Raw genomic sequence first — 54,798 nt, forward strand, 5'->3', positions numbered from 1 at the left:
CTTTAATGGTTGCTACGAGACCTATGTCTTGTCTGAAACACCCCTGTCCGGACCGGGATCGCCGCCCGCGGCTGCGGTCGTGAGCCGTTCGATATAATGCGCCCACCCCGTTGCGTGCGCGGCCGCCTGCTCGGCGGTCGGCAAGCCACTATGGGTCATGCGCAGCAGCGTGCCGCCGTCGCGTTCGATCAGGTCGATCTCGATCAGGCTCGAGCCGGGCGGCACTTCCTGGCCGCCTTCCCATCCGAACGTGTAGGCCAGACGGTGCACCGGCACGACCTCGCGGAAGGCGCCGCGGGCGACGCCGCCGCGGGGGCCGATGCCCTTGAGCAGATAAAGCCCGCCGGGATGCGGCTCCGTGGTCGCATCGGAGCCCATCCAGCTCAGGATCTTCTCGGGGTCGGTCAGGTAGGCGAAAACGGTGGCGCGTGGTGCGGCGATCTGGGTCTCGCGTCGCACTATGAACGGTTCGGTCATCGGCGATCATCCATTCCCTGACGTTGGGACATGGCGGCGCCGAAGCGGCCCGTCAAGGATTGCCCGTGACAAAGACGGCCCGCCTTCGCCATGATCGAGTCATGCAGTTGTCGCCGACGCTCGCCTGGCTTGTCGATGCCGCCTCGGATAGTTCCGGGGCGGACCGCCTGCTTGCGGAACTCGGCGCCCATCTGGCCGCCGATGGCGTGCCGCTTGCCGCGGGCGCCCTGACGCTGGAGGTGCCGCATCCGCTGATCGCGAAACGGACCTGGTTGTGGCGTGCCGGCAGCGGCCAGGTGATCGAAGCACTCGGCTTCGCGCCGGGCGGATTGGCGCCCGATCCGCCCAACGATGCCGGTCGCCGCTGGCTGCGCGACATCGCGCGCGGCGAGGTGCACGAAGACACCGTCGGACGTCCAGATGGGCCGCAGCTTTGCTGGATCGGGCCGCGTCCGTTCACCGAGGACGACATCGGGCAATTGCGCCAGGCCGCGCGCTTTGCCGCGACGCCCCTCGCCGTGCTCGCCGCGCGCGCCACGTTGCGCGCGACGTTGGATGCTTATCTCGGCAAGCGCAGCGCGGAGCGGGTGCTGGCGGCGCCTCTGCGGCGCGATCTCGGCGAGACCATTCAGGCGGCGCTGCTCTATGCGGATCTGCGCAACTTCACGACGTTGTCGGAAACCTCTCCGCCTGCACAGGTCATCGCCGCGCTGGATGCCTGGTTCGACCGCATCGCTGGCGCTGTCCACGCCTTCGGCGGCGAGGTGCTGAAATTCATCGGCGACGGCGTGCTCGCGATCTTTCCGGTAGTCGAGGCATCGCCCCGCAGCGCGTGCGATGCCGCCCTGCGTGCCGCAGGCGCGGCCGAGGCCGGCATGGTCTATCTCAACAAGGAGCGCGGCGCTCAAGAGTTGCCGCCGCTGGCATTCGGTGCCGCGCTCCATCTGGGCCAGATGCTGTGGGGCAATATCGGCGCCGCCAACCGGCTCGACTTCACGGCGATCGGCCCCGCCGTCAACCTCGCCAGTCGGCTCGAAGGCTTGTGCAAGCCGCTCGGCAGGACCGTGCTGGTGTCGGGTGCGCTTGCCGCGGAAACGGACATGCCGTTGATCTCGCTTGGATCGCATTCGCTGCGCGGCATTGCTGCGCCATGCGAGGTGTTTGCGCTGCCGGAGATGCCGGGTCGGATGTCGTAGCCCGGACGGAGCGAAGCGTGATCCGGGGCGTGCTACATGAAGTCCTTCCCGGATTGCGTTGCGTTCCATCCGGGCTACGGCAGCAACGCCTAAACCCCGCCCATCTTGCAGACGAGCTTCCATTCCTCGGCCGTCACCGGCTGCACCGACAGGCGCGAATATTTCACCAGCGCCATGTCGGCGAGCTTCTTCTCGCCCTTGATCGCGGCCATCGTCACCGGCGTCTTCAACGGCTTGTCGGCCTTGATATCGACGCAGACGAATTTCTCGGTCTTGTCGGTCGGATCGGGATAGGCCTCCTTGATGATCTCCGCGATGCCGACGATCTCCTTGCCCTCGTTGGAATGATAGAAGAACGCCTTGTCGCCCTTCTTCATGGCGACGAGGTTCTGGCGCGCGGTGTAATTGCGCACGCCGGTCCAGGCCTCGCCCTTGGCGCCCTTTTCCACCTGCTGGTCCCAGGACCACACCGACGGTTCGGATTTCACCAGCCAGTACGCCATGCCTATTCCTCTGCCTTGAAGGGGCGCGTCATCAGTGCCGAGATCGCGGCGTCGATCGTGCTCCGGCCGCTCAGGATCGACGCGACAGCTTCTGATACCGGCATCTCGACGTTTTGCGAGGCTGCGAGTTCGATCAGCACCGGCGCGGTGAACTCGCCCTCGGCAAGCTTGCCCGCAGGCGGCTGCTCGCCGCGGCCCAAAGCAAGGCCAAGGGCGAAATTGCGCGATTGCGGGCTCGAGCAGGTCAGGATCAAATCGCCGAGGCCAGACAGGCCGGTGATCGTTTCGCTGCGTGCGCCGAGCGCGCGGCCGAGGCGCGTCAGCTCGGCAAAGCCGCGGGTCGTCAGCGCGGCCTGGGCGGAAGCGCCGAGCTTGCGCCCGACCGCGATGCCGACTGCGATCGCCAGCACGTTCTTGGCCGCGCCGCCGATCTCGATGCCGCGGATGTCCGTGGAATGATAGGGACGAAACGTCGGTGAGCCCAGCGCCTGCACCAGGCTGCTCGCCAGCGCCTCGTCCTTCGCCGCCAGCGTCACCGCCGTCGGCAATCCGCGCGCGACATCGTCGGCAAAGCTCGGGCCCGACAGGATCGCCGGCTGGGCGTGCGGCGCGGCCTCCGCGATCACGTCGGTCATGAATTTGTGAGTGCCGTGCTCGATGCCCTTGGCGCAGGCGACGATCGGCATCGGCCTTGTGAGATGCGAGGCCAGCATGTTGACGGCGCCGCGCAAATGCTGCGCCGGTGTTGCGATCAGCAACATGTCGGCGCGTGCGGTGAGCGCCAGATCGCTGGTCACGACGATCTCCGGCGCGATCTGCACGCCGGGCAGTCGCGGATTATCACGTGTCGAGGCGATCCGCGCGGCATGCTCGGCATTGCGTGCCCAGAGCGTGACGCTCCGTCCCGCCCGCGCCGCCACGGTCGCCAGCGCCGTGCCCCAGGCGCCCGCCCCGATCACCGCGACGGATTGGAACGTGGTCATGGCTAAAATCCCGCCCGGGTCTTGCCGTAGCCGGCCGGCGCCGTTGCGTTGGCATCGAGCAGCCAGCGCGCGCGGGGCTGCGCTTCCATCGTGTCGGTCAGGCCGAGCGCGAGGCGTTCGGCGCCGGCCCAGGCGATCATCGCGCCGTTGTCGGTGCAGAGCGCCGGTGGCGGCATGATCAGTTGCGTCCCGGCTTGCCGTGCGACGTCATCGAGGGCGCCGCGGATCGCCTGATTGGCGGCGACGCCGCCGGCCGCGACCAGGGCGCGCGGCGCGCCGAATTTTTCGCGGAACAGCTTGAGGCCGACGCTCAGCCGGTCGGCGGTCGAATCGAGCACGGCGGCCTGGAAGCTCGCGCAGAGATCGCTGATGTCCTGCGGCGTGATCTCGACCAGCCGGCTCGCTTCACTGCGGACTGCCGTCTTCAATCCCGACAGCGAGAAATTGGCGTCGGGGCGTCCCTGCATCGGCCGCGGAAATGCAAAGCGCGTGGCATCGCCGTCTGCCGCCGCGCGCTCGACCTGCGGGCCGCCGGGATAGGGCAGGCCCAGCATCTTCGCGACCTTGTCGAAGGCCTCGCCGATCGCGTCGTCGACGGTGGTGCCGAGCCGTACATACTGACCGACGCCGGTGACCGCGACGATCTGGGTATGGCCGCCCGAGGCGAGGAACAGGCAATAGGGAAATTCGATTCCGTCCGTGAGGCGCGGCGTCAGCGCATGCGCCTCCAGATGGTTCACCGCGACCAGCGGGGTGTTGTGCACCATCGCGATCGCCTTCGCGGTGGTGAGCCCGACGATGACGCCGCCGATCAAGCCCGGCCCCGCCGCGGCCGCGACGCCGCCCAACTGGGCGAAGCCGACGCCGGCCTCCTGCATCGCGCGCTCGATGATGCCGTCGAGCAGGTCGACATGGGCGCGGGCGGCGATCTCCGGGACCACGCCGCCGAAGCGGGCGTGCTCCTCGATCTGCGACCGCACGATGTTGGACAGGATCCTGCCGCTGCCGTCAGGCGCGCGCTCGACCACCGCCGCGGCTGTCTCGTCGCAGGTTGTTTCGATGCCCAGTACCAGCATTGGCGAATTGTTATCCAATTTGCGCCCTTGCGCTCATCCGCAAAGCAGAGTTCTGGTACGTCCGGTAGCATTCCGGGGCCGGATTGCGCAATCGTCACGCGCAGCCGTCCTCGTCATGCACCACCGCCACGTGGTTCGGGAACACCAGCGATGTCCATTCTTGTCACACGGCCGCATCCCGACAATGAGGCGACGGCGGAAAGTCTGCGCGCGCGGGGGCTTGCGGTGCTGCTTGCGCCGGTGCTCAAGCTCGAGCCGGTCGCCTTCCATGACGAGAGTGAAGCGCCCTACGGTGCCATCCTCGTCACATCGGCCAACGCGATCCGTGCCGTCGCGCCACAATTGCGGGATCTTGGTCTCCTCAAGCTGCCGTTGTTTGCGGTCGGCGAGCATACGGCTGCTGCGGCGCGCGACGCCGGCTTTGCCGAGGTGATCGTCGCCGGGGGCGACGCCGCGTCCTTGCGCGACAAGGTGATGCAGAGCGCACGTGACAAGGTGCTGAAGAAAAAGAGCACGCTGCTGTATCTCGCAGGCGCGGATTTGTCGCGCGACCTCGGCGGCGAGCTTGGTGCGGAGGGGTTTAGCGTGGTCACGCAGACGACCTATCGCATGGCGCCGGTCAAGCATCTGCCGCGCGAGGTCTGCGAGGGCTTTGCCGCTCACGGTGTCGAGGCGGTGCTGCACTACTCCCGGCGCAGCGCCCGGGCGTTCCTGGATGCCGCCAGGGACGAAGGCGTCGAAATCTCGGCGCTGGCCATACCGCAATGCTGCCTGTCCGAGGCCGTTGCCAGCGTGCTGCGCGATGCCGGCGCGTCGCAGGTTCTGGTGGCTGCGACACCGGACGAAAATGCCTTATTTACCACCTTGGAGCGTGCGTTGCGCACCCGTTTGGCGTAAGAGGTCGGGCCGAATCCGACGTAATCGGGGCCGTCCCGAGTATGGAAGTGTGAGGAACCGTCACGATGGCCGACGACAAGCCTGAAGACGCAGGATTGGCTCCTGAGTCCGGCCGTGCCAAGCGCACTCCGCCCACCATCGACCTCGAAGCCACCGAAGTCTCGACCCAGCCGCAGGAAACGGCTGTCGAGCCGGAGGCTCACTCGGAGCCCGAGCAGGCCGCACACGAGCGGACCAGGGTCGAGGAAGCCGAGTCCGGAGAAATCAAGTCCGAGTCGCAGCCTGAACGCGCCGAGGAACGGCCTTCCGTCGCGTCCGCGCCGATTTCGCCCTGGGTTATTGCGCCGTTCTCCGGCGCTGTCGCAGCGGCGGTCGTGATCGCGGTCGGCTGGATGCTGGGCTGGCCCGCCGTACAGGCGCCGCCGGCCGCCCCGCAAGTCACGAGCGCGACGGTCGATGCGCTGAGCGGTCGCGTTGCGGCAGTCGAAGCCAAGGCCGGCAAACCCGCCGCCGATCCCGCCATGGCGGGGCGGATCGACGCGCTGGAGAAATCCGCAAATGCCTTGCGCAGCGACGTCGCCAATCTGCGCGCGCAGTTCGACAAGACCGCGAGCACATTGAACGATGCGAAATCGGCGCCGCGTGCTGCGGCGCCCGACCTCGCCGCTCTGAACGAGCGCATCGCCCAGCTCGAGCGTGCCAGCAAGACCGAACGCGCTGAGCTCGCGCAGCAGGGCGAGAAGATCGCCGATGCGAAGACGATGGACGACAAGCCGCTGCGCCATGTGGTGGCGGCGGCCCTGCTCGACGTCGCCGTTCGTCACGGCGATGCTTACGAGTCGCAATTGGCCGCAGCGCGGGCGATGGCGGCAAAGCCCGATATGCTGAAGCCGCTCGACACCTTTGCCGCGTCGGGCATCCCGACGCCGGTGGCGCTGAGCCGCGAGTTGCTCAACATCGTGCCGAAGCTGTCGCCGCCGGCGGAAGCCCAGGCCAGCGGCACGGGCATCGTCGAGCGTCTCCAGGCAGGAGCGTCAAAGCTCGTCCGCATCGAGCGCACCGACGGGGTCGGCAACGATCGTGGCGCCATCGTCGCGCGGGTGACGGCCGCGGCGCTTCGCAATGATTTCGTGGAAGCGCGGCGCGAGCTCAAGACGCTGGCCGAGGCCGATCGTGCACCGGCACAGGCCTGGCTCGACAAGGCCGATGCCCGCGACGCTGCGCTCGCCGCTTCCCGCAAGTTCGCCGACGATGCCATGGCGGATCTCGTCAAGCCTGCTCAATAAAGCTTCGCGCAACAATCAGCGCGTATAGGGATCGTCATGCTTCGCATCGTCCTCTTCCTTGTCCTGATCGCGCTGGCGGCGGCCGGCGCGGCCTGGGTTGCCGACCAGCCCGGCGATCTCGTCCTGACCGCCGGCGGTTTCCGCGTCTCGACCACGCTTCCCAGATTCGTGTTCCTGCTTGGGCTGTTTGCCGCCGCCGTCGTGCTGGTCTGGAGCATCCTGACCACGATCTGGCGCACGCCGGGGCGTCTGCGCCGCCGCCGCCACGACAAGCGCCACGCGCGGGGCCGCCACGCCATCACCCACGGCCTGCTCGCGATCGGTCATGGTGACACCGCGCTCGCCCGCCGTCACGCCGAGGCGGCGCGGCGGCATGCCCCGAATGATCCGCTCGCGCTGCTCCTGCATGCGCAGTCGGCGCAGCTCGAAGGCAATCGCGACGAGGCGCAGCGCGTCTTCCGCGCCATGGCCGAGCGCGAGGACACGCGCCTGCTCGGCCTGCGCGGCCTGTTCATCGAGGCGCAGCGCGCCGACGATGCGGTCGGCGCCGTGATGATCGCGGAGGAAGCGATCAAGCTGTCGCCGTCCTCGACCTGGGCCTCGCATGCGGTGCTCGGCTTCCGCTGCGCGCGCGGCGACTGGAGCGGCGCGCTCGCGATACTCGATTCGAATTTGTCCGCAGGCCTGATCGACAAGCAGGCCTATCGCCGGCAGCGCGGCGTGTTGCTCACCGCACGCGCGCTGGAATTGGCAACCATGGACCGCGACGTCGCGCGCGAGAGCGTGATGGAGGCGATCAAGCTGGCACCGACGCTGGTGCCGGCGGCGGTGCTCGCCGCGAAATTCGAGAGCGAGGCGCATCAGGTGCGCCGTGCCATGAAGCTGGTCGAAGCCGCCTGGCTCACCAATCCGCATCCGGATCTCGCGGAAGCCTACGCGCATGTGAAGCTCGGCGATTCCGCGCGGCAGCGCCTGCAGCGGGTCGAGACGCTCGCGGCCAAAACGCCTGCCGACAAGACCGGCCATGTCGAGGGCCAGCTCGCGATCGCGCGCGCCGCGATCGACGCCTCCGAGTTCGCCCGCGCGCGCGAGGTGCTGGCGCCCTACGTCAACGATCCGACCCAGCGCGTCGCGCTGCTGATGGCCGAGATCGAGCGCACCGAGCACGGCGATGGCGGCCGCGCTCGCGCCTGGACCCTGCGCGCGGTGCGGGCCCGTCACGATCCGGCCTGGACCGCGGACGGTTATGTCAGTGACCGCTGGCGCCCGGTCTCCCCGGTCACCGGCCGCCTTGATGCGTTCCAGTGGCAGACCCCGGTCGCGAGCCTGCCTTCGGACAAGGGGACCACGATCGAATCCTCGGCCTTCGAGGAGGCCATGCTGGCGGCCCCGCCGCCGAAGCGGGTGACGGTGGCTCCCAGCGAAAGCCAGGCGGAACCGCCCGTGACAGCACCAGCACCAGCACCGGCGCCAGTGCCGGCGGCGCAGGACAATGCGCCCCCAATGGCCAAGGAAGAGCCGGCAGTTGCGACCGCCGAACCGGTCCAGCCGGCCCCTGAGCCCGCCGAATCATCCCCGCCGGCGGCGACACCCGTGTTCCGGAGCCGCGCCGATCTCGGCAAACCCGCGGCCGCGCCGATCCCCGCGGTCATCCCGATCGTCCGGGCCCCCGACGATCCCGGGATCGATGACGAGGGTCCCAGCGATGAATTTACGGAACAAATCGGTACGCCCAAGGCCCAGGCCGGCGGCTGGCGCGGATTCTGGTCCCGCTGGGGCGCGTGAGCCGCATTTCGAACCCGGCTTGTCCTTGCCAATTCGGGCCATGCCCGATATCAGGAGCGCGCGTATCGGGGCCGGCATCGCCTTGGCCCCGGCAGGGTTCGCCGCAATAGCTCAGTTGGTAGAGCACGTCATTCGTAATGACGGGGTCGGGGGTTCGAATCCCTCTTGCGGCACCACTCAACTCTTTGTTTTTGCTTCCAAAAACTGGCTGATGATTCGATGCGACCCTCACTGTAGGGTCTCTGGAACCACCGCGTAACCACAAGGTGGTTGGAAAGGGTGCAAGGCCTCCGTCAGCCAATTTTTTTATGCGAGTACCCCCCACGCTGGGGAATGTCGCCTCTAATACGGAACAGCAAAAGGCGAATTTCCCCGACCCTCGATTGCCGCGCATCGCTTCACGCGCTGCCTTGTGTCAGATGCCTTCAGCGAGCCGCCAGCTTGTAATCTACGGTGCGTCGATTCATGGTCGTCCCTCGATTCTAAAAGTGGGGGACGGGGTCCAATGCCAGCAGCGCCCGAGCGCGTACCAGAGAACAAGGTCGTCGACTTCATCGACGGCAAGACTTTGCGGAACAGGACCCCCGAAGAATACGTTCGTCAAAACATCGCCCGCAGCCTTGTTCACGAATATCGCTATCCCCGAGGTGAGATTCGTGTCGGCGTCACGATCCAAATGGGCTCAGGCAAAAAGCAAGTCGACATTGCAATCTACCAAGAGGGCAAACAGCACCTCCAAGAGAACATCATCGGAATCGTCGAGTGCAAACGCGAAGGAACGCCATCTGAAGACAAGAAAGAGGGCGTCGCTCAACTGAAGTCGTATATGGCGGCTTGTCCCAACTGTCGCTTCGGGCTTTGGACAAATGGAAGTGCGCAACGCCTCTGCTTTGCTCGGGCTGAAGTCAACGGCTCCGTTCTATTTGATACGGTTGTCGACATTCCGACGAAGGGCGAAAAGAAAGCAGATGCCGGTGCTCCGGACAGACGATTGCTGCGTCCAGCCACGGCAGACAATCTCTTATTCGCCTTCCGTCGATGTCACAACTACATCGCGGGAAACACGGGACTACAGAAGCCCGAGGCATTCTGGGAGCTTTTGAAGGTTATTTTCTGCAAGGCCCAGGATGAGCGGAGCGGACATTCACTTGAGTTTTATGTCACTTCAGCCGAACAGAAGACAACGCCCGGCCAGTTGAAGTGCAAGGCTCGGATCGACGCCCTATTCAAAGACGTAAAAAAGGACTTCCCTTCGATATTTCCAGCCAAGGAAGATGTAGCAGTTCCAAAGGAGGTTCTTGCCTACATCGTGGCTCAGCTACAGCCCTACTCGCTGTTGGAGTCGGCCGTCGACGTGAAGGGCATAGCATATGAGGAGATCGTAGGCGCGAACTTGCGTGGCGACAGGGGAGAGTTTTTTACCCCTCGCAACGCCTGCCGGATGGCAGTCGCTATGATCGACCCCAAGCCCGGCCAACGCATCCTCGATCCTTGCTGCGGAACCGGTGGATTTTTGATTACGGCGATGAACGCGATCTTGGAGAAGTTCGATAATCAACGTCGGAAGCTTCGCCGAGATCCGCAAAATCCTCGCGCGGTCGAGCTTCAGGAAGAATTTCGGGCTCGGAACAAGCTGCTCGCTGAGACGATCTCCGGTCTCGACATCAATCCTGGCCTTGTTCGTGCGGCCAAGATGAACATGGTCATGAACAACGATGGATCAGGAGGGCTTGCACAAGCCAACTCACTGGCTGATCCCGCGACATGGAGCGAGGAAGCTCGCTCCGTCGCCCCACTCGGTTCGTTTGATCTGGTCGTAACCAATCCGCCGTTCGGCACGAACATCAAGATTGATGCTCCCGAGGTGCTTAGACAGTATGATCTAGCATCCGCTTGGGATTACGATGAGACCTCGCGCGCCTGGAGCCAGCGGAAGAATGCCGCCGGCGAAGCCGTTCTTCAAAGTAGCCAGCCTCCCGAGATTTTGTTTATCGAAAGGTGCATTCAATTTCTCAAGCCCGGTACGGGCCTGATGGCCATGGTGATTCCCAATGGCATCCTCAACAATGTTTCGCTCGCATATGTACGCCAGTGGATACTCGATCACGCGCAAGTCATTGCGGTGGTCGATATGCAACGAGACCTTTTTCAGCCAAGAAACGATACCCAAACGAGCATGGTTGTCTTGAGACGACTATCCGCGGACGAGGTCGGGCGATCCCCCGACTATCCGATCTTTTTTGCGGTCACCAAGAAGATCGGACATGACAAACGCGGAAACACGGTCTGGCTGCGCGACGAGACCGGCAACGACATTCTCGCGGAGCGTAAGAGCCGCGTGAAAGTCTTCGTTGAGGGCGAGGTCGTCGAGCGCGAGATTGTTGAGAAGGTGCCAGTCGTCGACGACGATTTGGCTAACATTCCCGACGTCTTCCGGAGCTGGATCAAGAAGAACCATATCGGAGTCTGACCGCGCTATGAATGTGACCTCGCGCGACATCGAATTTCAGTCCGTTTCAGTTCTGTCAATCGAGCGGAAGACCTTTCGTCTGGATGCTTCATTCTACCGCGGTGCTTTCGCGGACGCTTCCCGCAGAATTGAGCTAATGCGCACCCGCGCCGTGGCTGAAATCGCGGACGCCTTCGTGCCGGGCCGCACTAAACTCGTCACGACTCGCAGCTCTAAGGCGGGCGCTCCGTATCTTCGGGCGCACGATGCGTTCGACATTCGGCCGCGAAGCGGCAGATTTGTCTCAAAGGCGAGAACGAAGCACTACGACGAACTGCTGCTCAAAGAGGGGATGATTCTAACTCCATCCTCCGGACGCAATCTGGGTCCGGTGGCCTACGTTAATCGATACCTAGCCCGGTTCGCCATGACTGACATCATGAGGATCGTGCCTAAGTCAGCTGATGTGGGATACTATCTACTCGCGTATCTGCTGACCGACACAGCCCAGACGCTCATCAAGCGAGGGCGCTCGGGGACGACTGTTGACCATCTTTCCCCTAACGAAGTTCTGGCTCTGAAATTGCCTTGGCTCGATGAGGATCATCGCCGCTCTATTGCTTCGGAGATGAAGCAGGCCGAAAAAATGATCGATAACGGGCGAGTTGGACTAGACGAAGCAGCGGAAGCCCTGCACGGCGAAGCAGGGCTGAGCATGCTGCCTCCAAGCGGTACTTACCTTTCAAAGGAATGTGGAGACGCCTTCTCTCTCTCGTCCAGCAAGATCGGCTCTCGGCTGGACGCAGCTTCTCACGATCCAACTGTGAGGAAATGCGCCGACTTGATCTCACGCGGTGGAGGGGCTCAGCTTGGCGACGTGGCCGATCTGAAGACACTCGATCGATATATCCGGTACTACGTGGAGCCGCCTAACGGGAGGCCGGTACTATCCGGGCGGCAAATGCTTCAGGCAAGGCCTGTGAATCTGAAGCATATTAGCGATCGATCCTTTAAGGACCCTGACAAGTTCGTCCTGAAGGCCGGCTCAACCATCTTTACGTGCGACGGTCGTAGTGAGGAAGCTCTCGGAGAACCCGCCTACGTTATGCCAATCTGGGACGGCTGGATGGCCAGCGAGCATGTGATGCGTGCGTTTCCAAAGTCGATTGGTCCCGGATATCTTTACCTCTGCCTGTCCTCCCCTTGGGTTCAACTGCAATTGAAGGCCCGTGCCACCGGCAGCGTTATCGACGCTCTTGAACCAGACGAAATCGAGCAGGTTGTCGTGCCGATGCTTCCAGAGAAAAAGCGAGCAGCCTTAGACAGGGAGGTTGTTCGATGTTGGAACGCTATCTCGGAAGGAGTTAGTCGATCAAAGGAGACTGCCAACAGATTCGAACGTCTCTTGCACCCATGACCAAGGGGCCACGCCTAGAACGGCGGAAGTGGGATAGTGTGCCGTCATTTGGGGGAAGTCAGCGTCTTAATCTTGTGGTGGGTGTACCTATAGCCGTTCACACGCATCTCGTAGATTTCGATGTGGCTGCCCGCAACTGCCTCCCTAAGTTTCGACCTGTGCTCATCCGTGATGCGAGTGCCGAGATAAATGCGCTTTATCGCGGTCTTTTCGTTGACTTTTGTAGCGCCAACTAAGCTCAGCAGCCGCCATTCGCGTTCGTACGCCCAATTGAATTTCTTCTGGGAGAGAACCTTTTGGATGGCAGAGGGGATATTGTCCATATCAGCAACCGAGACGAAGGCAGGCTTGTCGTCATAAGCGACCCGGACCAGCCGAGTCTCCCGAGGCAAACTGGCCACAAGTTTTAGCGGACGATACTCGACGCAAATACCGGAGGAGCGGCCGGCATAATGCGTCCACATCAATTCGTTATGTTTAGTGTCACTGAAACTAGCGACGCCTATCCCAGATTTTCCAGCGATGATCTCGTCGACAACCGTCTGCCACCTTGAATGTTTTTTTAGTCGGCGGGTAGGATCGAACAGACCTTCCATGGGGTCATTGAGGTTCTTGAAGTCGGCACACCAAAGGTAGGGCTCCATGATCGCCTTAACCTCGCGATCGAACACGGTGCCGGGACCATAAACCTCGTCATCTGGTCCTGTTAAAGGCCGGTATCGAAATAAAAACTCAGGTAGTATCGGCAGACTCAGCTCAGCCATGCTTCTCTCCAGCGCCCTCAACTCCAATACGGCTCAGCGCCTCAATCATCTACGTCGGCGCTTGCTAGTCATGGCCAGCGAGCCGGGATGACGAGCTGCAATCGAACGCCCAATTGCGGAACTGCAGTATATTCGCTTAGGTTGCGTCAGCTATCGATTTCTCCTGACCTGTAGCCTTTAATGATGGCACCCCTAACGATTGCGAAGATGTCCCTCGCTGCGAATGCGGTGATAGAGGATGTGTTGCTTCATGGCTCACAGGGAATGCGGACGGTCCCCCGGACGGAGGTCGGTCTCGTCGCCGCAGTTGTTCTGGGTGGCGTCAATCGGATCGCTGCGGATTGGGCGCCGATCCTCTCTAAATCTAAGATGTTGTTGAATTTGACTGGCGTGTTCTGTCATGCGGCGCCGCTGGTGGGATTTCGGCCTACCGGAAGGAACGTGCAAACGTGTGAGTTGGCTGATCTGCTGATTGTCGTGGACTTCACCGATAGCGGCAAGACCAAGCGCTTCGCCACCCTGGTTCAAGCGAAGATGGCTTCGAAGGCGCGGCGCGTCAGTCTGAAGGGATCATCGAGCACACGCCAGTTGGAATTGTATCAGGCTTGGCCTCAGTTTAGCTTCGCCGATCCTGTGTACGGTACCGATCAGTATCTCCTCGCGACAACAGCTGGAGCGCAATCCGGTACATTTGGCGTCATTGATCGCCACTTCAAGAAGACACAGGCCGCTCCGCCAATCTGGACGCAACACCAAGCGCGGCCTACGCCGAGCAAGGTCGCAAATGAACCGATGCTCGGCACGTTTATCGCCGAAATGGCGGGAGGAGGAGCGCACGGCCGCAGAGCTTGGCCCGGCGGGCAAGACGACTGGAGCAGGGTCGTCGACCTGCTACTCAGTGTAACGTACAAAAAAGTCTTCCGGCATAGCCCAACCTTAGGTCCGGCCAGCCCTCTTCGAGGCAATACCGCGTTGGCTTGCTTCTTAGTCGCCGGCGATACTGCACCGGCGTCTGGTCGGAGAAGAGGAGGTGATTGGCAGCCACCATTCGATGGCTTTGAATACGTTGATAGCCCGACCCCTGGGGGGATCAGTCTCGTTCACGTCCAGATAGGTCGATTTGAGCCCAGCTAAATTGGCGATCGTCTGCTCTTTGCATAAAGAGTCGAACTACTTCCCCCATTTTCTCCAGAAGTGCCCAATTTGTAGGATTCTTCCTCGGAAAGAACTGGGGCGGGAAATTCCGAATTGACAGGGCGGGCATTCACCGCAACTACTTCCGGTCAGGGGGCAGTCGCAGTGATGCACGATATCCTGGTTGTCGGGCTCTTCGTATCGATGTGCGGAGCCATCGGCCTGCCGTTCTCCCTGCTTCTGCCGTCGCAACGTTTTGCCGTCCGCTGGGCGCTCGCGCCGCCGCTCGGCTTCGGCCTGCTCGCGGCCGCAACCGCCATCCTGTATCTGTCCGGCGTTGCGCCATGGGTCACGCTGCTGGCGATGGCGGCCGCCGGTCTCGTCATTGCAGCCGCAATGATGGTTCGGGTCGGACAGTGGCGGCGGAGGATATCAGCCGGAGCATGGCTGGCCATGGCCATCGTTGCGGTCGTTGCGATTCTCTGTCTGGCACCCGGATGGACCGGTGGTCCACGCTTCCGCGTCTTCCAGGCGAATGTCTACGATCAGCTGCTCTATGTGGGAGCTTCGATTTCCTACCGAACGCTCGACTACGCTACGCTGGTCGTCCAGGGCGTAGAGGGTGCGCAGTCCGATCCCCTGGCTGTCGCGGCGTTGTGGTTCATCGACTGGCGCAGCGCCGTATCCATGATGCACGCAGCCTTCGCCGTCGTGAGCCGCGGCCATGTCGTCGATTGCACCTACCCGTACATGGTCGGCATGCAGCTCAACATGCTGTTTGCGGCGCTGTTCGTCTTCGTCAACGCGCTCGCGATGCCGCGCTGGCCGGCATGGATCTGTGCCTCGGCGCTTACGGTCGGATTTTTCGAGCAGTACGTATTCGACATCAACGCGTGGTCTCAGCTTGCGGCGCAACCCATCTTCCTGCTCCTTCTCGCTTTCGTCGCGCTGGCCTTCGACAAGGATCGTTTTGGGCAGGTCCCGGGTTCGATTGTCCGGCTGGGAGCCATTTTTGCCGCGCTGATGACGGGCGTGTTCTTTCTCTATCCGGAATCGCTGACGGTCTACGGACTTGCCGCCATGGTCATCGTCGTGATGGCGATCGGCCATCGGACATCGCGGCAGGCCCTGCCTGTAGCTGCTACCGGCCTGGCGGCAGGTATCGGAGCATCGCTGCTCGCATGCATTCCACATTGGTCAGGCACGGCCGCCTACGTCGTTCGCCAGCTGAGCCACGCAGCAGCCTATCCGCCGGACTGGTGGAAGTATTTTCAACTCTACCTGTTCGGCGGTGAAGCGAATTTCCTCGAGATCATTGCCGGTCCCGACAGCCGCCTCGGAGAACTGGCAAATGCGTATTTCTCGCTGCCCGTCGAGGCAGCGGTCGCCGGCCTCGGCTTGTATGCGGTGCTCCCCTCCGCAGGTTGGCCTGTCGCAATCGCGTTCGTGTGGAAGCTGCTGCTCTACGGTTTCCTGTTCGTGCTGGTGAGGAGCGTTGCCGGGGCGGTCTGGACGATCTGGCGTTCCGAGCCTGACGGTAGCGCCGCGCGCCTCCTGGCCGGCAGCCTGGCAGGCTGCCTCGTGCCGATTGCCATTCTTGCGGCTGGTCACGCCTGGGCAGCAGGCAAGGGCCTCGCCATGGCGGCACCGATGCTCTTCACCCTCATCGTTGCCCCCCTGGCGGCAGCGCAGTGGCGATCCAGCGCCGTCGTTGCCAGCATCATCGTCGTGGTCGCTCACCTGATCCTCGGCGCGTTGCGACCGCTGTTGGTCCTGCAAGCGCTAGGTGCAGGCATTCCGGGTCTTCCGACGTCCGCCGCACAGGTCAATGCGCAGAAGGCGTCGCTCGATTGGGATTACAATCGCCTGTCCGCCGAGTTCGGAAGCTGCAATGGAATCGTCATCGATGTCGCTCATCCCATGATGAATCACGTGTTGCGCAGCCTCGCGGCCGATCACGGCATAGCCTGGGCGTCGCCGAATGTCTTCATGTGGTCCGGCAAGACCGGGCGCGCCTATTTGCCGACCGGTTGGGACAAGTTCGACTGTCTCGCGTCGGCCGACCGGCTGACCGCCAATCCAGGACAGCGATTGGTACCGGTGGCGACAGATCGCTCTTCACGGGAGTTTCTGGAGGGGCGCCGCGACGTTCTCGAGATTGGTGTCGAAGTCCCGCCAGGGATCGCAACACGTGGCCTGTTCGGCAAGGAATCGACACCAGGTGGAGCGCTTCGATGGGCATCACCGGCCGCGTATTTCGATGTCCCGAACAAGCCGTCGGCGCCGGCGCGAACGTTGCGGCTGGCGTTGTGGCCAATGCCGATCTCAGGCAGCGAATTCCTCGTCAAGATCAATGGCCGTGAGATCTACAGGGGAAGCGTTCCGGCGGGACCCCTGTCGTTCCCGCTCGACGAGCTTGCGGGCGAGGAGACGTTGACTGTCGAGCTGGCGACGAATTCCGTCACGCGCTTTCCCGGCGATCCCCGCGATCTTGGATTTGCGATCCGCGAGCTGAGTGTTCGGCGCTAGCGAAGCCGCGGGCGAGACCTGGGCATTTGTGAGCCCGGTCACATCGAGTGGCGTCCGTCCCCCGTAATGTCCCGGTGACGCCAACACGGGGAGATTTCACATGCGCAAGATCATTCTGGTTGCCGCCATGGTCCTGGCTTCCGCCTCTGCCCAGGCAGACGGCTCCCGCAGCCTGTCGCTGTCCGCGGCGGGCGCTCAGGCTCCCGCTCCACAAACGACGCCGACCGCCGCCACGGCGCAGGTGAGCGAAGTCGCGCCAGCCGCGGAGGCGCCGAAATATTCCGATCGTCCGCCGGCAGTGTCGCTCTCTGCGCCGGCCGCCACGGTCACGCCGGCGACTCCCGCGGTGACCACGCCCACGGCCACCCCGGCGCCGGTCGCGACAACCAAGCCCGCCACCAAGAAAACGGCAAGGGCGGACAAGTCGAAGTCCAAGCGCTGGACCGAGCGCCGCATCATCAGCGAGCTGCACCGCCACGGCATCTATTGGTGAGCCGCTCGCCAGAAGCAAATGGCCGGGCAAAAGCCCGGCCATGACGCTAGACTTTGGATCGGATCGCTGGCGTTTACTGCGACACCGTCTGCACCACGCTTCCAATCGGACGCGTGTTCGTGCTCGCGGTCGGCACCTTCATATCCTTCATGATGGCTTCGTCATATTCCGGCAGCGTCTGCAGCGTCGTCTTGGCCTTCATCTGCACGACCTTGTAGCCGCCGGCCTTCAACCGCGCGAGCAGCGTCGGCAGGGCCAGTCCGGTATTCTTCTGGAAATCGTGCATCAGGATGATGCCCTTGCCGAGCTTGTCCAGCCGGGTCATCACCGTCTCGATGATCTTCTCCGGCGTGGCGCCCTTCCGGAAGTCGAAGGAGTCGACGTCGGTCGAGAACATCGCGACATTGCGGGTGCCGAAATAGCTCACGATCGCCGGATTGTGCTGGAGCTGCGGGAAGCGGAAGAACGGCGCCGGGTTGGCACCGAGCGCGAATCTCACCGCGCTGACACCCTTCTCGACCTCGTCCTTGGCCATCTGCTCCGTCATCTTCTTGCCGTTCAGATTGACGTGCGACCAGGTATGCGTGCCGACCGTGTGGCCCTGGGCCAGCACCTGGCGCAGGATCTCCGGATGATAGGTCGCATGCTTGCCGACCGAGAAGAAAAGGCCCTTGGTGCATTCATCCGCCAGCGCCTTCAGCACATTCGGCGTGTTCACCGGCCAGGGACCGTCGTCGAAGGTCAGCACGACTTCCTTGTCGGTGAGGAAGTCGAACTGCTTGAAATGATCGAAGCCGAAGCCGGGGCCGCCGGTGGTGTCGATCTCGACCACGCGGGAGACGCCCAGCGCGTTCGGATTGGCGCAGGTCGATTTCTGCTGGACCGGCATAGCCGGGGCGGGCGCGGGTGCCTGAGCAACTGTCGTCGGCCTGGCCGCGATCGTCGCGGTGGTCTCGACGTCATCCCTGGCGGCGAGCTTCGCAGGTGCCGGCAATTGATCGGCGGCACGGGCAGCAATTGTCTTGGGGGCGGCCTGGTCGGCGCGCGAGGAATAATAAAACCAACCGCCTGCGGCGATCACGACCGCCGCAACTACACTGGCCAGCATCAGGCCCAACGCATTACGCATCGCTACTCTTTCCAATTACGCAACCAAACCGGCGGAATTTCCCGCGCGACGAGCCATTAATGCGAAGTAACAGTTAACGTGACACCAACACGACGGCGGTTGTGGAGGAATTTCAGGGAGGTGCGCCAAAGTGACCGACGTCACAGTCGGGGTACGGCCCGTGACCATCATCACAGTGGAAACGGTTTTGCTGGAGCATCGTAGCTCCCATCAACAACGGGCACCGTTGCGACGGCGCCAATGGGAGCTTCAAATGACCAAGTCTCTTAACACCAAGTCCTTCTCCGCCAGTATCCGCGACACCAGCCTGGCCCTCGGCTTTGCCGCCATTGTCTCGCTCGTCTCGACGACCTCGAGCTTCGCCTTCTCGGCGGAGGCGCAGCAGCAGTGCACCGGCGACGCCTTCCGCCTGTGCTCGTCGGAAATCCCCAACATCCCGAAGATCACGGCCTGCATGATGAAGCATCGCACGGACCTGAGCGCCGGCTGCCGCGCGGTGATGGACAAGGATCTCGCCAAGGGCGCCTCGCGCAAGGTCGCTGACGCCCAGGACAAGCAGTAAGAGCACGCAACACCGTCATCGTTGCGTCGGTTAGCTCCCCTCGCGATACGCCCCGGGCATCAAGCCGGGGCAACGCGGCGGCGCCATGCGGCCCACCAATAAAGCCGTTGCGGCTGAGGGATCGTCGCACTAGCTTCGCCCGCACATTCTTCCGGGTAAGAGGCATTACGCGATGACCAGATTTCTTTTCATTCTTCCCTTGCTGCTCGGCGCGTCGGTCGCATCCGCGCAGCAGCAGCCGGGCCACGATGCCTGCGCGCGCGATGTCACCCGCTTCTGCCGCGCCGTGATGAACAATGGCGATGGTGCCGTGCTCGCCTGCCTGAAGCAGAACCGCACCAAGCTGAGCAAAGGCTGCGACAAGGTGCTGACCGAGCACGGGCAGTAGTGATTCCCGTAGCCCGGATGGAGCGAGGAAACCTACGTGCTGCTCCCAGCCGCGGTCGCGACCACCGGCAGCACCTCGGCGCTCGCACGATCCGGCGTCTCATCCTTCCAGCGCACCGAGCCGAACGGACGCTCCAGCATGCGGCGGATCCGCACCGGCTCGGGACCGATATGGAAATCGATCGCCTGCTGATGCAGCGCACGCTCGGACTGCGTCGAGCGGTTGCGCTGGCGCAGATAGTCGAACCAGGTCGGGCAATGATAGCGCTCGGTCCACAATTCCGGATCGGCGATGTCGCGGGCGATCGACCAGCCATAGGCGCCGTTACGTTGCCGTGAGAGCTGCACGTCCTGCATCACGTTGTGGAACGCGCGCGCGTTCTCCTGTGACACGCGGTATTCGATCTCGACCACCAGCGGTCCGCTGCGGCCGGTGATCGACAGCTTCACCTCGGGATCGGCCAACACGTCGGCATCCTCGTTGCGGGCACCGACGCGCGGCATCGTCAGCCAGATCCCGAGCAGCGGCGAGATCAGCATCAGGCCGGCCGCGGTCAGCAATGCGATCTCGACGCCGGCATAGTCGGTGAGATGGCCCCAGCCCCAGGCACCGATCGCGATGCCGCCGGAGATCGAGGCCTGGAATGCCGCGAGCGAGCGACCGGCGACCCAGCGCGGCGCCGAGAGCTGCACGCCGATATTGAACAGTGCGATCGCGGCCATCCAGACCGCGCCGGCCAGCACCAGCGCAGTTGCCGTCAGCACCGGCTCGGTGCTCAGGGCAAGGGCAGCCATCGCGAACGCCATCGAGATGGTGCAGGCGCGGATCGCGGCCTCGCCGCTCATGCGCTTGCGCAATTCGTGGATGTTGAGCGCGCCGACCACGGCGCCCATGCCGAAGGCACCCAGCATGATGCCGTAGGTCTGCGCACCGCCATGCAGGAGGTCGCGCGCGACCAGCGGCATCAGCGCCATGATGGCACCGCCGATCAGGCCCATCACCAGCGTGCGCAACAGCACGATCTTGATCGGCGGTGAATTGGTGATGTAGCGGAAGCCCGAGACCATGGCGCGGTTGAGCTTTTCCCGCGGCAGGCGCGAGGGCTCGGTGTTGCGCCGCCACAGCAGCAGCACCACCAGCAACGGCAGATAGAGGATCGCGTTGCAGGCGAAAGCGGCGACCGCGCCGAGCGCCGCGACGATGACGCCGCCGACTGCGGGCCCAAAACTGCGGGCGATGTTGTAGCTGATGCCGTTCAGCGCGACGGCCGAAGGCAGCGCATCGGGCGGCACCTGTTCGTTGACCGAAGACTGCCACGCCGGGCCGAACAGCGCGTTGCCGCTGCCCACCACGAAGCAGAAGGCGAGCAGCGTCTCCGGGCTGATGAGATTGAACCCGGCCAGCACGGTCAGCGCGGTTGCGCCGGTGAGTGCAATCATCAACGAGACCAGGGTAACGATGCGGCGGTCATACATGTCGGCGATGGCGCCGGCCGGCATCGAGATCAGCATGATCGGCAGCATCAGCGCGGTCTGCACCAGCGCCACCTTGTCCGCCGAGGCCGCCATCTGCGTCATCGCCCAGGCTGCACCCACGCCCTGGATCAAGAGGCCGAGATTGGAGAGCAGGCTGGCGAGCCAGATGCGCCGGAACACGGTGTACCGCAAAGGGGCGGTGATGCCGTCGGCGGCGATTTTCTGGCGGTTCGTCTGCTCGGTCATATCCCCTTCCAAACGTGCTGGCAGAATGGTCTTGGAGCGATCTTGGGCGATTCCGGCAAATTCAGTGATGCCTGCGAAAGTCCTTCGCTGTCCAGTGGTTAGGCCGCTATAAGCGGTGCAAAGAGTTGGGTTGCCGGGAGGAACATATGAAGCTGTCGCGACGGACGATCCTGCAGGGGGCGGGCAGCTTGCCTTTCGCAGTTGCGAGCTTGCGGACGGGCGCATGGGCCCAGACCGCGCCCGCCGCGGCGCCTGGCACCGAGGTGCCGCCGATCCTGTTCGTCCACGGCAATGGCGACTACGACGCGCTCTGGATGACGACGCTGTGGCGGATGGAATCCAACGGCATCGCGCGCGATCGCATGATGGCGATCAATTTCACCGATCCCAATGCGCGCACCGACGACAAGGTCGAGCAGGCGAACCGCTCCTCGACCGAGGACCAGCGCCGCGAGCTCGCCGCTGCCATTGCCGAGCTGAAGCGCCGCACGGGCGCGTCGCGCGTGGCGCTGGTCGGCAGCTCGCGCGGCGGCTATGCGATCCGCAATGTCATCAAGAACGGCGGCGCCAGCGATGTCAGCCATGCCGTCCTGTGCGGCACACCCAATCACGGCGTGTTCGCGACCGACGACCAGCCGAACAGCGAGTTCAACGGCCGCGGCGCGTTCCTGCGCAGCCTCAACGAGGGCGAGAGCGAGGTGACGCCGGGCGTTGCCTTCCTCACATTGCGCAGCGACGGCATGGACAAATACGCCCAGGCCGACGGCCGCTTCATCGGCAAGCCCGGCACGCCGACCGGTGTCACCAATGAAGGGCCGGAGCTGAAGGGCGCCACCAATCTCGTGCTCGGCGCACTCGATCATCGCGAAGTGGCGTTCCATCCGCGCGCCTTCCGCGAGATCTACAAATTCATCGCCGGGCGCGAGCCTGCGCGCATTGCGATCGTGCCGGAGCCAACCGTCCGGCTGAGCGGCCTCGTCACGGGGACGCCCGGCGGCGTGCCGACCAATCGCCCGGTGGTGGGCGCAACCGTCGATATCTTCCGCGTCGATCCTGAAACCGGAGAGCGCAAGGGCGGTGCGCTGCACAGCGCGAAGACCGGCGCCGACGGCCACTGGGGGCCGGCGCAGGTCGATCCCGCCTGGTCGCTCGAATTCGTCCTGGCATCGCCCGAGATGCCGACGACGCATATCTACCGCTCGCCGTTCCCACGCTCATCCGACGTCGTGCATTTGCGCGCCGCGCGTCCGCTCGGGCCGGCCGACAAGGACGCAGGAGCTGTCGTGATCTTGTCGCGGCCGAGGGGCTATTTCGGCCTGCCGCGGGACGTGGTGCTGTTCGACGGCAAGGAGCCGGCCGACGTCAAGCCGGGCGTGCCCACGGATGCGGCAGCAACCCTGCGGCTTCCCGCCAGCGAGGTTGGGCGTAACATCGTGGCCGAGTTCGGCGAAGAACGAATTGTGGCGCGCGCCTGGCCCGCCCAGGAGAACAGGATTGCGGTCGCCGAGCTGACTTACTAGCTATTTGCCTGCGTCACATCTTGCGGGAGAGCGCCATGAACATCGCCAGCGTGCGCAGGCCCATCATCCCCCCGGCTCCCCCGCGTGCGCCCGACGACATGTCGTTCTTCGGCCGGCTTGCCGTGATCCGGCACAACATGATCGCAACCTGGGGGCAGCCCGCCTATGAGGAAGAGGTCATCAAGGGCCGCTTCTTCCTCCGCAACAGCTTCATCCTGAACCAGCCGGATGCGATCCGGCACGTCCTGCTCAACAATTACGAGAACTATACGCGCACGCCGGCGGGCATCCGCATGCTCCGCCCGGTGCTGGGCGACGGACTTTTGATCGCGGAAGGTCATTCCTGGACGTTCCAGCGCCGCACGCTCGCGCCGGCCTTCACGCCGCGCGCCACCGCCAACCTCGTGCCGCACATGACGGCGGTGCTCGACGAGACCATTGCAAAGCTCGATACGCAGACGGGCGCGCCGGTCGATCTGCGCGAAATCATGCAGCGCATGACGCTGGAGATCGCCGGGCGCACGATGTTCTCGTTCGGCATGGACCGGCACGGCGCGACCTTGCGCAATTTCATCATGGAATATGCGTCCCGGCTGGGACGGCCCTACTTCCTCGACATGCTGCTGCCGGTGTCGTGGCCGAGCCCGATGGATTTTGCCCGCGCCCGTTTCCGCAAGCGCTGGACCGAGTTCGTCGCGATGCTGATCGCCGAGCGGCGCGCTGCCGGCAAGAAGGACGGCGCGCCGCCGCGTGACCTGTTCGATCTCATGGACGCGGCGCGCGATCCGGAAACCGGCAAGGGCTTTTCCGACGAGCAGCTCGTCGACGAGGTCGCGACCATGATCCTGGCGGGTCACGAGACCACGGCGACGGCGCTGTTCTGGGCGCTCTATCTGCTCGCGCTCGATCCGGACACGCAGGAGGAGGTGGCGTCCGAGACAAGCGGCGAGCATCTCGACAGCATGGCCGACATCGATCGCCAGAAATTCACCCGCGCGGTGATCGACGAGACCATGCGGCTCTATCCTCCGGCCTTCCTGGTCGCGCGCGCCGCACGCGAAAAGGACAATGCGGCCGGCGTCGAGATCGGCAAGGGCGACATCATCATGATCGCGCCCTGGCTTTTGCACCGGCACGAGAAGCTGTGGGATCAGCCGAACGCGTTCATTCCAAAGCGCTTCATGTCGACGGAGGCGCTCGATCGCTTCGCCTATCTGCCGTTCGGCGCGGGTCCGCGCGTCTGTATCGGCGCGCCGTTCGCACAAGCCGAATCCGTGCTGGCGCTGGCCCGGCTGATCGGCGCGTTTCGTGTCGAGCTCGCCGATCAGGCGAATCCCGTGATCCCGCTCGGTGTCGTCACGACCCAGCCGGACCACTCACCCATGTTCCGTATCACCCGTCGGTGACAGGCGATTGCCTGGCCGATGGCGTGATTCAACCAGCAGAGTCCCGCCATGAGCGACATCCAGGCCCAGTTCTCCGTTCTGAAGCAGACCGCTGACACGAAGGTGGTCGATGCGATTGCGCGTCTGATCGAGAACGGCGAGGATCATGAGCTCAACCGCGTCAATGTCCTCGACTTCGCCACGCAGCATGCCGTCGACGAAGAACACGCGATCTCGGCCTTTCTGCACGCGTCGCGGCTCGGGCTGTTCGATCTCGGCTGGAACGTGCTGTGTCCGGGCTGTGGCGGTGTGCTCGGTGCGCACACGACGCTGAAGGCGCTCAAGCCCGACGACTATCACTGCGCGCTCTGCGCCTGCGGCTACAAGGCCTCCGTCGACGATCAAGTCGAGGTCTCCTTCACCGTGAATCCGCGCGTCCGGCGCATCGCGGCGCACGATCCCGATACGCTGCCGGTGTGGGAGTATTTCAAGCAGGTGTTCTGGAGTTCCGGCGTCGACTTCAACAAGGACTCGTTCGCGACGCTGGCGAACGAGGTAACGCTGGATACGATGGAGTTGCCGGCCGGTGAGAAGGCGACCATGTCGCTGCAGCTGCCGAGCGACTTCGTCATCATCTTCGAGCCGGTCACGCACGCGGCCCATTTCATCGACGTCCAGGGCGAACCGACCAGGGATCGCCAGCAGCTCGCCATCATGTACAACAAGGTGCAGGCCCCGACCGGGACCACGACCATGCGGCCGGGCCCGCTGCGGCTGTCGCTGGAGAACCAGGCCGGCGTGCGCGTGCTGCCGTCGGTGTTCATCGCGGCCGAGGCGCTCCACCATCTGATCGGCAAACGCAAGCCGTTCCTCACCGCCAAGCGGATGCTGTCGAACCAGACCTTTCGGGATGTGTTCAAGGCGGACAATCTCAGTCTCGACCAGCGGCTCCAGATCACGTCGCTGACCTTCCTGTTCACCGATCTGAAGGGCTCGACCGCGCTCTACGAGCGCGTCGGCGATCTCGCCGCCTTCGATCTGGTGCGCGCGCATTTCCATGCGCTGCTCGAGATCATTTCCTCCGAGAAGGGCGCGGTGGTGAAGACGATCGGCGATGCCGTGATGGCGACCTTCGTCCGTCCCGAGCATGCCATCGTCGCGGGCCTGCGGATGCGCTCGGCGATGGACGAGCTCAACAAGCGGCGCGGCACCGACGATCTCATCGTCAAGATCGGCATCCATGAAGGCCCCTGCCTCGCGGTGATGCTCAACGAGCGGCAGGATTATTTCGGCCAGACCGTCAACATTGCCGCCCGCGTGCAGAGCCTGTCGACCGCGCAGGAGATCCACATCACCGGCCCGGTGCTCGATGCGCCCGCGGTTGCCGAGGTGCTGGAGCAGCGCGCGATCAAGCCGATCCAGAAACAGGCGGCACTTCGCGGCATCGCCGACAAGATGGTGGTGTACGAAATTCCGTGAGCCTCAGGCAGTCATTCCGGGTTCGCGCTTTGCGCGCCCCGGAATGACCGTGAACAGATTGCCGAAACGTAATGCAGCGCGCGGAACTGACGCACGTTGCGCCGGTTGAGTTTCCTGCTCATATAATGCTGGTAACGGCCGCGCCTCGCGGCTGTATCGATTTCGGTAGGACCTTATGCTCGACGGCCTGCGCCAATTCATCGCCGACATTGTCGCCCCCCATGACCAGAACCGCACGTTCGGGGACAGCGATTATCGGTTGGCCGCCACCGCGCTGCTGGTTCACGTGGTCTCGCTGGACGGTCAGCCGAGCGCGGCCGAGCAGCGCAAGCTGCACAGCCTGATCGAAAGCCATTTTGGGCTCGATCGCGGCACTGCGGATCGTCTGATCGCGGACGCCACCCAGGTCGAGGGCGAGGCGGTGGACCTCTATCACTTCACCAGCGTGATCATGCGCTCGCTCGACGAAGAGGGCCGCAAGCGCATCGTCCGGATGATGTGGGAGCTGGTCTATGCCGACGGCCAGGTCTCCGAATTCGAAGACAACGTCGTCTGGCGCGCCTCCGATCTGCTCGGGATCTCCCAGCGCGACCGGATCGACCTGAAGCATACGGTGGCGGAGCACGCCGGTGGTCAGGTGAAGGACAGCGCCGTCGGCGGATGATCCGCGCAAGCCGGCGGACCGCCGGTTGTACGGATCACATGACGAAACTTTAATGTAGGTGCCGGCAGTCCGGATTCGTCCGTAAATACCCGGTTTTTCTGCTCCCCCTGTCGCCCGCTCAGGCCGCCATGCGGCCGACGCCGCTTGCCTGACGCGCACGGCTTATGCTCTCGTTCCGTCATTGCGGGGCCAAAAACTTCAATTCAAGAGACTTCGATCGTGGCTGAGCGGGTAACGTTGATCACCGGTGCTTCGGCGGGCATAGGTGCGGAGCTGGCGCGCGTGTTTGCCGCCAATGGACATCGCCTCGCATTGACGGCGCGGCGCGCGGATCGATTGGAGGCGCTCGCGAACGAGCTCGCCGCCAAGGGCGGCAAGAAGCCGATCGTGATCGCCTGCGATCTCAGGAACCCGGACGCCGGCGAGACGATCGCGGCCGCGCTCGCCGCTGAAGGCGTCGAGCTCGACCACCTCGTCAACAATGCCGGTTTCGGCGTGTTCGGCGACGCCATCGAGCGCGATCGCGACGAGCAGGTCGGGATTGTCGATGTCAACGTGCGGGCTCTGACGGATTTGTCGCTGCGTTTCGCCGATCAGCTCATCAAGAACAAGGGCGGTCTTCTCAATGTCGGCTCGGTCGCGGGCTTCCTGCCTGGCCCCGGCATGGCCGTCTATTATGCGTCCAAGGCCTACGTGATTTCCTTCACCGAAGCGCTGCGGGCGGAGCTCGCGCCGCGCGGCGTTCGCGTCACCGTGCTTTGCCCGGGTCCGGTGCCCACCGAATTCCAGGCACGCGCCGGCGTCGGCTCCGGACATGATACGGCCCTGCTCAATGTTTCGGCCGCCGATGTCGCGCAGGAGGCCTATCGTGGCCTGATGGCCAACAAGCGGGCAGTGCTGCCCGGTCTGGGCATCAAGATTGTGCCCTTTGCGCTGCGCTTTTTCCCGCGGGGCTTCATCCTGGCCGCCACCAGTCGGTTCCAGAGGCAGAGGCATTAGATCTCGAGGCTCCCGTATTGGCCCGGAGCTTGCTTCGGTTTCGATGTGTGCGCGAACTCACACGAAATTAACGATCGCTTAGTTATGCTGGCGGTCTGAACCGATAGCACTCGCAGAGGCCATGTCGTTCCGGACGGACAGGTTTGGTGGCGCAGAGGTGGTGCCCTTCCCGAGAAGGACGCCAAGCGCCGTCGCCTCCGAAACCCAATTGCCGGTTCTGATCATCCTGCACCAGGAATCCTCGACGCCGGGCCGTGTCGGCAATGCGCTTCGTGCGCTTGGCCATCGGCTGGACATCCGCCGTCCCCGCTTCGGCGATCCCCTGCCCGAGACGCTCGATCAGCATGCCGGCGCGGTCGTCTTCGGCGGTCCGATGAGCGCCAATGATTCCGACGCCTATATTCGCCGCGAGATCGACTGGATCGAAATTCCGCTCCGCGAGCAGCGGCCGTTCCTCGGCATCTGCCTTGGTGCCCAGATGCTGGCGATGCAGCTCGGCGCCCGCGTCGCGCCCCATGCGGATGCGCTGACCCAGATCGGTTACTACCCGATCCGCCCGACCGCCGCGGGCCACGCGCTCTGCCCGGCCTGGCCGGCCCATGTCTATCACTGGCATCGCGAGGGATTCGAGCTGCCTGTCGGCGCAGAGTTGCTTGCAGAAGGTGACGATTTTCCGGTGCAGGCGTTCCGCACCGGCAACGCCTTCGGCGTGCAGTTTCACCCCGACGTGACCTACGCGATGATGCATCGCTGGACCACGCGCGGTTATGACGGCTTCAGCGCGCCCGGTGCGCGGCAGCGACATCATCATTTCGCCGATCGTGCCGTATACGATGTCGCAGAGCGCGACTGGCTCGACCATTTCATCAACGGCTGGCTGGCGCGCCAGCCGGTGCTGGCGCAAGCCGCCGAGTGATCCGCGCGTTCGCGCGAAGCCCTTGCCTCATCCCTGAATATGCTAGGCTCGCTCCCAACGAGCGCGCGCGAAATTGCGCCGGAAAGCAAAGGGAGAGCGTCATGGCCTACGAGCACATTCTTTATGAGGTCAGCGACAAGATCGCGACCATCACGCTCAATCGTCCCGACCGCATGAATGCGTGGACGCCGACCATGGAGCGCGACGTGCGCCATGCGATGGAAGCATCGAGCGCCGATGACAATGTCCGCGTCATCATCATCACCGGCGCGGGCCGCGCCTTCTGTGCCGGCGCCGACATAGATGCGCTGAAGGGGCTCGATCCCGATGACGTCCGGCGCGCGTCGAACCTGCCGCCGTTCGACATGAACCGGCGTCCGGACTGGCAGACGCGCTACGGGTTCTATCCGTCGATCAAGAAGCCTGTGATCGCCATGCTCAACGGTGCCACGGCCGGCATCGGGCTGGTGCACGCGCTCTATTGCGACCTGCGCTTTGCCGTCGACAACACGGTGTTCACGACGGCCTTCGCGCGGCGCGGCCTGATTGCCGAGCACGGCATCAGCTGGATGCTGCCGCGCATCGTCGGTCATGCGAACGCGATGGATCTGCTGCTCTCGGCGAGGCGCGTGCCGAGCGACGAGGCGTTGCGGATCGGCCTGGTGAACCGGCTCTGCCCGCCTGACAAGCTCCGCGAGGAGACCTATGCCTATGCACGCGATCTCGCCGATTTCGTCTCGCCGAGCGCGATGGCCGTGATCAAGCGCCAGCTCTACGAGGTGCCGTTCCAGACGTTGGCGGAGGCAACGATCGAAGCCAACCGGGAGATGATGGTGGCGCTGGGTGGCAGCGATTTCCGGGAGGGGGTTGCGAGCTTCATGGAGAAGCGGCCGCCGAGGTTTACGGGGAGGTAGGGGGATTGTTCCTCAACCAGTCCGTCTTCGCCCTTTGGGCTTCGCCGGACACCACGCTTCACCCTTCGGGCTCCTCGTGGCTGCGCCACGCGTAGCCCGAAGGGCGAAGCGTGGTGGAGCCAGGCGGGATCGAACCGCCGACCTCGTCATTGCGAACGACGCGCTCTCCCAGCTGAGCTATGGCCCCGTTTGCTGGCCACTCTGGTGAATGCGGCCGACAACCGGGCGCCATTTAAGTCCCCGCCAAGGTCAAGTCAAGGACGGGTGTAAGGCGGTTTTAGCCATTCGGGGTGCCGACTTCCCTTGTTTGGGCGGGGGGGAACCGATATCTAGCAAAAGGCGTCAATCCCGACCGCAGCCAGCCTTTTCAAAAGCCAGAGTCTTCAAAAGCCAGAGCCCTGAAAAATCATGCGTGCCGTTCTCGACATCGTCATCATCGTGCTCGACCTCTACGTCTGGCTGCTGATCGCCTCCGCGATCCTGTCCTGGCTGATCGCTTTCAACGTGGTGAACACCCGCAACCAATTCGTGTCGGCGGTGGCGGAGTTCCTGTACCGGATCACCGAGCCGGTGCTGGCGCCGATTCGCAACTTCCTGCCTAGTCTCGGCGGTCTCGACATCTCGCCGATCATCCTGATCCTGCTCATCATGTTCATCGAGCGGGTGATCCTGTACTACATCTACCCGAACGTGATCTGAGCGGGCTGGAGCCCTTGGTTGCCAACGAAGCTTGCAAGGAACCCTGGCGTTACTCGGCCGCGGGAATCAGCATCGCGCTGCGGGTGACGCCGCGCGGCGGTCGCGACGGCATCGACGGAATCGAGCAACTGGCCGACGGCCGCAGCGTGCTCAAGGTGCGGGTGCGCGCCATCGCCGATGGCGGCGAGGCCAACAAGGCTGTTTTGGTCCTGCTGGCGAAATCGCTGGGCGTCCCCAAGGCCGGCGTAAAGCTCCTGTCCGGAGCCACCTCGCGGCTGAAGCAGATCGCGGTCGACGGCGATCCGGCACGGCTCGGCGAAGCCCTGCGCCAGCTCGTCTCGGCCCAATCGAAAGACTGAGGGAACTGACATGACCGCCAAGATTATCGATGGAAAAGTCATCGCCGCGGAACTTCGGGCCCGCGTCGCTGAGGAGGTCGCCCGCGTCAAGCGCGAGCACAATCTGGTGCCGGGGCTCGCGGTCGTGCTGGTCGGCAGCGACCCCGCCAGCGAGGTTTATGTCCGCTCCAAGCACACCCAGACCCAGGCCGCCGGCATGGCCTCGTTCGAGCACAAGCTGCCGGCCGACGTCTCGCAGGCAGATCTCCTGGCACTGGTTGCAAAGCTCAACCGCGATCCGGCCGTACACGGCATTCTGGTGCAACTACCGCTGCCGAAGGGGCTGAACACCGAAGCCGTCGTCAACGCCATCGACCCCGCCAAGGACGTCGACGGGCTGCATCCGAACAATGCCGGCCGGCTCGCCGGCGGTTTCGAGGCGCTGTCGCCCTGCACGCCGCTCGGCTGCATCATCCTGACCAAGAGCGTGCACGCTTCGCTGGAAGGCAAGAATGCCATCGTCATCGGCCGCTCCAACCTGGTAGGCCGCCCGCTGGTGCAATTGCTGCTGAACGAGAACGCCACGGTGACGATCGCGCATTCGCGCTCGCGTGACCTGCCCGGGCTCGTGAAGCAGGCCGATCTCGTCTATGCCGCGGTCGGAAGACCTGAGATGGTGCGCGGCGACTGGCTGAAGCCGGGTGCGACCGTGATCGACGTCGGCATCAACCGGATTCCAAAGGACGACGGCAAGACGCGCCTCGTCGGCGACGTCGCCTATCAGGAAGCGCTTGGGGTTGCCGGCGCGATCACGCCGGTGCCGGGCGGCGTCGGTCAGATGACGGTGGCGTGCCTGCTGGTCAACACGCTGCGTGCGGCCTGCGCGATCGCCGAGCTGCCGAAGCCGGCGGTGTAGCCAAACTCTCGTGCCCCGGACGCAGCGCAGCGTGAAACGATGCGCTGCGGAGCCGGGGCCCAGCGGCAGCATGGGTCCCGGCTCTGCGACGCGTCACACCGGACGATGCTACGCATCGCCGGGACATGCCGCATCGCGTCCGGGACACCAAAGCTCAGCCCTTCTTCTTCTTCTCGCGATCCATGCCTTCGAGGATCAGCTTGTGCGCATCCTCCGGGCCGCCCCAGCGCAGGATCTTCACCCATTTGCCCTTCTCGAGATCCTTGTAGTGCTCGAAGAAGTGCTGGATCTGCTGCAGCGTGATGTCAGGGAGGTCGGAGTACGACTTCACCTTGTCGTAGCGCTGCGTCAGCTTCGACGACGGCACCGCCAGAATCTTCTCGTCGCCGCCGGCTTCGTCTTCCATGAACAGCACGCCGACCGGGCGCACGCTCATGACGGCGCCGGGAATGATGGCGCGGGTATTGATGATCAGGACGTCGCAGGGGTCGCCGTCATCCGACAAAGTATGCGGGATGAAGCCGTAGTTACCGGGGTAACGCATCGGCGTGTAGAGGAAGCGGTCGACCACCAGCGTGCCGGCTTCCTTGTCCATCTCGTATTTGATCGGTTCGCCGCCCACGGGGACTTCGATGAGGACGTTGACTTCGTGTGGTACGTTTTTCCCGATCGAGATCGCATCGATACGCATTGAAGGCTCCGTTGTTGCCGAGGTAAAATCGCGCCCGGCAGCGATTTTGGCGCTGTCATACGCGGGCTTGGCCCGCTGATCCATCGCGTTTTTGTGAAATAATGAATCCGGAAATCACCGGCTCAAAGGCGGCGGTATCGACGGAAGGGAAACGCTGCCAGATCAGCTTTCAGCAGCTCAATTGGTCCAAGCGAAGGCAACCTTGTCGAGCGATTTCGGCCCGAACCGCTCCGAGGAGCGCGCCACCATACGGCCCCCCAGCGCCCGGTAGAACTCGGTCGCGGGGTCGTTGTCCGAGAGCGCCCACACCACCATGCTCTTCAGTCCGCTCTGCATCAGGTCGCGGCGGGCAGAGGCGAACAGGCGGCGGCCGAAGCCGAGGCCCTGAAATTCGGGGCGCAGGTAAAGCTCGTAGATCTCGCCGTCGAAATGCAGGCTGCGGGCACGGTTGCGGCCGTAATTGGCGTAGCCCGCGATCTTGTCGCCGAACACCAGCACGCTGACGCGGCTGCCCTTGCGGATCGCGCTGTCCCACCATTGCGGGCCGCGGCGGTTGATGAGCTTTTCCAGCTCGGCGCCGGGAATGATGCCCTGATAGGCGGAGCGCCAAGCCTCGTCATGAGTAGACGCCACCGCAGTTGCATCTGCAGCTTTGGCCGGCCGGACCTCGATCAGGGTTGTGCTCATGGGCGCAATCAAACCAAGTCGCCGCGCCGGCGGCAAGACCTATCGTTAATTATCGGTTAACGTGTGGACTTTGTGCATCAGTATCTGAACCATGTTGTACCGAAAAAAGACAGGACGCCGACTCGAGTGGCACAGGCGTGCCCTGCGTCGGTGCAAAACTCCCACTGCGGCAACGAATGAACGGCAATGGCAGCGCAGAAAGTCCGCCGATACTGATTCGTTCCTACTAGTCTGATTGTCGCTGTTCTCGCCTCCGGCCATTCATGCGGCTCCTCAAAATCCTCGCGCTCCTGACTCTGCTGGCCTTGCCGACTGCGCCGCCTCTGTGCGCTCAGGTCACGTTTGGTCCATCGGGCGAGGAGGGCGAGCCGCTTCGCCGACAAGCGTGGCTTGTGCCGTCGCCGGATACCGACATTGCTGCGCGTGCCCTTCTGTTTCGCCCCGCCGGCGCAGGGCCGTTCCGGCTTGCGGTCGTCGCACACGCCTCGACGCAGAACGTATTGCGTCGAGCGCAAATGCCGCAGCCGGAATATCGTCCGCTCGCCGCCTATCTCGTCGCGCGCGGTTTTGCCGTGCTGGTGCCGGAGCGGCTCGGCCATGGTGCGACCGGCGGCCGCTATGTCGAGGACCAGGGCGGCTGTGACGAGGCGGACTATGCGCGCGCGGGCCGTGCAACGGCCGAGGAAATCCGGCTCGCGCTGGAGTTCTTGCGAAAGCAGGATTTCATTCGCAAGGAGGCCGCGATCGTGATCGGCCATTCCGCCGGCGGCTGGGGTGCGCTGGCACTCGCCAATGCCGATCCGAAGGCGATCAACGCGATCGCAGTGTTTGCGCCGGGGCGTGGCGGCCATGCCAATGATGAGCCGAACCGGATCTGCGCGACACACACGCTTCTTGCCACTGCTGCAGAGTTCGGCAAGGGCGCGCGCATCCCTGTCACATGGCTCGTTGCAACCAATGACAGCTATTTCGCGCCGGCGTTTTCGAAGAGCCTGGCCGATGCGTTTCGCGGTGGTGGCGGCAAGGTCGACTTCCGCATCCTGCCGGCTGTCGGCAGCGAAGGACATTGGATGATCGAGACTGAAGCTGGTGTCAAAGGCGCAAGGACTGAGCTCGATCGTGTGCTGAAGTCGGCGCCGGCGCCTGTGATGCGACGGGATAGCCGCTGATGCCTAGATGGCCCGATGACGACGTGATCCTGTTCGACGGCGTCTGCATCTTCTGCTCGCGCTGGGTCCGCTTCCTCGCGGAGCGCGACACGGTGAAGCGGTTTCGCTTCACGCCGATCCAGTCGGCGTACGGAGCCCGGCTCGCGCGGACGTTCGACATCGATCCCGATGATCCCGATACCAACGCGGTCGTCCACGGCGGCGAAGTGTTCATGAAGTCAGACGCCGCGCTGACCGTGCTCTCGCTGCTTCCCGGCTGGGGCTGGGTGTGTGCGTTGTTCGCCGTGCCGAAACCGCTGCGGGACTTCGTTTACAGCCTCATCGCCCGCAACCGCTATCGCATCTTCGGCAAGTATGACGCGTGCTTCGTGCCGGATGCGGATTTGCGAAGCCGGGTGATCGAGTAGCCACGTCATTGCGAGCGCAGCGAAGCTACAGCTTCCCGATTGCCGCCAGTACTTCCTTCGCCGCCCGTTCGCCGCTGTCGCGCGCGCCATGCGCGGTCGTGAAGAATTCTGGCGACGTCGCTTCTCCCGCGAAGAACAACCGTCCATCCACCGGCGCGGCCAGCATGGCGCGATCGCCGGCGTGGCCGGGCAGCGCATGCGAATAGGAGCCTCGCGCGAACGGATCATGCGCCCAGCGCGACTCCGCGAGCGGCTTCAGCTTGCGGCGGATGTCGTTGCCGAGAAAGCCGGCGATCTCGTCGATGCTGTGCGCGGCGATGGCGCCGTCGCCGGAATCTTCCAGCGCGCGTGCAAAGCTGCCGCCGAAGAAGCCTTCGATGCAGGGCTGGCCGAATGGGCGGATGTGGTAGGTGCCCATCGCGGTGCGCATGGTGGCGCCGCGTAAGTTCGCTTCCTTGGGAAAGGCTTCGGCGTCATCGAGCGCGAGCGTCACCTTGTCGTCGACGCCGAGCGGCAGGCCGGCTGCTGCGTCGACCTTGGACAGTAACGGCGGCGAAAAGCGGATCGTCTCATCGGCGATCAGGTTGGTCGGCAGGGTGACGATCACCTTGTCCGCGGTCAGCGTGCCCTGCGATGTCTCGATGCGGATGCGCTTTGCCGAATGATCGATCAGCGCGACGTTGCAGTTCAGCGCGACCGGACAGGGCGCGCCGTAGGCGGCGACCAGCGCCCCATAGCCGCGGCGGACGCGCCAGTTGAGGCCAGAGTCCTCATAGGCGTCCCAGTCCAGTGTCGACATGTCCTCGAGTTCGCAGCCGTTGATGTAGGTCGAGATCGCGTCGATCATGGGATTCCAGCGATTGCCCATCTCGAGGCTCCGGCTCGCAGGCTCGTCCTTGCCCGTCTGCGCGGCTTCCCAGAGGCGCTCATAGAACGCGTCCATCGCGCGCATGAAATCGTCGCGCTCGCCCTGCGGAAACGCGTTGCCATAGGCGCGCTCGCGCCAGGGCGGCAGGTCCTTGTTGAGCTCGAAACCGAGTCGCGGCGCAATCGAAACGAAGGAGTTCTTGTCCGCCGAGTGCAGCCAGCCGCAGCCGACGTCGAAGGTGACGTCAGGGGAGGCCTGCACGGTCCAGGCGCGGCCGCCGAGCCGGTCGCGTGCCTCCAGCACGATCACGGAGAGGCCGGAGCCATGCAGCGCATGCGCCGCGCCGAGGCCGGCGGCACCGGCGCCGATGATCGCGACGTCCACGGAGGAGGGGAGGGAGGTCATGGCCGGGCTCTAGCACGTTCGCTGGATGTGCTGAAGCCGGCCAGGTATCCGGTCTCGTGTCCCGGACGCGGTGCGGCGTGTAACGCCGCTCCGCAGAGCCGGGACCCATGTGATGTGCAGGGTACGAGACGGTTTCGTAGGGTGGGCAAAGGCGCTCTTGCGCCGTGCCCACGTCTTCGCATCAAGTGGGCAAAGACGTGGGCACGCTACGCTTTGCCCACCCTACGGCACTGTGGCTTGCGGTGGCCTTACGCCACCGCTTCCTTGGACTTCTCTGCGCGCTTGCGCTCGTTCGGGTCGAGATGCTTCTTGCGCAGGCGGATCGACTTCGGAGTGACCTCGACGAGCTCGTCGTCCTCGATATAGGCGAGCGCCTTCTCCAGGGTCATGCGGATCGGCGGGGTCAGGCGCACGGCTTCGTCCTTCGAGGTCGTGCGGATGTTGGTGAGCTGCTTGCCCTTGAGCACGTTGATCTCGAGATCGTTGTCGCGGGTGTGCTCGCCGACGATCATGCCCTTGTAGACCTTCCAGCCCGGCTCGATCATCATCGGGCCGCGGTCTTCCAGCTTGAACATGGCGTAGGCCACGGCTTCGCCCTGGTCGTTGGAGATCAGCACGCCGTTGCGGCGGCCCTGGATCTCGCCCTTGTACGGCGCGTAGCCGTGGAACAGGCGGTTCATGATCGCGGTGCCGCGGGTGTCGGTGAGCAGCTCGCCCTGATAGCCGATCAGGCCGCGGGTCGGCGCGTAGAACACCAGGCGGAGGCGGTTGCCGCCGGACGGCTTCATCTCGACCAGCTCGGACTTGCGCTCGCTCATCTTCTGCACGACGACGCCGGAGTGCTCCTCGTCGACGTCGATCACGACTTCCTCGATCGGCTCCAGGGTGGCGCCGGTGGCTTCGTCCTTCTGGAACACGACGCGCGGACGCGACACCGAGAGCTCAAAACCCTCGCGGCGCATGGTCTCGATCAGGATCGCGAGCTGCAATTCGCCGCGGCCTGAGACTTCCATCGCGTCCTTGTCGGAGGCTTCGACGACGCGCAGCGCGACATTGCCTTCGGCCTCGCGCAAGAGACGGTCGCGGATCATGCGGCTCGTCACCTTGTCGCCTTCGGTGCCGGCGAGCGGGGAATTGTTGACGATGAACGACATCGACACGGTCGGCGGATCGATCGGCTGGGCCGGCAGCGGCACTTCGACGGTCGGATCGCAGAAGGTGTCGGCGACGGTACCCTTGGTGAGACCCGCGATGGCGACGATGTCGCCGGCTTCGGCTTCGTCGAGCGGCGTGCGCTCGAGACCGCGGAACGCCAGGATCTTGGTGATGCGCCCGGACTCGACCAGCTTGCCCTCGGCGTTGAGCACCTTGACCTGCTGGTTCGGCTTGAGGATGCCGGAGGAGATACGGCCGGTGATGATGCGGCCGAGATAGGGGTTGGCCTCCAGGATGGTGCCGATCATCCTGAACGGACCTTCCTCGACCGTCGGCGGCGCGACGTGACGCAGGATCAGGTCGAACAGCGGCTCCATGCCCTTGTCCTTCGGACCCTCCGGGCTGTCGGCCATCCAGCCCTGCTTGGCCGACCCGTAGAGGATCGGGAAGTCGAGCTGCTCCTCGCTGGCGTCGAGCGCGGCGAACAGGTCGAACACCTCGTTGATGACTTCGGTCGGGCGCGCGTCGGGGCGGTCGACCTTGTTGATGACGACGATCGGCTTGAGGCCGACCTTGAGCGCTTTGGAGACCACGAATTTGGTCTGCGGCAGCGGGCCTTCGGCAGCGTCGACCAGCACCAGCGCGCCGTCCACCATGTTCAGGATGCGCTCGACCTCGCCGCCGAAATCGGCGTGGCCGGGGGTGTCGACGATGTTGATGCGGGTGTCCTTCCACTGCACCGAGGCCGCCTTGGCCAAGATGGTGATGCCGCGCTCGCGCTCCAGATCGTTGGAGTCCATGGCGCGGTCGGTCACCTTCTGGTTCTCGCGGAACGTGCCGGACTGCTGGAGGAGTTTGTCGACCAGGGTCGTCTTGCCGTGGTCGACGTGAGCGATGATGGCGACGTTACGGAGGTTCATGAGTGAGCTTCTTTGCGTTCGAACAATGGGTTAAGCGCGATCTCGCCGGTCGGACCGGGACCTCTTCTCGAAACAACGCTGGAAGACTGGAAACGGGGCGCTTTCCGCCCAAAAAGGAAGCCCGGCCATATCGACCGGGCAGCCTACGCGTTGCGGCGCAATATATGCAAAAACCGCCAAAAAACAATGCGTTCTTTGCCCGTTGGTTGACTGAATTTTGTCCGGGAATCTCCGGGGGTTAAGGCTGGGTCCCGGGATGGATAGGGGCCTTTCGTCCCTTGATAGCTGCCCAGATCAGGGCGGCCCCGCCGATCCCCACGACGAGGCCCAGAAAGACCAGCGGCGCGATGTCCGAGGCGATCCTGCCATCCTCGAACACCGACATTCCGCCGAAGAGCAGCGCACAGGCGCCCGGCAGCAGCATGAGGACCCCGAAAATCGCCATCAGTGCGGTCAGGCAGCCGCTGCGCTTTTCCGTCGGGGCAGGAGGGGGACCCGGGGGCGCCGGTGGCGGCGTGTCGCTGAAGCTCATGCCTGCAAGACTCCTTCATTCGCCTGCGCGGCCAGCGCGGCGCGGATGCCGTCGATCTTGCCGTTGCGGTAGAACAGATTGTAGGTGTCGAACGGAATGATCGCGCCCTGCTCCGTCACGAAATGGATGCAGCTGCGCTTGACGTTGCCGACGCAGAAATTGAAGCGATCGAGAAACTGCACGATGGTGACGCGGAACACGTTCTCGTAAGAGAGCCCTTCCGGCACCTGAAAGCTCGGCAGGCAGCACAGCAATTCGCAGACGCGCTCGGACGTGTTGAGCGGCCCCGATGACAGTGAGAACAGATCGACGAACTTCTCCCGCAGCACCGGATATTTCTCCGGGCTGATCGTATTGGGCATCACCGCAACCAGCTGTTCCTGCGGAATCAGCGAGGTCAGCGGCAGCACCTTCTCGCCATTGCGCAGGCCGTAGCCGATCGAGATGCTTTCGGGATTGCAGGGCAGCGGGATCATGTCCTTGTCGCCGAATACGCCGGTCTCGATCACGCGCTTGCGGATCTCCGACAGCATGATGCGGTCGGTTTTCTCATCGAAATTCTCGTTGCGGCCGGCGTCCTGCACCGGCTGCAGCGTGACGCCGCGCACGCATGTCCACGTCAGGGCGTGGCGGACGATGTCACCGATCTCGGAGTCATTGACGCCGCGCTTGATGGTCGCGACCAGCGTGGTCGACACGCCAAAATGCTCGAGATTTTCCAGTGCCTGCTGGCGGATCTTTCGCAAATCCGCGCCGCGCAGGTCGATCAGCGCATCGCGCTGCAGTGAATCGAACTGGAGATAGACCTCCAGCCCGCGCCTGTTCTCGGCGAGCCGCGCCACGAAATCCTTTTCGCGTGCGATGCGCAGGCCGTTGGTGTTGATCATGACGTGACGGATCGGGCGGGCGCGCACGGCGTCCAGGATCGCGAAGAAATCAGGATGCAGCGTCGGCTCGCCGCCGGAAATCTGCACGAGGTCGGGCTCGCCTTCACTGGCGACCAGCGCGTCGAGCATCTTCTCCACTGTCGCAAGAGGGGTGAATTTCGTCCGCGCCGGCGAGGATTCGGCGAAGCAGACCGGGCAGGTGAGATTGCAGTGCTCGGTGATCTCGATCAGCGCCAGGCAGGAATGCTGCTCGTGGTCGGAACAGAGACCGCAATCATAGGGACAGCCGAATTCGGTGCGCTGCTGGAATTGCAGAGGCCGGTCGCCGGGCTTGATGAAATCCTTGCACAGGCGCCAATAGGCGGCATCCGTCGACACCAGCGTCGACTGGACGCCGTGCTCCCTGCATCGCTTTTCGTACCAGACCTCGTTGTCCAGGATCTGGATCTTGGTCGGCACCAGCTTCAGGCAGGTCTCGCAAAGGGATTGGGTCTGGCCCCAAAAGATATAGGGACGCGACTTACGCAACGGCGCGTTCATGCATGGGTCTCGCTTTGGGCGCCGTCGCCAGCATGACGCCAGCGTAAAGCAAAATGGACAGTGACAGCAGGTGAAACAGGGTGAAGGGACCGATCAGCGTGCCGTAGGGCTTGAGGAATTCCCACAGGAAGCGTTGCGCTCCATAATAGACGAGAACCAGGTAGAAACCATTGGTGATCACAAAGGCATTCCGGTTCACGACCGCCAGCATATAGGGCAGCGCGAATACGGCCATGGCCGCGCTCTCGTAGAGCTGCACGGGATGGCGCAGAATGCCGTCGCCGAAATCATGGGCCCAGGGCATCGCCGTCGGCGTGCCATAGGTGAAGTCGTCGAGGCCTGCGAAGTAGCAGCCGAGCCGGCCGATCGCGATGCCGAGCGCCAGCGGCAGCGCAAAACGGGCGCCGGTTCGCAGCGCGATCCCCGCGGACCATTTGTACAGCTCGATCGCCACGATGCCGCCGGCGATCGCGCCCTCGACCGAGCGCGCAATGCCGCTCTCGCCCGACAGCCACAGATTGGCGGAGCCGAACAGGTAGGCCCCGAGGCCCGCGCCGAACACCAGCGCGGCGATATAGGGCAGCTCGAAGGATTGCGCCGGAAACTGCAGGCGCTGCCGCGACAGCCAGTAGACGGCCGCCGCCGCCGCCAGCCAGGCTGCAATGTCGAAGAGAGTGTGAAGCAAAGCCCCGCTCATGCGGGGGATATTAGCCCAGGTTCCGGCCGTGCGGGATAGTGCGCTTGCTCGTTCTCCACGCCGGGGAAGCGAGGCGGATCGCTACCCGGCCTCCCGCTCCTCGGTCGGGTAGACGCCGCGCAGCACCTCTTCGAAATGCATTTTGACCGCGTCGTTGCACAGGCAGGCGCGAAGCCTCAGGCCGTCGCGGTTGCGAACCAGGATCGATCCGCGCCTCGTGTCGAGAATCCGTTCCGCCTTGAACGACTGAAGCACGCGGCTGGCATAGGAGCGGCCAACGCCGAGCAGCGTCGCAAGCTGTTCGTGGGTCAGCGGCACGCTGTCCTCGTCGCCGGTCCGCTCCATCGCCGCCAAAATCCATTTGGCGGTCCGCTGTTCGATCGAATGGATTGCATTGCAGGCGGTCGACTGGAAGATCTGCGCCAGCATGCAATCGGCATAGCGGGCAAAGATGTTGCGCAGCGACGCCGAGCGCAGCTTGGCCGCTTCCAGCTTGGCGACATGAACGCGCGCAAACGGGCCGCCGAATTTCACGCAGATCCGGGTATAGGCCGGCAGGAATCCCTCGCTGACGATACCGCCCACCGCGCCTTCGCGGCCGACCAGGATGGTCTCGACGTCTCGGCCATCCTCGTTGGGGACGAGAAAGGTCGCGAGCGCCGGTCCGCAGGGGAAGTGGACGACCTGGACGTCGTCACCGGGGCTGTAGAGCAACTGGCCGGCTGCGGAGATTTCGACGGTCACGTGCGGTGCGAGCAGGGCGTAGTCTGCCTGGTTCAAACGCCGCAACAAATTGTTGGCCGGACGGCTCTCAACCTCGGTCGTCTTGCTGATACGCGCATCCATCGTGAACTCCCATCCTCCTTCCCACCTTAGCGAGTTCCTTGCATTCCCTGTGTGCACAAGTGGACAGACTGGAGAACGGCAATGTGGTGGGTTTCGTTCCAGGAACCCACCGATGTGCTGCGCGCAGGCATCGTGTCGCGGCAGTCCTGATCCGACCCCCCCACACGCAAGATGCGATCATGGCACCCGCACTTTCCAATGGCTCAAGCTGGCCGGCCGATGTTCTGATCGTCGAAGACGACCCGATCATCGCGATCGATTTCGAGGACCGTCTGCTCGGGTTCGGGGTGACGGGCGTGCGGACCGTCGGGTCGGTGACGCAGGCGCTGGGGGCCATCGCCAAGCGTGCGCCCGATTTCGCGCTGCTCGATGTCGAGTTGATCCGCGAGACGAGCTTTGCGGTCGCGGAGCGGCTGGCTGCGCTGAAGATCCCGTTCGTCTTCGTTACCGGCTATGGCGCCGAGGCGCGCATTCCGCCTGAATTCTCCGGCCAGCCGCGGTTGCAGAAGCCCTGCTCGAGCGACGCGCTGGAGGCGGCGCTCAAGGTGCGCGCCCTCGATTAGCGATCAGGCCTGCTTTGGATCGAGCGTGGTCGACCACAGCGCGACGTCGGCGCGGTCGCGCAAGGTCACGGTCATCCGGCCCGAGGCGCCATCGATCTTGACGTGACCGAAGAACTGCATGCCGGCCGACGGCGGCAGGTTCTGGCTGTCCTTGCCCGGCGCCTTGACGAAGCGCACCTCGGGCCCAAACGTGTTGTCGAGCGCGTTCGGACCGAAGGTGCCGGCGTGCAGCGGACCCGACACGAATTCCCGGAACGGCTCGAACTCCTGGAATTGCGCCTTGTTCGGATCGTAATAATGCGCGGCAGCGTAGTGCACGTCCGCCGTGAGCCACACCGTGTTGCTGATCGGCGCCATCTTGATGAAACGCAGGATGTCGGCGATCTCGAACTCGCGGCCGCGCACCGGGCCGTCGCCCTGCGCGATCGCCTCCGAGCCGCCCTTCGGCGTGTCCGGCACGACGAGGCTGAGCGGCATGTCGGAGGCGATCACCTTCCAGGTCGCGCGCGAATTGAGCAGGCCGCGCTTGAGCCAGGCGATCTGGTCCGGGCCGAGGAAGTAGCTGGCGGGGCCGTAAGCGGTCTCGAGATTGGCGCCGTTCGGGCCGCGATAGCTGCGCTCGTCGAGCATGAACACGTCGAGATGCGGGCCGTAGGAGATCTGGCGATAGACCCGGCCCGGCTCAACGATGCTCTCGCGCATCGGATACATCTCGTGGAAAGCGCGGCCCGCGCGGGCGGCGAGCAGGGCGATGTCGCGCTCCTTGTAGGCCGCCGGCAATTCCTTCGACAGCGACCAGTTGTTGGTCACCTCGTGGTCGTCCCATTGCACGAAGATCGGCACCTCCGCATTGAAGGCGCGGAGGTTTTCGTCGGTGAGATTGTATTTGTGCGCGGCGCGGTACTCGTCCAGCGTCTCGGCGACCTTGGCCTTCTCAGGGATGGTGACGTTCTTCCAGATCTTGCCGTCGGCGAGCTTCACCTCGGATTGAATCGGGCCGTCGGCGTAGATGGTGTCGCCCGAGTGCAGGAAGAAATCCGGACGGTGCTTGCGCATCGCCGAGAAGGTGAACATGCCGCCGTCATCGGGATTGATGCCCCAGCCCTGGCCGGCGACGTCTCCGCCCCAGACGAAGCTGACGTCGCGGCGGTCGGCCGGCGCGGTGCGGAAGCGGCCGACCACCGGCTCGCCCTCGATCGCGGTGTGGGAGAGATCGCGGAAGCGGACGCGGTAAAAGACGTCCTGTCCGCCCGGCAGGTTCTCGATCAGCATCTTCGCGGTGAAGTCGCTCTCGGGGAGCGCCGCGATCGGCGGCAGCGCGCGGGCATCCCTGAAGGACTCGGTCGTCGCGACCTCGACCAGCATCTGCGATGGACGGTCGGTGCGCGCCCACACCACGCCGCTGTCCACCGTGACGTCGCCCGACTGCACGCCATGAGTGACCATCGGCCGATCGGCTGCGCGCGAGAGATAGGGCATCGCCATCGTGCCGAGCGCACCGGCGCCGGTGGCGAGGAAGCGGCGGCGGGAGAATTTGATGTTCATGGGAGATGGCCCCGAGATCGCGTGAGGCGACCGCCCGGACGGCCGCTCCGATGGAGCCCGAACCTATATTGAGACAATGTGACGCAGCAATAACGCGCGCAGCGTTACGCGTTGCCGGCGGCCCTGAACTGCGCGCCTGCACGTTGCAGGTTCTGCGGCAGGCTGAACAGCACCGCCTTGCGGTCGGCAACGGCGGCGTGGAACTGGTCCAACGCGATGTTGAAGGCGGTGAGCGAGCCCTCCTCGATCGCGCCATGATCGAAGCAGCGCAGCGTGTCGCGCAGGATCTCGTCGGCCTCGGCCTGCATCTGGTCGAGCTCGTCGGTCGTCTCGCACTTGCGCGCCACCGCGATCATGTCGAGCAGCCGTTCGCGCAGATGGCTGTTGTTGTCGCGCTCGTCCTTCTTCAGATAGCCAGCGAACCAGGCGCCGATCGAGCCCATGGCCGACAACGCCATCAGGCTCCACCAGATGTAATCGCTGTATTTGTCGAGGAAGGTCTTTTCCTCGCCGTCGACGAAGGCGGCAGCGCCCGGATGCACCGGGATCACCGCATCCTTGTCGGTGTCGGGCGTCTCGATCTTCGCCGCGAGCGGGAATTCCGTCACCAGCTGCTGGCGCACGGCGAAGAGCTGGCGCGTGAACGCCGCGATGGTGGTTTCGGATACGCCTTTGCGCGCCACGATGTGGTGCGAGAAGCTGACGGTCTTGACCTCGTCCTCCGGGCGGGCGGGCGAGCCGCCATAGGTGCCGGCTGGAATCTCGGAGGCTTCGTAGACCGGATGGTTCTGGGCGATCGCATCCGCCGACTCGATCGCGAGGAAGTTGGGCGCGCCGAAATCCTTGGTGGAGGCGGCGATCGCATCCGCCGTGATCTTGCTGTTGACCGGTCCGGCCGCGAGATAGACGTCGGCCTTCTGGGCCTTGATCGCCTCGGCGGCCTCGTTGGCGGGGAATTGCACGATCTCGACCTTGGCGGGATCGACGCCATATTGCTGGAGGATCACCTTGAGCAGATTGACATTGGCCTGGGTGCGGCCGACCACGCCGACGCGATGGCCGGCGAGCTGCGAGATTTTGGTGATCTTCGGGCCCCGCTTCTTGCCTTTGCCCGGTACGGACCACAGCACCACGACGTTCTTGCGCAGGGTCGCGACCGCTTGCGCGTTCTTGGGCACGTCGAGGTCGCCGCGCACGATGGCGAGATCGACCTTGCCTTCCGCAAGCGCATTGGCGCTGGCCGTGGCGCCGTCGGTCTGGATCGGCCGCAGCCGGATCTGGCTCTTGTGCTGCGTGAAAGCCTGCGTCAGCGCCTGCACGACCTTGACGTCGTCGCTGTTGGCGGGACCGACCGCGATCTTCAACGTCACCGGCCGCATGGCGAAGTAGTAGCCCCCGACGAGCGCGCCGATGATGGCAAGCACGAGCGCAAGAGACACGAGCGCGGTCTTCCGCGCCGCGGATCGCGGCGAAGGCGGAGAGGGCGTTTCGGCCAGGTCCAATCCCCCGGTCATCGATCTCCCAAACAGGCGCTTCAGGCTCAGTTTCATCTTGGCCGGCGATTTACGCCTGCAATTGTAGCAAATTTCTTGTCCGGCGGGGTTACATCTCCGTCATGGTTAGCGGATGGCGGAAATCCCCCGTATGAACCCGGGCGTCAGCAGGGTGTTAGGGTAAAGTTCCCCTGAAGAACGGAGATGACCATGGCAGAACGGCTTTCCGCGGAGGCGCGCAAGCAGGCGCTGGGCGAACTACCGGACTGGACCGAGGTTCAGGGCCGGGATGCCATCGGGAAAACCTTTATCTTCAAGGATTTCAGCGAGGCGTTCGGCTTCATGACCCGGGCCGCGCTGGCCGCCGAGAAGATGGATCACCACCCCGAATGGCGCAACGTCTACAAGACGGTCGAGGTGGTGCTGTCGACCCACGACGCCGGCGGCGTCACCGCGCTCGACATTGCGCTGGCCAAGACGATGAACGCGATCGCAGGCTGAGATCGGCCGACGTCTTGCAGGGATCGGCCACATCCCCATCTTGTGATCAGCCGGGATGCGGCGATCCGCCGCCCCGGGGGCTGAATGGGAGTTTCTCGAACATGGCTGCCGAACACAGTGTCGGTTTCGAGCCGGCCGACCGGCTCGCGGAAGATCGCGAGAGCGTGCGCCGCCGCTTCTGGCGCAAGCTGAAGCGCGTCGCCGCGCATCTGCCGTTCGCCGAAGACTTGCTGGCTGCTTATTACTGCGCGTTCGACCGGCAGACCCCGCGTCACGTCCAGGCCGCGCTGTTAGGTGCGATCGCCTATTTCATCCTGCCGTTCGACTTCGTCGCCGACGTGATGCCGGTCCTCGGCTTCGCCGATGATGCCGCCGTGCTCGCCACCGCCATCCGCATGGTCTCCGGCCACATCACGAATGAGCACCGCGAAGCCGCCCGTGCCGTGCTGAAGCGCGGGGTGGATGAGGCGGAAGCGCAGTAGAGGTTGGCTGCACGTTCGTAGCCACACCTACTGCTGTCATTCCCCGCGACCCGGCTACGCCAAGGCTTCGCCGGGGTTGAGGTCCAGGGGTGCCGAAGCTTTAGCGCAGGCGGCAAGCGGGGAATCCAGCACGCCGCGGCTTCTCGATTCAATCGCTGGCTTCACGGAGTACTGGATCGCCCGGTCAAGCCGGGCGATGACACGGCGTGTGTGGAGACGAAACGCGCTCGCTACTTCTTCCCCGCCTCCACCCGCGCCTTCTCCGCGTCCCATGCCTGGAATTGCTTGAACAGCGCTTCCCTGTCCGCGTCGGACACGTTTGCAGCCGTGGGGCTCTGCTTCAGGAACGCCTCGAATCGTTGCCGTGTCACCGGCTCGACGCCGTGCTTGTCGAGCCATTGCTGCGCCACCGGCAATCTGTTCCAACCCGACAAGGGCGCCGCGAGCGAGACCTCCTTCCACTTGGGATGGAATGGCGGGTTCTGGAGCGCCGGGAATTTCGTGAAGAACGCGTCCACGAACAGCGCGAGCTTGCGATAGCGCTCGGTGTTGGGCGCCCAGTTGTAGGCAGCGAGCACCGCCGGCACGGCGATGGTGTCCACGCTCTCGCCCTCCTTGATCAGGTTCGGATAGTCCTTGGTCGTCAGCGTCGCCGGCAGATAGTCGCTCTGGAGCGGCTTTGCATAGTCGACCTTGGCAAGATGGAAGCGGCCGTCATTGCCGAAGGTCGAGACTGATTTGTACGGCTTGCCGCCGACCACGATGACGGCGTCGATCTCACCGGCCTTCAGCTTCTCCATCGCGATGCGCTGCTCGACATAGACGAACTTCGCCTTGATGCCGAGTCGCTCGAACACGGTGAGCGCGGTGACGAAGGTGCCGCCGTTGGGCAGGTCGACGCTAACCGTCTTGCCTTCGAGATCCTTCAGCGTCGCGACAGATTTCGGCGCGATCACCTGCATCTCTTCGTTGTAGAGCTTGGTCACATAGGTGAATTGCTTCTTGATGTCCTTGGCAAAACCCTTGCGCTCGAGATAGTCGAGCGTGTCGGCCCGCACGATGCCGAGATCGACGCCTTGCAGGAACAGGATGTCGGCGACGCTCTGCACCGAGCCACGGCCGACGATCGGCAGCACGCGGATCCTGTTGCCGTCGTCGAGCACCGAGGCCAGGTCGGCGCCGAACTGCACGTAGGTGCCGCCGATCGTGCCGGTGATCAGCGTGACGGTGTTGGCGTTCAACGACTGCTTGGTCGAGGTCGAGCCGAACTGGAAGATGGCCTTCAGGCTGTCCGAGACCTTGGCCGGATCGTATTCGGTCTGCTGCTCGGCACGTGCCGCGAAGGCACAGATCGTCATGATGGCGGCAAGCGCCATTCCCAAAGCGTTACGCATGATATCCTCTAAAGCGTCTAGTGCTGAAGCTGGGCGAGACGCTGCCGCGCCTCCACCGATCCAAGTGCCGCGGCCTTCCGATACCAGTCGCGCGCGGCGGTCGCGTCAGCGGCGATGCGCCGCGAATCGCTGGTGCCCAGCACGGCCGGGTCATAGCTCTGCGCCAGCAGAAGCGCGGCCGTCGCATCCTGCGCATTGGCCGCGCGTTCGAGCAGCAGGCGGGCCGCAACGATATCGCCGACCCCCAACAGGCTCTTCGCGCGCGTCATCAACCCGGCCAGCGTGTCGGCGTCGAGCGTCCTGACCGGCTCAGGCGGTGCAGGCTGTGCCGCGACGGGCGCCGGTGCCTGCACCGGCTCTTGTGCTTGCAGCGCAACCTGATAGGCGGTCACTATCGCTTCGCGGCTTGGCACCGGCGGCGCAGGGAGGTCCCGTGGGTCGGCGCTCGCCAACGTCGTGTTGGTCACGCGGTCCGGATCCTTGGGCGAGGTCTGCGGTCTGGCCGGTGCGCTGACCGACGCCATGGCCTGGTCCGCCGCGATACCCACCCAGCTACCGGCATTGGCGGCGAAGAAGCCGCGAAAGTCCGACTGAAACAGTACGGCCAGAACTGCCAGGGTGGACACCGCCAGAACGGCCGCGAGAACACGCGGCGCAATTCTGGAACGCAACTCCACCGGCGTATATTCGCGTGGGTCCGGCGCACCGAGCGGATCGGACAGAAACAGCGGAATCGGATCGTCCTGCGAAAGATCGGCCCGTGCGGCGCGCGCACGGATAAAGGACGCGGTCGGCGGATGTGATGCGGCTCGATTGGAGTCGAGCGCCCTCGACTCCGTCGACGGGCGATGCGCCGTCGTCTCCATGGTGATGCTCCCCATACTAACGCAACGCAGGGGCATTCCCGGCTTCAGTCTTCTTGCTTTTGTCCAGAAGTGTCCCGCAAATGGAACCGGTAAAACGCCGTTTGAATCAGCCTAAAAAACGACGGCGGTTTGCGCGAATCGGGAAATAGTTGGGTTTGATTGCGGCGAGGCGGAGGAATGCACCGCAATTCTGGCGGTGATGGTTGAGGAAGGTTCAACCAGACGGCGCCGCACGAAAAAGCCGGCGCAGCTTCAGCGTCGCCGGCGATTCGAGCGGTGACAGTTGTGTATGTGGCGATGGCGACGCCTGCATCCTCACGGATGCAGGATCACCTTGCCCATGGCCTGACGTCCCGCGAGCACCTTCAGTGCATCCGCGGTCTGCGCCAGCGGGAAGGTGCGGTCGACATGCGATGAGATCTTGCCTTCCGCGGTCCACTTCACGAGCTTCTCGAGATTGGCGCGGTTCTTCTCCGGATTCTGCCGGGTCCAGGCGCCCCAGAACACGCCGCGGATGTCGCAGCCCTTCAAGAGTGCGAGGTTCAGCGGCATCTTCGGAATGTCGCCCGCGGCAAAGCCGATCACGAGGAAGCGGCCTTCCCACGCGATCGAGCGCAGCGCCTGCTCGGCGTAGGCACCGCCCACGGGATCGAAGATGATGTCGACGCCCTTGCCGCCGGTGAGCTTGCGCAGGCCCTCCTTCAGATCTTCCTTGGCGTAGTTCAGCGTCAGCTCGGCGCCATGCGCCTTCGCGAATTCAAGCTTCTCGTCCGACGAGGCGCAGGCGATCACCTTCAGGCCCATCAGCTTGCCGAGCTCGCAGGCGGCAAGGCCGGTGCCGCCGGCCGCACCTAACACCGCAAGGGTCTCGCCCGGCTTCGGGCTGGCGCGATCTTCCAGCGCATGCAGCGCGGTGCCGTAGATGATGATGATGCCGGCCGCGCGGTCGTAGTCGAGATTGTCGGGGATCTTCACGATCGAGGCCGCCGGCAGCGCGATCTTCTCGCGCGCGCCGTTGTGGCCGCAGGAGGCGACCACGCGATCGCCGACTTTCAGATCGGTCACGCCGGCGCCGATGCTCTCGATCACGCCCGCGACTTCCGCGGCCGGCGAGAACGGGAACGGCGGCTTGATCTGGTACTTGCCCTGAATCATCAGGATGTCGAAGAAGTTCAGCGCCGCCGCCTTGATCGCGATCACCGCTTCGCCGGGACCGGCCACCGGATCCGGCACGTCGGCGAGCACGAGATCGTCGGGCTGGCAATATTGCGAGCAGAGGATGGCTTTCATGGCGGCACCTTGGGCGTTTCGAGTGGAATTATAGTTTGGCCGTTTCTGCCGGATTTAGCGCGACCGGACAATCCGGATTCTTTTGTCAGTGACCTTGCCGCAGCCTATCCTCGCGTCATTGCGAGCCAACGGGTCCGCGCGAAGCGCGGTCCGATGACAGGCTCCGCGAAGCAATCCAGACTATTTCCGCAGAACGGACTCTGGATTGCTTCGCTGCGCTCGCAATGACAAACGAGAAGGATTCAAACGATGTTTGAAACAGGTCTGCTCGCGGGCAAGCGCATCCTCGTCACCGGCGGCGGATCGGGCCTCGGCGCCGCGATGGGACGCCGCTTCCTCGCGCTCGGCGCCGAGCTTGTCATCTGCGGTCGCAAGCTCGACCGGCTTGAGACAACCGCAGCCGAGATGCGCGCGCAGACCGGTGGCAAGGTCGCCACCATCGCCTGCGACATCCGCGACGGCGCCGCCGTCGACAGCATGATGGAGCAGATCTGGCGCGAGGCGCCGCTCGACATCCTCGTCAACAACGCTGCCGCGACCTTCATCGCGCAGAGCGAGCATCTGTCGTTCCGAGCGGCCGATGCGATCCTGGCGCCGACGCTGCATGGCGCAATGTACTGCACGCTCGCCGCCGGCAGGCGCTGGATCGAGGACAAGCACGGCGGCGTCGTGCTCTCGATCCTCTCGACCTCGACCATCACCGGCCGCGCCTTCACCGTGCCGTCGGCGATGGCGAAATCGGCGCTGCTGGCGATGACCAGAAGTCTCGCCGTGGAATGGGGGCCGAAAGGCATCCGCACCGTCGCCATCGCGCCGGGTCCGTTTCCGACCGCGGGCGCGTCGGGGCAGCTCCGCCCCGAAGGCCGTGACGAGGGCTGGACCGCGCGCAATCCGCTTGGCCGGACCGGAGAGCATGGCGAGCTTGCCGATCTCGCCAGCTTCCTGGTCTCGGACCGCGCTGCTTACATCAATGGCGAGATGGTCGTCATCGACGGTGGCGCGCATTTGCGCAGTTCCGGCGCCGAGGATTTGTTGCGTTGGACCGAGACGCAATGGGCCGACCAGCGCGCCGCGCGATCCAAAGCTTAAGGCGGCGCTGATACCGCTAACTGCCTTCCCAAATTGGACTTTCCCGGCTATCCCTGCCGCGGGGACAAAGCGCGGCCGGGCCATCTTCCAGTCACAATATTGAGGGAACCACTCCAGCATGTGGCGGGTGCTGATTTTAGCTTTGATGACTGGCGTGGCGGCCGGGGGGATCGCCGATTCTGCGCGGGCGCAGACGGCGCAACCGGCGCCGAAGGCCGCGGCAAAGCCGGCGGCGCCGACCGCCAATCCGACCGCAAAGACCGCTGCAAAGCCGGAGAGCAAACCGGCGGCCCCGCCAGCGGCGGTTGCGGGTGGCGCGGAGCCGACCCTGATCGGCCAGTTCGGCACCTGGGGCGCTTATTCGGCGACGCCCAACGGCAAGAAGGTCTGCTTCGCGCTGGCAAAACCCTCGTCGTCGAAGACCAATCCGCCGAATCGGCCGCGCGATCCCGCTTATGCCTTCGTCTCGACCCGTCCGGCCGAGAAGGTGAACAACGAAGTCTCGGTCATGATCGGCTATGCGCTGAAGCCGGGCTCGGAATCGTCGGTCGAGGTCGGCGGCGCCGCCTTCGCCATGTACACGCAGGGCGACGGCCTCTGGATCAAGAACGCGGCCGAGGAGGAGCGGATGGTCGAAGCCATGCGCAAATCCGCCGAGCTCGTCGTCAAGGGTGTCTCGGCCAAGGGCACCGAGACGACCGACACCTTCTCGCTGAAGGGCCTCGCCCAGGCGCTGGACAAGATTTCGCAGGATTGCCGGCGGTAGGCCTCCAGGCTTAGTCCTTTAAGGCTAAGCGACAGCCACGGTCGCAATCGACTGTTCCGGTTGCTATATAGGGCCGGTTCCACAATTTCGGCCGTCATGGCCGGGCTAAAGCGCGAAGCGCGTCTTCGCACCAGATGTCCCGGCCATCCACGCGCTAACCGCAGGCGGAAAAGAACGTGGATGCCCGGGACAAGCCCGGGCATGACGAGACAGCAGCAACCTCAGGCAACCAATGCAACCGACGACCGAGCCGCATAACGCAATCCTGGTGGAGAAGACGCCACTTGAGACCTATGTGCCGCCAGCGAGGCCCTCGCTGATCGGCCTGTCGCGCAGCGAGCTTGCCGATCGACTCGGCGAGATCGGTGTCGCGCCGGCGCAGCGCAAGATGCGGGTGCAGCAGCTCTGGCACTGGCTCTATTTCCGCGGCGCCCAAAGCTTTGACGATATGACCTCGATCTCGAAGGGCATTCGCGCCGAGCTCGCGCAGCATTTTACGGTCGACCGGCCCGAAGTCGTGGCCGAGCAGATCTCCAACGACGGCACCCGCAAATGGCTGCTGCGCCTGCCGAGCGGCGACAATGTCGAGCGTGCTCATGAAGTAGAGTGCGTCTACATTCCCGAAACCGATCGCGGCACGCTCTGCGTCTCCTCCCAGGTCGGCTGCACGCTGAATTGCTCCTTCTGCCACACCGGCACGCAGCGCCTGGTGCGCAATCTCACCGCCGGTGAGATCGTCGGACAGATCATGGTGGCGCGGGATCGATTGAATGATTGGGCCGATCGCGAGGACGGCACGCGCCGCGTCACCAACATCGTGATGATGGGGATGGGCGAGCCGCTCTACAATTTCGACGCGGTGCGCGATGCGCTGCTGATCGTCGGCGACAATGAGGGCATCGGCATCTCCCGCCGCCGCATCACGCTGTCGACCTCCGGCGTGGTGCCGAACATCGTGCGCGCCGGCGAGGAGATCGGCGTCATGCTCGCGATCTCGCTGCACGCGGTGCGCGACGAGCTGCGCAACGAGCTGGTGCCGCTCAACCGCAAATATCCGATCAAGGAGCTGCTGCAGGCTTGCCGCGACTATCCCGGCGCCTCGAACGCGCGCCGCATCACCTTCGAATATGTGATGCTCAAGGGCGTCAACGATTCGCTCGACGATGCGAAACTGCTGGTGAAGATGCTCAAGGGCATTCACGCCAAGATCAACCTGATCCCGTTCAATCCCTGGCCCGGCACGGCCTATGAATGCTCGGACTGGGACCAGATCGAAAAATTCTCCGAATACATCTTCAATGCCGGCTATTCCTCGCCGGTGCGCACGCCGCGCGGCCGCGACATCCTCGCCGCCTGCGGCCAGCTCAAGTCGGAGACCGAAAAGCTCAGCGCGCGGGAACGCGAGGCGCTGCGCGCCATGGCGATGACGGATTGAGGATGACACCGTACTCGACGTTCGTCATGGCCGGGCTTGACCCGGCCATCTGCGTTTATGAGCTGTCATTCCGGGGCGCGCGTAGCGCGAACCCGGAATCTCGAGATTCCGGATTCGGTGCTGCGCACCGCTCCGGAATGACGGTGACACGCAACAGGTCCATCAGATGTCCCTGATCGGTCGCCTCGTCATCATCTTCATCGGCTTCCTCGCCGCCTGTTTCGTCGGCGGCATGATCGTCGTCGTCGCGCTGCTGTTTCCGGAATTTGCCGATCTCGGGGCCGGTCCCGTCGATCAGGGTGCGATCGACATTTTGCTAGGCTTCGGCTTCATCTTCGTCTCAGGTTTTGCGCTGGTGCCGGCGGCGGTGATCGTGGCGATCACCGAAGCGCTCTACATCCGCAGCGCGCTCGCTTATGCCGTGGGCGGCGGCCTCGTCGGGCTTGCCTGCTATCTCGGCCTCGTTCCCTTTCACTCCGACACGTTTCAGTTCGAAGGTATCGTGCGGCGCCACCTGGAGATCATGACCGGCGCCGGCATCGTCGCCGGGATCGTCTATTGGTTGATCGCCGGCCGCAATGCCGGCGCCTGGCGCATCCCGCCGCCCCCGCGCCAGCCACCTCCGCCGCTGCCGTCGAATTCAAGGCCGGACGCGCGATGAGTCGTGCCGCTTCCGGGGTTTCCATCCCCGTCCCACTCCGCTAAACCGCGCGCCATGAACCGGACTGGACTCTTCATCGCCCTGGCGCTGTGGCTCGTCATTGGTGTCGTTTTCGGCCTCTATCCCGAGCTCGATCTCAAGCTCGCGTCGCTGTTCTTCGACCCTGAAACGAAGACCTTTCCGCTCAAGCTGAACGACTGGGCGGGCTTTGCGCGTGACGCCGCGATGTGGGTCGCATGGGCCTTCGTTGCGCCGTCGCTCGTCGCGCTCGTGGTCAAGATGATCCGGCCCGACCGTCCCTTGATGGTGTCGGGACGTGCGATCGTGTTCCTGCTGGTCACGATCATCATGTCGGCCGGCATTCTCACCAATCTCACCTTCAAGACCTATTGGGGCCGGCCGCGCCCGGTGGTGGTGACGGAGTTCGCCGGCGACCAGCAGTTCGTGGCCTGGTGGGATCCGCGCGGCGGCTGCGTGCGCAACTGCTCGTTCTTCTCGGGCGAGGGCGCGACCGCGTTCTGGACGCTGGCGCCGGCTGCACTGGCGCCGCCGGCATGGCGGCCGCTCGCCTATGCCGGCGCGGTGGTGTTCGGCGCCGTCACCAGCGGGCTGCGGATGGCGTTTGGCGGCCATTTCTTCACGGATGTGGCGATCGCCGGTCTCGTCAGTTTCGTCGTGATCTGGTTTGCCTACGCGCTGATTTACCGCTGGCCACGGACCCGGTTCTCGGACGAGGCGGTGGACGCCGCCCTGACCCGGCTGAACATGCCCGCCTACCGGCTCCGCCGGCGCCTGTTCGGCCGCAAGACCGGTCCCGAACCCTCGGTTTAAGCCATTAAATGCGTGCCGAGCCCCGCGAAATTTGATATTCGCGCGGTCAACCCGTCCATGACATCAGCCCTTGAGACCCGATTGGAAGCGCCATGACCACGATCCTGAAAAGCCTGCCCAAGGGTGAGAAAGTCGGCATCGCTTTTTCGGGCGGTCTCGACACCTCTGCGGCGCTGCTCTGGATGAAGCAGAAGGGCGCGCGCTGCTACGCCTACACTGCCAATCTCGGCCAGCCGGACGAGGCCGACTACAACGAGATCCCGCGCAAGGCGATGGAGTTCGGCGCCGAGAAGGCGCGTCTGGTCGATTGCCGCACGCAGCTGGTCCACGAAGGCATCGCCGCGATCCAGTCCGGCGCCTTCCACATCTCGACCGGCGGCATCACCTACTTCAACACCACGCCGCTGGGGCGCGCGGTGACCGGCACGATGCTGGTCGCGGCGATGAAGGAAGACGGCGTCAACATCTGGGGCGACGGTTCGACCTTCAAGGGCAACGACATCGAGCGCTTCTACCGTTACGGCCTGCTCACCAATCCCGGCCTGAAGATCTACAAGCCCTGGCTCGACCAGCAGTTCATCGACGAGCTCGGCGGCCGCGCCGAGATGTCGGCGTTCATGACCGCGCAGGGCTTCGCCTACAAGATGAGCGCAGAGAAGGCGTATTCGACCGACAGCAATCTGCTCGGCGCCACGCACGAGGCCAAGGATCTCGAAAGCCTCGACAGCGGCATCAAGATCGTCAACCCGATCATGGGCGTGCCGTTCTGGCGCGACGACTGCAACGTCAAGGCCGAGAAGGTCGTGGTGCGTTTTGAGGAGGGCCAGCCGACGGCGCTGAACGGCCAGACCTTCTCTGATCCCGTCGCGCTGTTTCTGGAAGCCAACGCGATCGGCGGCCGCCACGGCCTCGGCATGAGCGACCAGATCGAGAATCGTATCATCGAGGCCAAGAGCCGCGGCATCTACGAGGCGCCGGGCATGGCGCTGCTGCACATCGCCTATGAGCGCCTCGTCACCGGCATCCACAACGAGGACACTATCGAGCAGTACCGCATCAGCGGCATGCGTCTCGGCCGCTTGCTCTATCAGGGCCGCTGGTTCGATTCGCAGGCCCTGATGCTGCGCGAGACCGCGCAGCGCTGGGTCGCGCGCGCCGTCACCGGCGAGGTGACGCTGGAGCTGCGCCGCGGCAACGATTATTCGATCCTCAACACCGAGAGCCCGAACCTCACCTATGCGCCGGAGCGGCTCAGCATGGAGAAGGTCGAGGATGCCGCGTTCTCGCCGGCCGACCGCATCGGCCAGCTGACCATGCGTAACCTCGACATCGCCGACACCCGGACCAAGCTCGGTCTCTATTCGAAGACCGGTTTGCTGTCGGGCAGCGAAGGCTCGCAGATATTCAAGCTCGAGAACGACAAGGGCTGAGGCCCTCGCTGCCGTAGCAACCATTAAAG

The 54,798-nt window shown here is 64.2% G+C and carries 52 protein-coding genes and 2 tRNA genes; 33 read left to right on the top strand and 21 right to left on the bottom strand.

The window, feature by feature from the left end; all coding sequences use genetic code 11:
• Positions 1-21: 21 nt before the first annotated feature.
• Positions 22-477, bottom strand: a complete 456-nt coding sequence (locus AABA86_RS28400; protein WP_212243158.1) for an SRPBCC family protein — start codon at positions 475-477, stop codon at positions 22-24.
• A 101-nt stretch (positions 478-578) separates the two neighbouring features.
• Between AABA86_RS28400 and AABA86_RS28405 the strand changes: the two genes are divergently transcribed.
• Positions 579-1,673, top strand: coding sequence for an adenylate/guanylate cyclase domain-containing protein (locus AABA86_RS28405; protein ID WP_212243156.1), 1,095 nt, complete (start codon positions 579-581; stop codon positions 1,671-1,673).
• An 89-nt stretch (positions 1,674-1,762) separates the two neighbouring features.
• Here AABA86_RS28405 and AABA86_RS28410 read toward each other — a convergent pair whose 3' ends face one another.
• The 3 genes from AABA86_RS28410 to tsaD are packed head-to-tail and all read right to left on the bottom strand — an operon-like array spanning position 1,763 to position 4,235.
• The gene (locus tag AABA86_RS28410) at positions 1,763-2,176 is read right to left on the bottom strand and encodes an EVE domain-containing protein (RefSeq protein ID WP_212243154.1); all 414 of its coding nucleotides are present in this window, start codon (positions 2,174-2,176) and stop codon (positions 1,763-1,765) included.
• Positions 2,177-2,178: 2 nt separating this feature from the next.
• Entirely contained in the window at positions 2,179-3,159 is a 981-nt protein-coding gene (locus tag AABA86_RS28415) for an NAD(P)H-dependent glycerol-3-phosphate dehydrogenase (protein WP_338309174.1), read from the bottom strand.
• A 2-nt stretch (positions 3,160-3,161) separates the two neighbouring features.
• Positions 3,162-4,235: a tRNA (adenosine(37)-N6)-threonylcarbamoyltransferase complex transferase subunit TsaD gene (gene tsaD, locus AABA86_RS28420; RefSeq protein WP_338309175.1), complete on the bottom strand. Its 1,074-nt coding sequence runs from the start codon at positions 4,233-4,235 to the stop codon at positions 3,162-3,164.
• A 150-nt stretch (positions 4,236-4,385) separates the two neighbouring features.
• Here tsaD and AABA86_RS28425 point away from each other — a divergent pair, with 150 nt between their 5' ends.
• The 6 genes from AABA86_RS28425 (at position 4,386) to AABA86_RS28450 (ending at position 12,069) form a co-directional block, all read left to right on the top strand.
• Positions 4,386-5,132: a uroporphyrinogen-III synthase gene (locus AABA86_RS28425; protein WP_338309176.1), complete on the top strand. Its 747-nt coding sequence runs from the start codon at positions 4,386-4,388 to the stop codon at positions 5,130-5,132.
• Positions 5,133-5,197: 65 nt separating this feature from the next.
• Complete coding sequence (locus AABA86_RS28430) at positions 5,198-6,418, top strand: COG4223 family protein (protein ID WP_338309177.1); 1,221 nt, start codon at positions 5,198-5,200, stop codon at positions 6,416-6,418.
• Between the two features lie 36 nt (positions 6,419-6,454).
• Positions 6,455-8,203, top strand: coding sequence for a heme biosynthesis protein HemY (locus AABA86_RS28435; RefSeq protein ID WP_338309178.1), 1,749 nt, complete (start codon positions 6,455-6,457; stop codon positions 8,201-8,203).
• Between the two features lie 100 nt (positions 8,204-8,303).
• Positions 8,304-8,379: transfer RNA gene (locus AABA86_RS28440), tRNA-Thr, on the top strand.
• Between the two features lie 329 nt (positions 8,380-8,708).
• Positions 8,709-10,673 (top strand): N-6 DNA methylase, encoded by a 1,965-nt coding sequence (locus AABA86_RS28445; protein ID WP_338309179.1) that lies wholly within the window; start codon positions 8,709-8,711, stop codon positions 10,671-10,673.
• Positions 10,674-10,680: 7 nt separating this feature from the next.
• Complete coding sequence (locus AABA86_RS28450; protein WP_338309180.1) at positions 10,681-12,069, top strand: hypothetical protein; 1,389 nt, start codon at positions 10,681-10,683, stop codon at positions 12,067-12,069.
• Positions 12,070-12,113: 44 nt separating this feature from the next.
• Here the strand turns inward: AABA86_RS28450 and AABA86_RS28455 are convergent, their stop codons facing one another.
• Positions 12,114-12,833, bottom strand: a complete 720-nt coding sequence (locus AABA86_RS28455; RefSeq protein WP_338309181.1) for a DUF2971 domain-containing protein — start codon at positions 12,831-12,833, stop codon at positions 12,114-12,116.
• A gap of 207 nt (positions 12,834-13,040) precedes the next feature.
• On the opposite strand from AABA86_RS28455, the gene AABA86_RS28460 reads away from it, so the two are divergent.
• From AABA86_RS28460 to AABA86_RS28470, 3 genes are all read left to right on the top strand, one after another.
• Positions 13,041-13,967, top strand: a complete 927-nt coding sequence (locus AABA86_RS28460) for a hypothetical protein (protein ID WP_338309182.1) — start codon at positions 13,041-13,043, stop codon at positions 13,965-13,967.
• A 453-nt stretch (positions 13,968-14,420) separates the two neighbouring features.
• Positions 14,421-16,496, top strand: coding sequence for a hypothetical protein (locus AABA86_RS28465; RefSeq protein ID WP_338309183.1), 2,076 nt, complete (start codon positions 14,421-14,423; stop codon positions 16,494-16,496).
• Between the two features lie 100 nt (positions 16,497-16,596).
• Positions 16,597-16,989, top strand: a complete 393-nt coding sequence (locus AABA86_RS28470; RefSeq protein ID WP_338309184.1) for a hypothetical protein — start codon at positions 16,597-16,599, stop codon at positions 16,987-16,989.
• Between the two features lie 73 nt (positions 16,990-17,062).
• Here AABA86_RS28470 and AABA86_RS28475 read toward each other — a convergent pair whose 3' ends face one another.
• A complete protein-coding gene (locus AABA86_RS28475) occupies positions 17,063-18,118 on the bottom strand; it encodes a polysaccharide deacetylase family protein (RefSeq protein ID WP_338309185.1) in 1,056 nt (351 codons plus the stop codon).
• Positions 18,119-18,371: 253 nt separating this feature from the next.
• Between AABA86_RS28475 and AABA86_RS28480 the strand changes: the two genes are divergently transcribed.
• A complete protein-coding gene (locus AABA86_RS28480; protein ID WP_338309186.1) occupies positions 18,372-18,680 on the top strand; it encodes a hypothetical protein in 309 nt (102 codons plus the stop codon).
• A gap of 172 nt (positions 18,681-18,852) precedes the next feature.
• Positions 18,853-19,068, top strand: a complete 216-nt coding sequence (locus tag AABA86_RS28485) for a cysteine rich repeat-containing protein (RefSeq protein WP_212243125.1) — start codon at positions 18,853-18,855, stop codon at positions 19,066-19,068.
• A 32-nt stretch (positions 19,069-19,100) separates the two neighbouring features.
• Here the strand turns inward: AABA86_RS28485 and AABA86_RS28490 are convergent, their stop codons facing one another.
• Positions 19,101-20,789 (bottom strand): MFS transporter, encoded by a 1,689-nt coding sequence (locus tag AABA86_RS28490; protein ID WP_338309187.1) that lies wholly within the window; start codon positions 20,787-20,789, stop codon positions 19,101-19,103.
• 146 nt (positions 20,790-20,935) lie between these two features.
• On the opposite strand from AABA86_RS28490, the gene AABA86_RS28495 reads away from it, so the two are divergent.
• From AABA86_RS28495 to AABA86_RS28525, 7 genes are all read left to right on the top strand, one after another.
• Positions 20,936-22,309: a hydrolase gene (locus AABA86_RS28495; protein ID WP_338309188.1), complete on the top strand. Its 1,374-nt coding sequence runs from the start codon at positions 20,936-20,938 to the stop codon at positions 22,307-22,309.
• A 35-nt stretch (positions 22,310-22,344) separates the two neighbouring features.
• Positions 22,345-23,715: a cytochrome P450 gene (locus tag AABA86_RS28500; protein WP_338309189.1), complete on the top strand. Its 1,371-nt coding sequence runs from the start codon at positions 22,345-22,347 to the stop codon at positions 23,713-23,715.
• A 48-nt stretch (positions 23,716-23,763) separates the two neighbouring features.
• Entirely contained in the window at positions 23,764-25,173 is a 1,410-nt protein-coding gene (locus tag AABA86_RS28505; RefSeq protein ID WP_338309190.1) for an adenylate/guanylate cyclase domain-containing protein, read from the top strand.
• A 175-nt stretch (positions 25,174-25,348) separates the two neighbouring features.
• Entirely contained in the window at positions 25,349-25,837 is a 489-nt protein-coding gene (locus tag AABA86_RS28510; protein ID WP_212243115.1) for a tellurite resistance TerB family protein, read from the top strand.
• A gap of 219 nt (positions 25,838-26,056) precedes the next feature.
• Positions 26,057-26,836 (top strand): SDR family NAD(P)-dependent oxidoreductase, encoded by a 780-nt coding sequence (locus AABA86_RS28515; protein WP_212243113.1) that lies wholly within the window; start codon positions 26,057-26,059, stop codon positions 26,834-26,836.
• A 121-nt stretch (positions 26,837-26,957) separates the two neighbouring features.
• Positions 26,958-27,752, top strand: coding sequence for a glutamine amidotransferase (locus tag AABA86_RS28520; protein ID WP_338309191.1), 795 nt, complete (start codon positions 26,958-26,960; stop codon positions 27,750-27,752).
• Positions 27,753-27,853: 101 nt separating this feature from the next.
• Entirely contained in the window at positions 27,854-28,666 is an 813-nt protein-coding gene (locus tag AABA86_RS28525) for an enoyl-CoA hydratase (RefSeq protein ID WP_338309192.1), read from the top strand.
• Between the two features lie 111 nt (positions 28,667-28,777).
• Here AABA86_RS28525 and AABA86_RS28530 read toward each other — a convergent pair.
• A tRNA-Ala gene (locus AABA86_RS28530) sits at positions 28,778-28,853 on the bottom strand.
• Positions 28,854-29,074: 221 nt separating this feature from the next.
• On the opposite strand from AABA86_RS28530, the gene AABA86_RS28535 reads away from it, so the two are divergent.
• From AABA86_RS28535 to folD, 3 genes are read left to right on the top strand one after another with little or no spacing between them, the layout of a single operon-like run.
• On the top strand, positions 29,075-29,365 hold the full coding sequence (locus AABA86_RS28535) for a YggT family protein (protein ID WP_007598721.1): 291 nt from the start codon (positions 29,075-29,077) through the stop codon (positions 29,363-29,365).
• Positions 29,366-29,379: 14 nt separating this feature from the next.
• Positions 29,380-29,724 (top strand): DUF167 domain-containing protein, encoded by a 345-nt coding sequence (locus tag AABA86_RS28540; RefSeq protein WP_212243107.1) that lies wholly within the window; start codon positions 29,380-29,382, stop codon positions 29,722-29,724.
• Positions 29,725-29,734: 10 nt separating this feature from the next.
• Positions 29,735-30,619, top strand: a complete 885-nt coding sequence (gene folD / locus AABA86_RS28545) for a bifunctional methylenetetrahydrofolate dehydrogenase/methenyltetrahydrofolate cyclohydrolase FolD (RefSeq protein WP_212243105.1) — start codon at positions 29,735-29,737, stop codon at positions 30,617-30,619.
• 154 nt (positions 30,620-30,773) lie between these two features.
• Here the strand turns inward: folD and ppa are convergent, their stop codons facing one another.
• Together ppa and AABA86_RS28555 are read right to left on the bottom strand one after the other, a co-directional pair.
• Entirely contained in the window at positions 30,774-31,310 is a 537-nt protein-coding gene (gene ppa, locus AABA86_RS28550) for an inorganic diphosphatase (RefSeq protein ID WP_018318963.1), read from the bottom strand.
• Between the two features lie 177 nt (positions 31,311-31,487).
• Positions 31,488-31,997, bottom strand: coding sequence for a GNAT family N-acetyltransferase (locus AABA86_RS28555; RefSeq protein ID WP_018318962.1), 510 nt, complete (start codon positions 31,995-31,997; stop codon positions 31,488-31,490).
• Positions 31,998-32,260: 263 nt separating this feature from the next.
• On the opposite strand from AABA86_RS28555, the gene AABA86_RS28560 reads away from it, so the two are divergent.
• Both AABA86_RS28560 and AABA86_RS28565 read left to right on the top strand, forming a co-directional pair.
• On the top strand, positions 32,261-33,166 hold the full coding sequence (locus AABA86_RS28560) for a dienelactone hydrolase family protein (protein ID WP_212243104.1): 906 nt from the start codon (positions 32,261-32,263) through the stop codon (positions 33,164-33,166).
• Positions 33,166-33,573: a thiol-disulfide oxidoreductase DCC family protein gene (locus tag AABA86_RS28565; protein WP_212243103.1), complete on the top strand. Its 408-nt coding sequence runs from the start codon at positions 33,166-33,168 to the stop codon at positions 33,571-33,573. The genes AABA86_RS28560 and AABA86_RS28565 overlap by 1 nt, the downstream gene beginning before the upstream one ends.
• Positions 33,574-33,598: 25 nt before the next feature.
• Here AABA86_RS28565 and AABA86_RS28570 read toward each other — a convergent pair whose 3' ends face one another.
• The 6 genes from AABA86_RS28570 to AABA86_RS28595 all read right to left on the bottom strand — a co-directional run bounded on the left by AABA86_RS28570 (position 33,599) and on the right by AABA86_RS28595 (position 40,423).
• The gene (locus AABA86_RS28570; protein WP_338309193.1) at positions 33,599-34,846 is read right to left on the bottom strand and encodes a flavin monoamine oxidase family protein; all 1,248 of its coding nucleotides are present in this window, start codon (positions 34,844-34,846) and stop codon (positions 33,599-33,601) included.
• Between the two features lie 248 nt (positions 34,847-35,094).
• On the bottom strand, positions 35,095-36,921 hold the full coding sequence (gene typA, locus AABA86_RS28575; RefSeq protein ID WP_212243101.1) for a translational GTPase TypA: 1,827 nt from the start codon (positions 36,919-36,921) through the stop codon (positions 35,095-35,097).
• 238 nt (positions 36,922-37,159) lie between these two features.
• The gene (locus tag AABA86_RS28580) at positions 37,160-37,453 is read right to left on the bottom strand and encodes a hypothetical protein (protein ID WP_212243100.1); all 294 of its coding nucleotides are present in this window, start codon (positions 37,451-37,453) and stop codon (positions 37,160-37,162) included.
• The gene (locus AABA86_RS28585) at positions 37,450-38,880 is read right to left on the bottom strand and encodes a radical SAM protein (protein ID WP_338309194.1); all 1,431 of its coding nucleotides are present in this window, start codon (positions 38,878-38,880) and stop codon (positions 37,450-37,452) included. Before AABA86_RS28585 ends, AABA86_RS28580 begins: the two co-directional genes overlap by 4 nt.
• The gene (locus tag AABA86_RS28590; RefSeq protein WP_338309195.1) at positions 38,861-39,577 is read right to left on the bottom strand and encodes a prolipoprotein diacylglyceryl transferase family protein; all 717 of its coding nucleotides are present in this window, start codon (positions 39,575-39,577) and stop codon (positions 38,861-38,863) included. Before AABA86_RS28590 ends, AABA86_RS28585 begins: the two co-directional genes overlap by 20 nt.
• An 81-nt stretch (positions 39,578-39,658) precedes the next feature.
• Complete coding sequence (locus AABA86_RS28595; RefSeq protein ID WP_338309196.1) at positions 39,659-40,423, bottom strand: Crp/Fnr family transcriptional regulator; 765 nt, start codon at positions 40,421-40,423, stop codon at positions 39,659-39,661.
• Positions 40,424-40,602: 179 nt separating this feature from the next.
• Between AABA86_RS28595 and AABA86_RS28600 the strand changes: the two genes are divergently transcribed.
• On the top strand, positions 40,603-40,986 hold the full coding sequence (locus AABA86_RS28600) for a response regulator (RefSeq protein WP_212243093.1): 384 nt from the start codon (positions 40,603-40,605) through the stop codon (positions 40,984-40,986).
• Between the two features lie 3 nt (positions 40,987-40,989).
• Here AABA86_RS28600 and AABA86_RS28605 read toward each other — a convergent pair whose 3' ends face one another.
• A complete protein-coding gene (locus AABA86_RS28605) occupies positions 40,990-42,531 on the bottom strand; it encodes an alkaline phosphatase D family protein (RefSeq protein ID WP_338309197.1) in 1,542 nt (513 codons plus the stop codon).
• A 104-nt stretch (positions 42,532-42,635) separates the two neighbouring features.
• Entirely contained in the window at positions 42,636-44,081 is a 1,446-nt protein-coding gene (locus AABA86_RS28610; protein WP_338309198.1) for a TAXI family TRAP transporter solute-binding subunit, read from the bottom strand.
• Positions 44,082-44,234: 153 nt separating this feature from the next.
• Between AABA86_RS28610 and AABA86_RS28615 the strand changes: the two genes are divergently transcribed.
• The gene (locus AABA86_RS28615; RefSeq protein WP_212243087.1) at positions 44,235-44,525 is read left to right on the top strand and encodes a 4a-hydroxytetrahydrobiopterin dehydratase; all 291 of its coding nucleotides are present in this window, start codon (positions 44,235-44,237) and stop codon (positions 44,523-44,525) included.
• A gap of 101 nt (positions 44,526-44,626) precedes the next feature.
• Positions 44,627-45,007 (top strand): YkvA family protein, encoded by a 381-nt coding sequence (locus AABA86_RS28620; RefSeq protein ID WP_212243085.1) that lies wholly within the window; start codon positions 44,627-44,629, stop codon positions 45,005-45,007.
• Between the two features lie 230 nt (positions 45,008-45,237).
• Here the strand turns inward: AABA86_RS28620 and AABA86_RS28625 are convergent, their stop codons facing one another.
• The 3 genes from AABA86_RS28625 to AABA86_RS28635 form a co-directional block, all read right to left on the bottom strand.
• The gene (locus AABA86_RS28625) at positions 45,238-46,401 is read right to left on the bottom strand and encodes a TAXI family TRAP transporter solute-binding subunit (protein ID WP_338309199.1); all 1,164 of its coding nucleotides are present in this window, start codon (positions 46,399-46,401) and stop codon (positions 45,238-45,240) included.
• Between the two features lie 17 nt (positions 46,402-46,418).
• A complete protein-coding gene (locus tag AABA86_RS28630) occupies positions 46,419-47,267 on the bottom strand; it encodes a hypothetical protein (protein WP_338309200.1) in 849 nt (282 codons plus the stop codon).
• 315 nt (positions 47,268-47,582) lie between these two features.
• Positions 47,583-48,557, bottom strand: a complete 975-nt coding sequence (locus AABA86_RS28635) for an NADPH:quinone oxidoreductase family protein (protein ID WP_122400343.1) — start codon at positions 48,555-48,557, stop codon at positions 47,583-47,585.
• Positions 48,558-48,806: 249 nt separating this feature from the next.
• Here AABA86_RS28635 and AABA86_RS28640 point away from each other — a divergent pair, with 249 nt between their 5' ends.
• The 6 genes from AABA86_RS28640 (at position 48,807) to argG (ending at position 54,769) form a co-directional block, all read left to right on the top strand.
• The gene (locus AABA86_RS28640; protein WP_212243081.1) at positions 48,807-49,646 is read left to right on the top strand and encodes an SDR family oxidoreductase; all 840 of its coding nucleotides are present in this window, start codon (positions 48,807-48,809) and stop codon (positions 49,644-49,646) included.
• Between the two features lie 118 nt (positions 49,647-49,764).
• Positions 49,765-50,412 carry an invasion associated locus B family protein gene (locus AABA86_RS28645; RefSeq protein WP_338309201.1) on the top strand — a complete coding sequence of 216 codons (648 nt, stop codon included), beginning with the start codon at positions 49,765-49,767 and terminating at the stop codon, positions 50,410-50,412.
• Between the two features lie 232 nt (positions 50,413-50,644).
• Positions 50,645-51,847 carry a 23S rRNA (adenine(2503)-C(2))-methyltransferase RlmN gene (gene rlmN, locus AABA86_RS28650; RefSeq protein WP_338309202.1) on the top strand — a complete coding sequence of 401 codons (1,203 nt, stop codon included), beginning with the start codon at positions 50,645-50,647 and terminating at the stop codon, positions 51,845-51,847.
• 166 nt (positions 51,848-52,013) lie between these two features.
• Positions 52,014-52,508: a hypothetical protein gene (locus tag AABA86_RS28655; RefSeq protein ID WP_338309203.1), complete on the top strand. Its 495-nt coding sequence runs from the start codon at positions 52,014-52,016 to the stop codon at positions 52,506-52,508.
• 54 nt (positions 52,509-52,562) lie between these two features.
• Positions 52,563-53,339 carry a phosphatase PAP2 family protein gene (locus tag AABA86_RS28660; RefSeq protein WP_212243075.1) on the top strand — a complete coding sequence of 259 codons (777 nt, stop codon included), beginning with the start codon at positions 52,563-52,565 and terminating at the stop codon, positions 53,337-53,339.
• Positions 53,340-53,431: 92 nt separating this feature from the next.
• Positions 53,432-54,769, top strand: coding sequence for an argininosuccinate synthase (gene argG / locus AABA86_RS28665; protein ID WP_212243073.1), 1,338 nt, complete (start codon positions 53,432-53,434; stop codon positions 54,767-54,769).
• The last annotated feature ends 29 nt before the right edge of the window (positions 54,770-54,798 follow it).

Origin of the sequence: Bradyrhizobium sp. TM233, assembly GCF_036247965.1 — a bacterium.
GTDB lineage: Bacteria > Pseudomonadota > Alphaproteobacteria > Rhizobiales > Xanthobacteraceae > Bradyrhizobium > Bradyrhizobium ottawaense.

Coding starts and splice junctions, on each gene's coding strand:
- AABA86_RS28620 (WP_212243085.1), top strand. CDS start 44,627: ATGGCTGCCGAACACAGTGTCGGTTTCGAGCCGGCCGACCGGCTCGCG.
- typA (WP_212243101.1), bottom strand. CDS start 36,921: ATGAACCTCCGTAACGTCGCCATCATCGCTCACGTCGACCACGGCAAG.
- AABA86_RS28500 (WP_338309189.1), top strand. CDS start 22,345: ATGAACATCGCCAGCGTGCGCAGGCCCATCATCCCCCCGGCTCCCCCG.
- ppa (WP_018318963.1), bottom strand. CDS start 31,310: ATGCGTATCGATGCGATCTCGATCGGGAAAAACGTACCACACGAAGTC.
- AABA86_RS28655 (WP_338309203.1), top strand. CDS start 52,014: ATGTCCCTGATCGGTCGCCTCGTCATCATCTTCATCGGCTTCCTCGCC.
- AABA86_RS28625 (WP_338309199.1), bottom strand. CDS start 46,401: ATGCGTAACGCTTTGGGAATGGCGCTTGCCGCCATCATGACGATCTGT.
- AABA86_RS28470 (WP_338309184.1), top strand. CDS start 16,597: ATGCGCAAGATCATTCTGGTTGCCGCCATGGTCCTGGCTTCCGCCTCT.
- AABA86_RS28435 (WP_338309178.1), top strand. CDS start 6,455: ATGCTTCGCATCGTCCTCTTCCTTGTCCTGATCGCGCTGGCGGCGGCC.
- AABA86_RS28525 (WP_338309192.1), top strand. CDS start 27,854: ATGGCCTACGAGCACATTCTTTATGAGGTCAGCGACAAGATCGCGACC.
- AABA86_RS28535 (WP_007598721.1), top strand. CDS start 29,075: ATGCGTGCCGTTCTCGACATCGTCATCATCGTGCTCGACCTCTACGTC.
- rlmN (WP_338309202.1), top strand. CDS start 50,645: ATGCAACCGACGACCGAGCCGCATAACGCAATCCTGGTGGAGAAGACG.
- AABA86_RS28570 (WP_338309193.1), bottom strand. CDS start 34,846: ATGACCTCCCTCCCCTCCTCCGTGGACGTCGCGATCATCGGCGCCGGT.
- AABA86_RS28450 (WP_338309180.1), top strand. CDS start 10,681: ATGAATGTGACCTCGCGCGACATCGAATTTCAGTCCGTTTCAGTTCTG.
- AABA86_RS28595 (WP_338309196.1), bottom strand. CDS start 40,423: ATGGATGCGCGTATCAGCAAGACGACCGAGGTTGAGAGCCGTCCGGCC.
- AABA86_RS28565 (WP_212243103.1), top strand. CDS start 33,166: ATGCCTAGATGGCCCGATGACGACGTGATCCTGTTCGACGGCGTCTGC.
- AABA86_RS28610 (WP_338309198.1), bottom strand. CDS start 44,081: ATGAAACTGAGCCTGAAGCGCCTGTTTGGGAGATCGATGACCGGGGGA.
- AABA86_RS28505 (WP_338309190.1), top strand. CDS start 23,764: ATGAGCGACATCCAGGCCCAGTTCTCCGTTCTGAAGCAGACCGCTGAC.
- AABA86_RS28485 (WP_212243125.1), top strand. CDS start 18,853: ATGACCAGATTTCTTTTCATTCTTCCCTTGCTGCTCGGCGCGTCGGTC.
- AABA86_RS28410 (WP_212243154.1), bottom strand. CDS start 2,176: ATGGCGTACTGGCTGGTGAAATCCGAACCGTCGGTGTGGTCCTGGGAC.
- AABA86_RS28465 (WP_338309183.1), top strand. CDS start 14,421: ATGGCCATCGTTGCGGTCGTTGCGATTCTCTGTCTGGCACCCGGATGG.
- AABA86_RS28520 (WP_338309191.1), top strand. CDS start 26,958: ATGTCGTTCCGGACGGACAGGTTTGGTGGCGCAGAGGTGGTGCCCTTC.
- AABA86_RS28590 (WP_338309195.1), bottom strand. CDS start 39,577: ATGAGCGGGGCTTTGCTTCACACTCTCTTCGACATTGCAGCCTGGCTG.
- AABA86_RS28560 (WP_212243104.1), top strand. CDS start 32,261: ATGCGGCTCCTCAAAATCCTCGCGCTCCTGACTCTGCTGGCCTTGCCG.
- folD (WP_212243105.1), top strand. CDS start 29,735: ATGACCGCCAAGATTATCGATGGAAAAGTCATCGCCGCGGAACTTCGG.
- AABA86_RS28495 (WP_338309188.1), top strand. CDS start 20,936: ATGAAGCTGTCGCGACGGACGATCCTGCAGGGGGCGGGCAGCTTGCCT.
- AABA86_RS28480 (WP_338309186.1), top strand. CDS start 18,372: ATGACCAAGTCTCTTAACACCAAGTCCTTCTCCGCCAGTATCCGCGAC.
- AABA86_RS28415 (WP_338309174.1), bottom strand. CDS start 3,159: ATGACCACGTTCCAATCCGTCGCGGTGATCGGGGCGGGCGCCTGGGGC.
- AABA86_RS28445 (WP_338309179.1), top strand. CDS start 8,709: ATGCCAGCAGCGCCCGAGCGCGTACCAGAGAACAAGGTCGTCGACTTC.
- AABA86_RS28400 (WP_212243158.1), bottom strand. CDS start 477: ATGACCGAACCGTTCATAGTGCGACGCGAGACCCAGATCGCCGCACCA.
- AABA86_RS28405 (WP_212243156.1), top strand. CDS start 579: ATGCAGTTGTCGCCGACGCTCGCCTGGCTTGTCGATGCCGCCTCGGAT.
- AABA86_RS28580 (WP_212243100.1), bottom strand. CDS start 37,453: ATGAGCTTCAGCGACACGCCGCCACCGGCGCCCCCGGGTCCCCCTCCT.
- AABA86_RS28555 (WP_018318962.1), bottom strand. CDS start 31,997: ATGAGCACAACCCTGATCGAGGTCCGGCCGGCCAAAGCTGCAGATGCA.
- AABA86_RS28475 (WP_338309185.1), bottom strand. CDS start 18,118: ATGCGTAATGCGTTGGGCCTGATGCTGGCCAGTGTAGTTGCGGCGGTC.
- AABA86_RS28425 (WP_338309176.1), top strand. CDS start 4,386: ATGTCCATTCTTGTCACACGGCCGCATCCCGACAATGAGGCGACGGCG.
- AABA86_RS28600 (WP_212243093.1), top strand. CDS start 40,603: ATGGCACCCGCACTTTCCAATGGCTCAAGCTGGCCGGCCGATGTTCTG.
- AABA86_RS28460 (WP_338309182.1), top strand. CDS start 13,041: ATGTCCCTCGCTGCGAATGCGGTGATAGAGGATGTGTTGCTTCATGGC.
- AABA86_RS28585 (WP_338309194.1), bottom strand. CDS start 38,880: ATGAACGCGCCGTTGCGTAAGTCGCGTCCCTATATCTTTTGGGGCCAG.
- AABA86_RS28645 (WP_338309201.1), top strand. CDS start 49,765: ATGTGGCGGGTGCTGATTTTAGCTTTGATGACTGGCGTGGCGGCCGGG.
- AABA86_RS28660 (WP_212243075.1), top strand. CDS start 52,563: ATGAACCGGACTGGACTCTTCATCGCCCTGGCGCTGTGGCTCGTCATT.
- AABA86_RS28640 (WP_212243081.1), top strand. CDS start 48,807: ATGTTTGAAACAGGTCTGCTCGCGGGCAAGCGCATCCTCGTCACCGGC.
- AABA86_RS28605 (WP_338309197.1), bottom strand. CDS start 42,531: ATGAACATCAAATTCTCCCGCCGCCGCTTCCTCGCCACCGGCGCCGGT.
- AABA86_RS28490 (WP_338309187.1), bottom strand. CDS start 20,789: ATGACCGAGCAGACGAACCGCCAGAAAATCGCCGCCGACGGCATCACC.
- AABA86_RS28510 (WP_212243115.1), top strand. CDS start 25,349: ATGCTCGACGGCCTGCGCCAATTCATCGCCGACATTGTCGCCCCCCAT.
- AABA86_RS28630 (WP_338309200.1), bottom strand. CDS start 47,267: ATGGAGACGACGGCGCATCGCCCGTCGACGGAGTCGAGGGCGCTCGAC.
- AABA86_RS28615 (WP_212243087.1), top strand. CDS start 44,235: ATGGCAGAACGGCTTTCCGCGGAGGCGCGCAAGCAGGCGCTGGGCGAA.
- AABA86_RS28455 (WP_338309181.1), bottom strand. CDS start 12,833: ATGGCTGAGCTGAGTCTGCCGATACTACCTGAGTTTTTATTTCGATAC.
- AABA86_RS28430 (WP_338309177.1), top strand. CDS start 5,198: ATGGCCGACGACAAGCCTGAAGACGCAGGATTGGCTCCTGAGTCCGGC.
- tsaD (WP_338309175.1), bottom strand. CDS start 4,235: ATGCTGGTACTGGGCATCGAAACAACCTGCGACGAGACAGCCGCGGCG.
- AABA86_RS28635 (WP_122400343.1), bottom strand. CDS start 48,557: ATGAAAGCCATCCTCTGCTCGCAATATTGCCAGCCCGACGATCTCGTG.
- argG (WP_212243073.1), top strand. CDS start 53,432: ATGACCACGATCCTGAAAAGCCTGCCCAAGGGTGAGAAAGTCGGCATC.